Below are 57,671 nucleotides of genomic sequence, written 5' to 3'. Positions count from 1 at the left end.
AACTCAGCGCTGTGAGTGAAGCAGCGCTGAGAGTGTTTCCTCATCTGTCCAAAAGAGGATGGATGAATTCAGTTTACGGATTTACGCGTAGAAACCGGTGGCATAACCGATGAAGGTCAGGACACACGCCAGAACAAGGATCAGCCCCATCAATTTCAACGGCGACCATTTCTTCTTCGCATACAAACCATAGACGCCTAATGTCAGGCCCAGCGGCAGGATCTGCGGGAAGATGGAGTTCAGTACGGAATCGGCGTTGAACAGCACCTGGCTTTCCAGGATCGTGTTGGTCGTGGCGTCATAAACGTCTTTGACGATCTGAATCGGCAGCGTGCAGGAAACGAAGGAAGCGGTCAGGGCGCCGACGACGATCAGGCCCAGCACGGTCATCGTGTCCGTCAGTAAATTCAGCCGGCCTGTCGCCATAAACGTCTGCATCCCTTCCAGTCCGGACTTATAGCCCAGCTTGAACAGAAACCAGCTCAGCGCGCAGGTGCCGATCGGATAGACAAGCATGTAGATGACCGGTCCCAGCCAAAGCATATTGGCGGAAGCCTGAGAGATCGACAGGCAGATTGTCAGCAGGATCGGGATGATCGTCGCAACCCACAGCGAATCGCCGATGGCGGATGTCGGGCCGATCAAGGCAACTTTGACGCTGCTGATGAGTTCCGGAGTACACTGACCATTGGCATTGGCCTCTTCCAGACCGCAGACGATGCCGTTGCAGATGGAACCGACCTGTGCTTCAGTATTGAACAATGTGATATGACGCTGCAGCGCAGCTGCCCGTTCTTCTTTCGTGTCGTATAATTCTTCAATGACCGGGGCCATCGCCTGACCGAACGCCATGCCCAGCATTGATTCTGCCTGCTGGGAACAGCCGTTCCAGAAAAACCACGTCCGGAAGGATTTCTTTAATGTTTTTTCACTGATTTTCTTAGCCATGATTAAGCTCCTTTCCGATCAGCCAACGAGGAGGCTGCGACATAGTAGAGAACCGCGGTGATGATCGCGACAACCGCGACCGCCATCGTGCTTAAACCGAAATAAGTGACGAGAATGAATCCGGCTAAGAAGATGACGATGTGATATTTCTTCTTTAATAAGAACGATAAGATGATGCCCATTCCCAACGAAGCCATCATGCCGCCGAAAATGCTCAGTGCGGTGGTGACCCAGCCCGGAATCAGCGTTGCGAAATCAGCCTGGCCGGAAGCTGCGGTCATCGACGTCAGAACGAGCACCGCCGGAACAAAACGGCATAAGAAACCGATTGCCTGACCCATGAAGACGTTTGGAACGATCATTTTGCGGGTATCCCCGGCTTCCGCATATTTTGCGGCAACCCGGTTCAGCGGCAGGTTTAGGGCATACGACAAATTCCACATGACCTGGCCGACCAGTCCGCCGATCCCGGCGAAGACCACAGCCAGACCGATCGTTCCGGTCGCGTCCATCCCCTGACCGAAGACGATCGCCGCAGCGACGCCGATGTAGGTGGCATACGATAAGTCCCAGGCAACCGCGCCGCCCGGCGTGACGTTGCCCATATACATGATCTGTAACGGAATTCCGACGACCATGGCGGTCTGAATATCCCCTAAAATGACGCCGACGACCAGCGCCGCGACTAACGGACGGCCTAAAGTGTACCAGCCGATAGTGTTGCCGACGATAGAACCGATGGATCCCAGATACACAAAGATTGCGATCAGGATGATTTGAATGATTGACATAATTACCCCTCTGACTTTCTATTCAATCGTTTTGCGGAAAGCGTCCCAGCTTGTCCGGGTAGTGTTCGGCAGCTGTTGGAAGCAGACGTCTGCGCCTTTGGCGCTCAAGGCGTCGATCACTTCCACGTCCTGCTGGCTGAGATAGAAGATGCCGGTTGCGCCGGAAACCTTATGCACGGAATCCGGACGTTTGGCAATGTTGCCCAGCATCACGAAGTCAGCTTTCAGCACGGTGTCTTCCAGTTCTTCCAGCTGCTTTGGGAAGCGCACGATGACCAGCCGGTTGGTGCCGCTGTCCTGGCTTAACAGGCTGCGGGCTTCCTCCGTGGTGACAATGTGCGTTTTATAAAGCGGCGGCACGCTCATCGTCATGATCGATTTCAGCATTGGATTTTTGGCGCTTTCATCGTCGATCGCAATGATTTCCTGGATCGCCAAGGTCGGACACCAGGCGACGATGGTCTGGCCGTGAATCAGCCGGTCATCGACGCGGACTACAATTTTACCCATGGTTATTTCTCCTCTCTTTTTACCACAGCTGCGGTTCGATCAGACTGGCGTACATATACGCGACGGTATAGCCGCTGTTGTTGGATTCGATCTGGCGGACTTTGCCGATCGTCGGATAATACTGCTGGTAAGGAAAGTCGTTGACCTCGCCGCGGAAGACGGCGTATTCCTTCATTGCGTCGTACCATTGGGTCACTTCCTCTGGATTCAGCGTGAAGTAGGCCTGCGGAAGGAAGCCGACGAGATCCTCAAACGTTTCGCCGTAGACCAGGCGGATCGGATTGCCTTTTTCACGCAGCCGCTTGACGGCGGTGACGACGGCGTCGTGAGTGTTGATGTGCCGCGGATGCATTGAACCGCGCCAGTGCGTAATGACCAGATCGACTTTCTCATCGACGAAATACTGTTCCATCCGCTGAGCGAAGTCCTCCAGCGAAGGCATATTGCTGGAAACGTAGCCAAGCCAGATCGTGTCGGCGCCCAGCTTTTCCGCAGCTTTCTGATTCATGGTCAAGAGATCTTTGAGATACTGCTGCTTCGCTTCCTTCGTCGCGGCCGGATCTTCCAGCCGTCCCTGAGTGACGTGGATCAGCGTGCAGTGCGCGCCTTGCCGGGCATATTTGAGGATCAGCGGTCCGCCCATCAGCTCGGCGTCCAGCGAATGTGCGCCGATGCTGACGACGCGTTGGATTGATGTCATAATGTGTTCTTCCTTTCTTTAATAGAGCATGCTTTTCGTGCGGATTTCGGTTAATCCAAATTCTTGCGGTAATCGGTGAAGGTGCGGAAAACGGTGATTCCATGACGCTGGTAGAAACGGCGTCCCGGTGCGTCGGTGGAGACGAAATACATGTGATAGATACCGCGCTTCTCCATTTCCAGCTGCATCAGATCGAGCAGGATGCTGCCTAAGCCCCAGTTGCGCTGACTGGCCATAACACCGATCGGACCGAACCGCATCGGATTGCCGTCGATCTGACGCATGCAGAAGCCGGCGAGCTGATCGTTTTGATCCACGCACAGCAGCACGTTGTCTTCCGCCAGATTGTTCTGCATACTGATCAGCAGGTTGCGCTTCCAGCCGCCGCCGAATTCCACCTTGGCAAATTCAAGCAGGTCGACGCAATATTTCCAGCTGAACGGAATGAACCGGAAACCAGCGGCTTCGGCTTTCGCCTTGCGGGCCAGCGCCGCTTCATCGAGCTGGTAACCATGCAGATCCTTGCACATCGAGTAACTTTCCTCGCCGCTTTGATAGCCCATTGCATCAAAGAAGGCGGCCGATTCCGGATAGTTCTGCTTGTCGATGCCTGGGAAGAAATAATTCGGGCTGTACGCGGCGACCGTGACGTTTTTAGCGCCGCGCGCCTTCATGTCGGCTTCGGCTCTTTCGACTAAAGCCCGGCCGATTCCCTGACGGCGATGTCCGGCTTCGACGAATAAGACGTTGATCCAGCCCCGGTCCGGCTCCGTTCCCCGTTCCAGATAAGGAAACTTGCGGCGGGTGGCCAACAGGAAGCCGACGACTTTCTCATCCGCCATCGCCACATAGCACAGCGATGGATCGAAGTTGTCGTCCAGCAGCGCCTGCTTGCGGAATTTCTGTAAGGTCAGCGGATCGCAGGGCAGACAGGCGTTCCACAGATCAACAACCGCCTGTTCATAGCACTGGTTATAATTCTGAATTTCCATAGATCTTCATTCCTCCTCAGTCAGTATATTAACGAACAATCTCAATTATCTTATAATATTGATATGTTAACATATTAACTGATTTCATTATACGGTGCAGCCTCGCAATATGCAAGCCCTTTCAGTCAAAAAAAGAACATTCTGTCGAAGAATGTCCTCTACATTTTGATATTGACGGTGACGGAATACCAATCTTTGTTGAAATACGTTTCCGCATATTCGATGATTTCATCGCGCTGATCAAAGGTCAGCCGCTTAACGAAGAACGTCGCGGCATTCTTGCGGATGTTCATGAGCCGGGCGATCTCGGTGTTGCCGATCTCGCGCACTGAGTAATTTTCATTTACCCAGACCGGCGTGACATTGACCTGAGCCAGCGTTTTATAGAAGGATCTGGTTTCGTAGACAGTCTGTGCCTGTTCCAGCGAAAGCAGACGGCTGTCGACAAACGAACTTTGATAGGCGATCGGCTCGTCGTTAGCCAGGCGGATTCGCCGGACGCAGACGATCGGCTGATCGGGATCAATCGTTAGTTTCTCAGCAATCTGAGCGTTGGTGATCAGTTCGATTTTATCCACATGCATGTCAATCTGGTATCCCTGCTGAAGCAGTTCGTCGCTGAAACTGAGCGAAGTCAGTCCGCGGATCATCTGCTTCTTGGCGACAAAGGTGCCCAACCCTTGAATACCGGTGAGATAACCCTCGTTGATCAAATCGGTAAATGCCTTGCGGACCGTGATCGTCGAGACATTATATTTTTTTTTCAGCACGGATTCACTGTCGACCTTATCGCCCGGTTTCAGCTGGCCGGATTTGATGGCAGCGATGATATCCTGTTCGATTTGGAAATACTTGGCGACCTTGTATTCCATTTCTCTTCACTCCTTAACTTAATATGTTAACTTATCTGGATTATAGCAGATTCCGATTTTAAAAGATAGAGTCATTCCCCGGAAAACAGGATTTCGACCAATCCCCAGCCGCTAAGGACCATCGAGGCGTCACTGATCAGGAACAGGTGGAAGGCGATAAACCGCGGGCCTGTTAATGAAATCAGGAAAGTCAGGATCAGCCCGGCGATCAGGGCGGCGATCAGAGAAGCCCCGGAAATATTGCGGAAATCTTTGCGGTGAAAAACAAGCCCGCAAAGCAATCCAAAACAGAAATAGGCCCCGATCACGGCCTTTGGATTAAACAGAAGCAAAGCTTTGCGGTGTTGATTGAGCGCCAACATCAGCGCAGACAGCCCTGCGGCGGCAAGCAGGGTAAAAGCTGAATTCTTGATCTTCATCTTAATCCTTCCTTTCTTTGTATTGGATGAAAGGGATCTCGTCTTTGCCTGTTAAACTGAGGCATCCGAAAACTTGGAAACAGGAGTTACTGGAAGAATCTGATGATTAAGGCTGGTCAGTTTCTCCATGAGGATTTTATGGAGAGAAACAGAAGCAACAATTTTAAAATTAAGGTGGAATAGTTTTATTCTGACACGCTGCACGTTTGAACGAACGTAAAGATTAAACGAAAACAAATCATTTTATAGCCTTATTATACCATTTCCAGAGGGGATGGGAAGCAAAGGAAACGCAGAGATTTTGAAACAGGAGAAATCCGGCGTTTTATTTATGACCGCTGCGATTTTATGGGGGAAAACGGAATTTTTACCGGTATAAGAAGTTTGCTTTTCCTGCCCGTTAGGACTATGATAAGGGGTATTGAAAAGCGGATGCAGGGCGAAAGGGGCGGTAAGGATGACGGCGATTTTATTTCCGGAAGCGATGTGTTTGGTGGATCCTGCCAGCGGTCAGGTGAGTTGGGGCGCGAATCAGGAATGGTATGGTGATTTGTGGCAGCGCAAAGCAGGCTGCGGACCAACGGCTGCGGCTTCGCTCCTCTTTTATCAAAAACAGAAACAGCGGTTGATGCACAGGCAGCCGCTGTTATCCAGCCGGCAGAATTTACTGGATCAGATGAATGAGCTGTGGAATTATATCACGCCCGGTCATGGCGGGGTAAACCGGGTCTCGATGTTTACCGAAGGATTGGAGAAGTACCGTGCTGAAGTCAAAGAAAACTTTAAAGTTCAGGCGCTGGAGGTCGCGGAGGATCCGGCCCAAAGACCGCAGTGGACGACGGTCAGCCAGTTTCTGGAGGAAGCCCTGAAGCGGGATGAACCGGCGGCGTTCCTCAACCTGTGCGCGGGGGAGGAAAAGCGGATCGACGACTGGCACTGGGTGATGATCAGTGCACTGGACCCGCAAACCGGCGTGGTCACCTTTTTTGACGAAAGTCAGATCAAGGAAGCGGATCTTTCGCTGTGGTTAAGAACAACGACGAAACGGGGCGGATTCGTGACGTTGCGCTGGCCTGCGCCGGGAATGGAAATGGCCGGGAAGGATTAACAATTTTCACAAAGTGGATTATAATTACTCTTAATAAATAGAAAAGCAAACAAGGGGGAAAGGCATGGCATCGAAACAACGTGGACTCATGACTTCCGGCGTGATCTGGAAAGAACTTTTATTATTCTCAATTCCGTTATTGCTGGGAAATTTATTCCAGCTGCTCTACAACACGGTCGACTCGATTGTCGTCGGCAACTTTGTCGGGCATCAGGCGCTGGCTGCCGTCGGTGCGAGCACGCCGCTGATCAACATGTTGATCGGATTTTTTATGGGCGTCGCCGCCGGCGCGGGTGTTCTGGTTTCGCGGTTCTTCGGCGCGCGGAAGCTGGAAGAGCTGCATATTGCGGTGCATACGTTTGTGGCGTTTACATTTTTGTTCGGCGTGCTGATGATGGTGGCCGGGATTACGCTGACGCCGCTGTTTCTGCAATGGATGGGGACGCCGGCGGATATCATGGAGATGGCGGTGCTGTATCTGCGGATTTATTTTCTGGGGATCATCCCGACGATGTTGTATAACTCCGGGGCCGGCATCCTGCAGGCTGTCGGCGATTCGCGCCGGCCGCTGTGCTTTCTGACGATTGCCAGCGTGCTGAATATCATTCTGGACCTGGTGTTTGTCATCCAGCTGAACATGGGCGTGGCCGGGGTGGCCTGGGCGACGCTGATCGCGCAGACGGTGTCCTGCATTCTGGTGGCGGTCACGCTGCTGCGGTCAAAGGAAAGCTACCAGATCATCCCGAAGAAAATCCGGATTGACAAGCCGATGCTGATGCAAATTGTGCGGCTGGGAATTCCCAGCGGTCTGCAGCAGATGATCGTTTCCTTCTCCAACGTGCTCGTTATGTCATATGTCAACCGGTTTGGCTCGGCAGCGATCGCCGGTTTCAGCTCGGCGAACAAGTTTGATAATTTCCTCGGTCTGCCGGTCAACAGCTTCATGCTGGCAATCACGACGTTTGTCGGACAGAACATGGGTGCGAATCAGATTGAACGGGTTAAAAAGGGCATTACCACCTGTATCTTTATGGGAATCGGCATTGTCATCGCGATTGGAATTCCGGCCTATCTGTTCTCGGATCTGTGCATTCGGATGTTCTCACAGGAAGCGGACGTGATTTATTATGGATCGTGGATGATGCGCACACTGGTGCCGTTCTATTCGATTCTCAATGTGGCGCAGGTGCTGACCGGCGCGGTGCGCGGAACGGGCAATACGACTGTGCCGATGCTGGTCAACGTCTTCTATTACTGCATCATCCGGCAGATATTCCTGGCGGTGGCGATGATGTTTGTCAATTCGATCGTCGTCGTGTTCTGGAGCTATCCGCTGACCTGGACATTGTCTGCCGTGACGTTGTTTCTTTATTATCAGCGGGGAACCTGGCTGAAACACAGCGGAGTCCGCGGCTGATGCTGGATCGTTCACAGCTTCGAATTCAGGATCTTCATTCCCATCGGGCGCTTTTCATTTCGGATATCCATGGTGAAAAAGACTTGCTGGAAGCTTTGTTGAAAAAGGCTGACTATGTTCCGGGGAAAGATTTCCTGTTTCTGTTGGGGGATCTGATTGAGAAAGGCAGCGCCAGTCTGGAAACGCTGCGGCTGGTGATGACACTGGCCCGCAACGAACGGGTTATCGTGTTAAAGGGAAATAATGATGAAGCGGAACAACTGCTGGAAGATAAAATACCGCTGCCGATGAAGTTGAGTTATCTGCGGACGCGGCGGTCGCTGATCAGCGAGATGGCTCGAAAACAGGGCATGACAATGGATGAAAAGACCGATTTTCAGGCTCTGCGTCAGCGCTTGACGGGCGCGTATGCCGCGGAATTTGCGTTTTTGCAAGAGTTGCCGCTGATCGCTGCGGGTCCGGGTTATGCTGCGGTGCATTCCAGTATTCAGGACCTTCAGCATTTGTTAAATAACGATCCGCGCCTGATTTTAAAAGATAATGATTTTTTGTTGAAGTCTGCCGTGGGATTTCCGTTCCCGGTGATCGTGGGCCACATGCCGACAGTGGCGCTGAGTGACAGACAGGGAAATTGCGGCGTGCATTTTCTGAAAGATCGGAATATCCTGGCGATCGACGGCGGATGCGGAATGCATGCGCATGGTCAGCTGAATGCCCTGATCGTTCACAACGGCGACTTTCAGCAGTTTCAGACGGTCAGCGTGGATCGTTTGCCGCGGCGGCGGGTTGTTGCCGATCAAGCGGGCACGCCGAAGGATCAGCAGGTATTCGTGCGGTATTTTGAAAGTGAAATCGAAGTGCTGAAGGAAGCTGGCGAATTTCTGCGCGTGCGGCATCAACGAACTCACCGGCTGTTGGAAATCCCCCGAAGTGCGCTGCGGATGATCGACGGCAAGCCGCATTGTTTTAACAGCACAAGCTGTTGGCTCTCTTTGCGTCAAGGGCAGGAAGTGGCGGTTATTCAAACCTTTGCCGATCGGTCGTTCTGCAAAAGAAACGGTCAGCTGGGCTGGGTCGCAAATGCCGTGCTGGACATCCGGTAAAACAGGAATAATGCGGGCAGACGGCGGAGAAAACCGTCTGTTTTTTGGAGGTCAATTAAAAAGTCAGCTGGAGAGCTGACTCAAAATTTATTTCATTCCCATTATTCGATGCTTTTTTGTTTTGTTTCTTTAAACGATGATCGTTTTATGTTTACGCTTGTCTGCGCAGGATCATCGCCAGCTGTGTCAGAATCGCTTCATGTTTCTGAATGAACGCCTGATAACCACAGAATTCCTCGTCGAAGTAACAAATATTCAGGCGCTTGCACTGACCGTGGCAGATTTGTGCATAGCGGCAGGTTTCGCAAAGCTTTGTTGATCGACGCGGCCCCTGCAGGAAGCCGGACAGGATCTTTGATTTCGATAAATCCGCCAGGCTGCAATCCCGCAGATTGCCCAGTTTGTATTCGTCCAGCACATAGAAATCGCATGGATAGACGCTGCCGTCGCTCTCTACGACAAACTGCATGCTGCAGAAGCCCAGAAAACCGCATTGCTGCGGCGGGACACCGTCGAACAGCGGAATCAGATTATCAAACAAGGTCACGCTGATGTAGTGATCTTGTTTTAATTCTTCCAGCCACAGCTGGAAAAATTCATCATAAAACCGGAAGAAGGTCTGCGGCGTCAGGGAATAAGGATCGTTCTGATCCTCCAGCGGCGGCAGACAGGGAATGAGCTGGATATAATCGAGATGCTGTTTCAGATAGAAATCAAATAATTCTTTCGGATGCTCCGCCAGCTGACGGGTTAATACCGTCAGAATGTTGAAATCAATCTTTGCCTGACGCAGTTTTTCAATGTTTTCCAGAATGCGGGCAAACGTTCCCTGACCTTTGGCATCCGGGCGCATCGCATCGTGATGCGCGGCGTAGCCGTCCAGCGATACCCCGACTAAAAAACGATTCTGTTTCAAAAAGCGGACCCATTCGTCATCGAGCAGTGTCGCGTTGGTTTGCAGCGCGTATTGGATTTGGTGGTAGCTCTTCTTCTTCAGGTTGACCCGGCGGATAAACCGGCGGAAATAGTCCAGCCCCGCCACAGTGGGTTCCCCACCCTGAAAGGCGAAGGTGATCGTCGCTTCTTCACGGAAGAAGCCCAGCGTCTTGTCGATCAGAATATTCATCGTTTCTTCGCTCATCACGCCGTAGGAAGGAATCTTTCGGTTTTCCGCGACGTCGCAGTAAAAACAATAACGGCAGCGCAGGTTGCATAAGCTGGACGCCGGTTTGATTAACATCGAAAAGTATTTCATAGAGTGACCTCATTTCTACTTGCTTTTTCTTTTAGAGTGATCAATATTCCGCTTAGTTTTCTTCCCGGCGCTGAGCCAGATACAGTCCCCAATCTTTTAATTGCTCAGGGATGGAATAGATGTCCTTCCCCTCAACCGTGACGGTTTTACTGACGCCGGGATGCTGCGGATCAAAGAGATCCCAGGCCGTAAGCAGATTTGGATTTTCGCGCATTTGATGCGCTGCGAAGAACTCGGCGTAACTTTGAAGATTCTGGCTGAAGATCGTTACTATGTTATATTTGCTGAACAAAATTTCATCGCCGCTCTGCAAACCGCCAAAGCCAAAGGCCGAGAGTCCGTCTTCAAACAAAAGCGGCCCCGTTTGCTTTAAAAGGGCGAGCGCCGCAGCTTGCGAACAGCCGTCGAGATAATACACATCGACATGCAGCTTTTCCACGACGCCCGGCCGGATTTCCTGTTCATTTCTGGCCTGAGTGGGCAGCTCCAGGATAAAGAAAAGGGGTTCTTCGTGGACCGCGATGAAATGCTGCATTACGGATTCGATCTTATCGGTTCCGACGTTGGCTGTAATTTGATCGCCATTGATTTTATATTCTTCCTGCAAACGTTCGGCAAAGGGAACATGGCAGCCCGCTTTCAGCTTCATTTCAGAGCCTCCTGCCGGACTTCTTCCGCGCGGAACTGGATCATCTTGATCAGTAAATCTTCAGGAAGCGGCTGATCCCAGCTCAGCTGCAACGTGTTTTTTTCGTTGGTTTTATAGGCGGTTAAATCAGTCCGAAACTGTCTGATCGTTGTTGGACTCGTATAGAAACCCAGGTGCTTTTGATTCCCGGCAAATTGTAGGCAATAACGGCCTTCCAGCATATATGTCGGTGCACCCCAGGACAACTTTTCCTCACACTGAGGTATCGTTTTTTTGATCAGTGCCCGCAGCTGATTTAACAGATTTCGCTGTTTATCCGGGAATGAACTGAGGTAATCTTCAACGGATTTCCGTTTTTCTGTTTTCATATTTATGTCGTCCCTTTCATTTGCGATTCCCTGTCCGCACTGCTGTTTCCCGGTCATCAAAGGAAGCTCAGCCGTTGCGGTCTTCAATTAGCTAAGAGAATCAGGCTGTATAGCCTGCGGTGGTTTCTTAATCATTATAGCATGTTTTCACCCAATTCCCGAGGAAGGCGAAATATCGCAAAAGGAAAAATTGGACTGAAGTGAAAAGGGCTGAAAGTGCCGAGGCATAGAGAAAATTGGAAGGCAGCTGCTAATCAGATCACATCGCCGCAGCCTTTCGTTTATAAAATCCGCTAAAAGATAAAGAACGAGACTGATAACAAGAAAAGCTTGAGCTAGGGGAAATTCAGAAGATGCTGTTTTTCTAAAGCCGCTGATTCGGAAATATAAAAACCCCCGGTTGAGAAATGCGGGAGTTTCGTCGTTTCAACAAGAAAGAGATCTGAAATCAGAAAGAACTGGAATGTTCCTGGCTTTTTATCGTTGATATGCCAATCCTGAAGCTTTATTGAAACAGTAAATTACATTGTAAAGCTGAAGATGACATTGGTAAATTCCTCAAAGGTCTTGCATTGGCGCAGGACCTCAAGAATGGACGGATCGGAGAAAAGCAGGATTAACGCTTCGTAGAGTTCCTTAAACAAGTGCGAGTCTTTCTCATTGATCGCGATCAATAAAACGATATGCACGCGCTGTGCTCCCCATTGGATGCCGCCGGGAGAAATGGCGATGGCCAGTCCGGTTTTTTCACAGTCCATTTTCATCGAATGGGGAATTGCGATCTGTCCGAAAGCAGTGGAGGCTGCCTGCTCCCGCTTCAGCACTTCATCCAGAAAGTGAGAGGAAACAAAGTGTTCATTATGCAGCTTCCGGCATAAGATTTTCAGGATGTCATCGCGCCGGCTGTCCGCTTGTTTATCCAGATAAAATAAGGCAGGTGAGAAAAACTGCGGATAATATTCCGTCAGGATCTGCATTTTTTTGCGGTCCAGAACAGTCTGAATTTGACTGTAAATCTCTTTGAGATTCATCGCGCTGATCATCGGCGGAAGCAGGATCGTAAAGCCCCGGTTCGCGTGGACCGGCACGGTGGTAAACAGAAGCTCGTAGCTTTTATCCTTCAGATCCTCCTCAAACGAAACAACCGTCGGAATGATGATATCTGAATCAAAATGGATTAACAAACAGTTGTAAATCTGTTGCTGATTCTGCTGATAATCCGGGCAGAGCAGCGCGCATTTCAACTTTTTGATGTCCTTCTGCTGCCGTTCCAGATCCGCGCCGATGTGCATTGCCAGATAGGCCGTTTCATCGGGACTGATCTGAATGTTGAAATGTTCGTCGAGATAATCCGTAATGCAGATCGCGCAGTCGTAAAGCAGCGGACAGGAGGATTGAATCGTTTCCAATAATGGATTTTTCAGGCTGGTCTGCTGCTGAGAACGGTAGAACAGATTCTTGAAATGCAGAGATAATGGCACTAACAGAGTTTCTTTGTTCAGCTGCAGGTGATAACGGCGGTTGATTTCGTCGATAATCTCATGCGTCAGCGTGAAAATCTGCGGTCCGACGATTGTTTTCAGTGTTTCATCATCTTTGCGCTGCATAAAATTGATGTTTGCGGTGATCAGCTCGTTCATATTCTGCCGCTCCAGCGGATTAAATTGTACGCTGAAGTGGGTGGAAAAAGTAGCGATCAATTCCTCACAGATCGGATGGACTGTTTCCTGCCGGCCGTCGGCTTCGCTGAAGGCATTGCCGTTGAGGATCCGGTCAAGAATAACCGTGATATGTAAAAGCAGGTTGGTATACCCGAAGTCGTTGATATAACAATTATATTTCATGAAGATATCGTGCATCGTCGTCTGCAGATACGCGATATCAATTTCCGGGAAATGCGTTTTCAGCATCGCGGCGTCGACAAAGTGTCCAGCGGCCTCCTTATATAAGGTCTGCGTCAGAAAGCGGCGTTTGTTGCGCTCAGTGCCGATGAGAAAAATCGCATCGTTCTTGCATTTTAAAGACAAATCGTAAGCAGCATATTGTTGATTGACTTTGGAAATCAGCTGTTTCATCGAAGAATAGCTCAAATACAGCTCATCGCACAAATCGTAAAGATTCAGCGAGGACGCATGATCGACAAAAAACAGATGCGTGATGTAGGAAAACCGCTCCTCATAGGACTGCGCCGGTGTTTCTTCCGGAACCGGCAGCGGCATTTGTTTATTTAAGATGTACCCTTTCGCTGTCGCCTGGATTAAATTGGGCTGTTCCTGATTGATCCCCTTGATGTGATTCTTGATCGTCCGGCTGCTGACATGAAGCTGCTCCGCCAGACTGGTCGAGCTTATCGGCTCCGGCTGCTTCTGCAGCTGCTGGATGATTTTCTCTTTGATTGGATCCATTCGGTTTCCCTCCTTCCGATTGGATAAAATGAGAATTACGGTATTTTTGGATGGCTGTCGTGTATCGGTTTGCTTGCCCGGCAGGACCTGAATACCGGAGCTTTTATCCGGCAGCCGCCTGTTTTGAGAACAAATCTAAGTTGAACACGGACGCTTTGTTGATTTTATTATACGCATGAGTTCCCGCCGGGTTCAATCAATGAAATTCACCGCAGGCATGAAATTGTTGGAGTTTTCACACCAGCGGTGAAAAAAGCGAGTGGAAAGGAATCCCTTTATCGACAATAATGAGAGCGTAAGAACCGGTTCTCATACGAAAAGGAAGGGAAAATCAAGATGGATAAAATCAGAATTCTGCTGTGCTGCGGCGCGGGCATGTCGAGCGGATTCCTCGCTCAGCAAATGCGGATCGCCGCTAAGAAAATGAATGTCGTCGCCAAGATCGAAGCTAAAAATAAGAACAGCGTTCAGGATGATGTGAACGCGATCGACCTGCTTCTGTTAGGTCCGCATCTGGAATATGTGAAAGCGGAGATGACGCAGCTGTGCGAGCCGTATCATGTGCCGGTGATCGTCATTCCCAAAGAAATGTACGCCGGACTGGATGGCAAAGGGTTGATGGAATTAAGCATGGAAGCAATTAAGAAGAATAAGGGAGAATTCAATCATGGATAAGTTGATTCAATGGCTGGGCAGCGATTTTGCCCCGAAAGTCGCCAAGTTTATGGACAAAAAAATCATCAAGGCACTCTCCAGCGCACTGATGGCGAACGTTCCGATCCTGTTGCTGGGATCGTTAGTTTCCATTTACAATCTAATCGCCGGTTATCTGCCGTTCTTACCGGATTTATCGCCGGTATACACGTTCAGCTTCGGCATTATGTCGCTGACGCTGGTCTTCTTAGTCGGCTATCACGGCGCAAAGGAATATGGCTTCGGCGAATATGGCGTTTCAACAGGCTTGATCTCGTTGATGATGTTCATGATGATCATCCGTCCGTCAATCGAAAATTTCCAGTTCCAGGTGGCTTTCGGCCGCTTTGGCGGGACCGGTATGATTCCGGCGTTCTTCGCGGGGATCGTTACGATTGTGATCAGTAATCTTTACTTCAAGCTGCATTGGTTTGAGGATTCGGAAGCGATTCCTGATTTCTTAGTCCGCTGGCTGAACCAGGTCATCCCGGGCATTGTCGTACTCGTGCTGACCACGACCTTGATCTATGGCCTGAATCTGGATTTGTTCGCGCTGATCACGCAGCTGTTCAGTCCGCTGATTGCGATTGGACAGACGTTCCCGGGCTTCTTGTTATGCATCTTCATTCCGGCGTTCTTCTATTCCTTCGGCGTCAACAGCTGGTTTATGAATCCGATCACGACACCGATCGCGCTGGCCGGCATCACCGCCAATGCGGAAGCCTTTGCCAACGGGCTGGCGCCGGCCAATATCTATACTTCCAATATCACCTTCAGCGTTATCTTTATCGGCGGCATGGGTGTGAAGCTGGCGCTGAACGTCATGATGTGCCGTTCCAAAAGCAAGCGCCTGAAGCGCTTCGGCCAGGTAGCGCTGGTCCCATCACTGTTCAATATCAATGAGCCGCTGGTCTACGGTGCGCCAATCGCGCTGAATCCGATTCTGATGCTGCCGATGTGGATCAACTCGCTGGTTATCCCGACAATCGTCTGGTTCGTCTTAAAGGCCGGGCTGGTCACCATCCCGCACGCCGTCATGAATGTCAATCAGCTGCCGATGCCGATCTGTTCCTTCTTGGCGACACATGGGGATTTCCGGGTCATATTGCTGGAAGTCGTCCTGTTTGCGGTATCCTGGGTTATTTGGTATCCTTTCTTTAAAGCCCACGAAATGAAAGTGTTGAAGGAAGAGGAAGAAGCATGAACGAACAAAACACACAACCAGCCCTGGTCAGCGCCGCGATGGAAATCATCCTGCACGCCGGCGACGCCCGCAACGATGCCAAGCAGGCCCGCGAAGCAATGCGGGAAATGAATTTCACTGAAGCACACGTGCTGTTGGAAATGGCGAAAAAGGAAATTGCGGAAGCGCATCGGGCACAGACGGAAATCATCCAGAATGAAGCCCGCGGCATCCGCTATGAATACAGCATGTTATTTAATCACGCTCAGGATACGCTGATGACGATCAACAGCGAGATCGAGCTGACTGCCGATTTGATTCTGACTTTTGAAGTCGTCATGCGCAAGCTGACGGAAAAGGAGGGTTAACGATGGCGAAGTTTCCGGAAACCTTTCTGTGGGGCGGCGCCAGCGCGGCAGTCCAGATGGAGGGCGGCTGGCAGGAAGGCGGCAAAGGCGTTAATGTCGCTGATATCCAGATCTGCCGGGTGCACGACGCGCATGGCGGCAACGTCAATTATACACGGCAATCCTTGACGGAACGGGTGGCGGATGTTTTCTCCGATCACCCTGTTCATCATTATCCCAAGCATGAGGCGGTTGATTTCTATCATCGCTATCCGGAATACATTGAGCTGATGAAGCAGGCGGGTTTTAAGGCCTTCCGCATGAGCATCAGCTGGGCGCGCATTTTCCCTAATGGCGATGATGCACAGCCTAACGTGGCAGGCCTTGCCTTTTATCGTCAGGTTTTTGAAGCCTTGCATGAGGCCGGGATCACGCCGATTGTCACGCTGTCGCACTACGATATGCCGCTGGCGATCGTCCAGCATCATCAGGGCTGGTATGGCCGTGAGACGATCGAAATGTATGTGAATTATGCCCGGGCCTGTTTTGAACAGTTCCACGATTTAGTTCCGTACTGGATCGCTGTCAACCAGATCAACCTGATCTTCGGCGAATCATTCAGCTCGTTAGGCATGATCATGGACGAATACGAGGATTTCACGGCGGCGAAGTACCAGGCGGTTCATCACGAATTTGTGGCGAATGCGCTGTTAGTCCGGGCAGCGAAGGCGATTGATCCGCAGATCCAGATCGGCGTCATGCTTGCCGATCAGATGACTTATCCGCTCAACAGCGATCCGAAAGCTTGCGAGCAGGCGTTAGAGGCGAACCGGATGAAGGATTATTTCTATTCCGACGTGCAGCTGCGCGGGGAATATCCGGGATATGCCAAACGTTATTTTAAGGAACATCACATTACAATTCGGATGGAGCCGGGTGATGCGGAGCTGATCAAGGAAAACACGATGGATTTCCTGGCGGTGGCATATTATTATTCACACTGCGTCGATGCTTCCGGCAAGAAGGTGGCCAATCCGTTTACGAAAGCAACGCAATGGGGGTGGACGATTGATCCGACTGGACTGTATATCGCGATGAGCTCCTATTGGGATCGTTATCATGTACCGATGATGATCGCGGAAAACGGCATCGGCGTGGAAGAAACGCTGGACAGCGAAGGTCAGATTCATGACGATTACCGCATTGCCTATCATCGCGAGCATATCGCGCAGATGCGGAAACTGATAGAAGATGAAGTGGAATTGTTTGCTTATACGCTGTGGTCGCCGTTCGATATCGTCAGCGGCAACAGCTGCGAGATGGAAAAACGCTACGGCCTGATTTATGTCGATGTGGACAATAATGGTCAGGGTACGCGCAAGCTGGTGAAAAAAGACAGCTATGCCTGGTTTCAGCATGTCATCGAAACGGACGGTGCAGAGTTATGAAGTCCTGGAGCTATGGCTTATTAGCGGCAAGTCTGTGCCTGAGCTTAGCCGGCTGCGCTTCTTCGCCCGCGCAGGACTCAACTCCAACGTCCGATCCGGAGAAGCTCCCGGAAACAGTGAAAATGCCGACCAGCGAGAAGGTTGAGATCGATTCCGCCCGCGGCATCAAAATTCAGGCTGTTCTGGATTTGCCGGCGGACATGCCGGAAGCGGGTTATCCGTTAGTTGTTTTCGCTCATGGATTTCAGGGCAGCAAGGAAGAAAGCGGAGCGTTTACCGATGTCGCAAAAGGACTGGCTGAACAAGGTATCGCCAGTCTCCGGCTGGATTTCCCAGGCTGCGGTGAAAGTCAGGAAGACTTTATGGCCTACACGCTGGAAAATATGCACGACGACGTCGCCAGCGTTTTCGCGTATGCCCGTGCGAATTACAAGATTGACGAAGACCGCCTCGGGATGCTGGGGTACAGTATGGGCGGCCGCGTGACTTCGCTGTATTTAAGCGAGGAAAAGGTCGGAACGACCGTCTTATGGGCGCCGGCGGCGGCCGACGGGCTGAAGTCGCTGACAAGCATGGGGAATGAGGAAACGATTAGAAAACTGATCGAAGAATCCGCGGACAGCGGCGTTGCTACTATCCGGATCTGGAATCAGGAGGTTCCGGTCGCGCACGACTTCTTAGAACAGTCCGCGCAAGCCAAACCGATGGGCAATCTCAGCGCCTATACCGGCAGTTTGATGGTGGTCACCGGCGGGCAGGATAACACCGTAACCAAGACGATCACGGATCCGATCTTTGAAGCGGCGGTCAATACTAAAATCACAACCCATCTGGATGTGCCGCGCGGCACGCACTCGCTTGGGGCCGGGGAATTCGGCAACGATTCGGACGTCCAGAATGCCGTTGTTGAGGCAACTGTCCACTTCTTTGCGGATCAGATGAAATAATGGAGGATTCCTGCGAAAAATTGGAGCATCGCATCCAAGGATTAAAGCGAGAAATTCAGCTCTTTCATAAATCTCCCCGAATAAAAAGGCATGATCGTATGCCTTTTTGTTTACGCCAGGCGCAAACAAAACTGAAAACTGTTGAATCTGGCGAAGGGTTTCCATCAGCCGCGGACTTTTTGCAACAACGTTAATTGTGGAGTGAAAGCAAGACCAGCGAAAAGACAGAACATCATTTTCCCTTAAAGAAGGAAGGCGGCGGAGGAAAGAAATGAAGAAGCAGGAAAAAAACTCCCGAAACGAGTGATGCCCAAGAGAAAGCTTTGAAAATAAGAGGATTAAAGTTAGATGAAAAAGGAATTAAGAAATGAGAAAGAAGGATCCCAGCGTTCGATCTGTTCGTACAACCAGTCACTTTCCGGACTTGCTTTTTGCCGATAAGCGTCAGTGAATGAATGCAGGAAACGGAAAAAAATCTGAGTGTAGTGAACTGGCGCTTGTGAATCTGTGCGATGGCGCAGAATTTGTAAGAGAATGCCGCCGAACAGGATATCAGCTGCAGCGATCAGGTTTTCCACATCGGCCGACAGGAAATAACCTTCCTCTACACAGGGAAGCAGGATATTCTGATTCTTTCGTGCAAAGTCCGTTTCTCCAGTCTGTGCCAACAGTGGGGCGCTGAGCTGTTCGCGAATCTCTGGAAAGACCGCAAAATAGTCTGGAATTCGCTGGTAAATCAGCGCTTTTTCTTCCAGTTGGAAAAAATATAGAAACAGCTGGGGATGCTGGAAAGATTCACGGCATTGGGCGAGCCATTGGCCCAGGTAGTGATTGAGCGAGCCGTTCAGCTGTTCCTGTAACTTCGAAGCGTCGATCCAGATCAGGCTCATTCGGTCGATCAGCGTGAAGGCGATCAGCTGGTTCATATTTTGAAAATAGTTGTAAAGCGTCGCGCTGTTGTAGCCGGCGGCGGCAGCGACCTGGCGCAGCGTGATCGCATCGACCGGCATGTCATCCGACAGTGAGACGACCGCGTCGATAAAGTAGCGGGTCATCCGGGATTTCTTTAATAGAGCGTTATGTTCATTCATAGACATGTCCTCTTTGCCTGTCATTATAGCATAATTCTCAAAGATCAAAATAAAATAACTCATTGATTGTAAAAATAATCGTTTGATTGTTGAAAAATGAACAAACCCTGATACAATGGAAGAGACGAGGAGGAAATAGAAATGAAGAAGGAAATATCACGTCGAAATTTTATTAAAGGAACCGCTGCGTTGACGGCTGGGGCTGCGCTGATGGGACTGGCCGGCTGCGCTGAGGAAAACACGCCGGCACCGCAGGAAGCGCCGAAATCCAAACATGTAAAGGTTGCGGTTTTTTCGCCGACAGAAGGAACAAAGAATGCCGCGGCGATGTTAGCGGCGAAGTTCTCTGATGATGTAGAGTTTGCGGATTTGACCAACGCGGCATCCCGGACAGAAGAAGTGACGTTTGCGGCTGAGGATCTGGCGATCGTCGCTGCGCCGTCGTATGGCGGACAGATTCCGATGATCGAAGGTTTGTTTACAAACTTAAAGGGCGATAACACCCCGTGCGTCGTCGTCTGCGCCTTTGGAAACCGCGCAGCGGAGAACGTCTATGCCAACATTGCGAGTATTGTTTCCAAGCAGGGTTTTGTCGTCGTTGGCGCAATCGGTTTGGTAACGCCGCATGTCTTTGCCAGCGTTGCCAAAGCGGGACACAGCCGTCCAAATGTTGAAGACAATCAGATCATGGCTGAATTCGCGGGCAAGGTTATGGATAAACTGAACAGCGGAACTGTTGAAGCGATCACGATTGAAGGAACGCCGGAAGTTGATTTCGCGAAGGAAATCTCAGCAGCACCGAAAGAATTCAAAGCGGAAAATTGTATCCAGTGCGGAGCCTGCGCGGCGAATTGTTCGACCGGAGCCATTGATCCGCAGACATTGGAAATTGATGAGACCAAGTGTATCAACTGCATGCGCTGTTCGTTTGTCTGCGAGTATAACGCGCGCTCGTATGATACCGCAGTAAAACGTGACTTTATCGAAGGCAAGCTGTCGACGAAGAAGCCTGTTGAATATTTCATCTAAGTTACGGGTCTTTGGTTATCCCAAATCATCAATCAGGAAAGAAGGCAACCGCAGCGAAATCCGCTGCGGTTTTTCAATGGCCGCAATGAAAGAACTTGATGGAGAGGCAGGCTTCCACAGCGGCAACAGGAAGAATTTTGCGATACTGAAATTTTGCTTATAAGATATGGAGTTAACGATTCGGTGTTGGTAGGCCGCGGCACAGATGAGGACTTGTTTTTTTGGATAATAAGGGAAAAAGATTTTCACCTCTTTTGTTTTGCGAGCGACAACTCAGCGAAAATAAATAAAAAGTTCTTGAAATAACTCAGGAATGGAATATACTATAAGCGTAGGGACGCTTGAGAAAGCGATACCCGTCAGACACTATCTCTTATTTGAGAAGTGGTGGACAGATAAGTGCCGGTTATCTTTGTGGGATGCGGCACTTTTTCTTCTGAGTTCTATAATTTTTAAGATGCAGTCCAAGCTGGTTGTCAAAAGCTGGGCAACCGCCAGAATGTCCCTTATCGTTAAAGAAGACAAAAGTTCCATGAAAAAATTCATAGAAAGCCCCTCCTTTCCAGAGCTGCAAAAAACAAGCTCGAAAAACAAATGAATCAAAAGAAAGATCCATCCAGGACGGGCAGCCGCTTTATCAAAGACCCTACATCTTTAATATTGCGTAAAATTCAAAAAAGCCTTCTGAGAAAATGGGAAAAGTAAAATTACTTTTGAGGTTTAGTAAAACTCTAAAGGGCGGATCTTTATTTAAAAGTGTCTGAAAGTTTTTTATCATAGCGGGGGGATGATCTGGAAAATGATACGAAATAAGCTTGGTAATTCCGAATTTCTCCTTTTGCAAAGGAAATTTTTTTATTTTCGGGCAGTCAATATCTGAATACTTTTTTATGTCCAATGTTTCTTTACTATTCTTGACAGAAAGCAGTTATAATGAAATCAGAATCCACGACCTGTCAATCTGCGTCTGGTTTGCCTATTCTAATGTGGACGCCAGTTTTGTGAAATCAAAGAACGTTGATAAGAGGAATGAATATGAAAGGTAAGACAGTTTTGTTAATCATTTTAATTTCTGTTATTGCGCTGATGACTGCGTCTGGTTTGGTCATGGCTTTTTACATTTCTGAACGTGAATTTCAAGGCGAGAAAATCTTGTCTGTCGTTCGTTTTACCAGCGCCGATGAAAAGACAGAGGCGGCAGGTGACCTAAAACTGGTGAGCACTCCTGATTTTATCCTGATCGAGTTCGACGGTCAGGCCTGCCAGATTAAAAAAACGGAAGGTCTGGTGAGCGCCTTGGAAGGCGGACCTTATTTATGCGAGAATGAAACTCCATGGGAAATTTATTTTGGAAAGCACTACGATGCGATTGGAATAAATAAGATTGCAAATTTGACAAGGATAGAAGATTGGCGAAGTTATCAACACACTGACGTCTTTTTCCTAGCCTTTTCCGGGAAGGCAGAAACTGCCGCAAGGATGAAAAAACAGGATTGCGTTCGGCAGTTTAAAAAGCTGACGCCGGTATTCGATATGCAGCTGGATTGACCCTGAAAATGGATTGCGAAAAGGGGAGAAAATCATGGGAAAAAGAATCATTCTGTTTTGTGCGAGCTTGTTTTGGCTCTGTTCCTGTGCGCCGTCGACGGCCAATGTGCCGCCAGAGGAAACTGCCGCATCAGAAGAAGCAAGATACATCGTGGAACTCATTGGCGGCCGGGAAGAATTTTATACCCAGGGGAAAATTGCGGTTATTCTTGATCCGCAAGTTCGCTATCCAAAGTATGAAATCATCGAAAATTACGTTGAAATCAAACAGGGGAATCAATGGAAGCGATGGAAAGAACCGCTGTTTCCGACAGATGGGTCGTCAATTCCCGAGGAAGAAATTCAAACGGTAAGCGTGCTGATCTACGCTTTGGATTCGCTCCATTTTGATCAGGATCAAGTCTTCCGTATTGCTCTTACGCTACGGGATAAGGAGGGGGATGTGACGGTGACAACCGTGCCGGCGACGGTGATTGCGGGTTCGCCGACTCAGGAAGAATTAGATCGGACAGAGTATTTAACGCTTTATCCGTATTCAGAATACGCAGACGGAAATATTTTTACGCAAAGCCGTGCGGTAGATCCCGACAGTGCGCCGGTTCTTGTCGATATTGAAGCCTGTAAGGTAATCAGTCGTTTTTCAGGGATGTTAATAAGGAAAGTAGCCTGCGAAGTGGTTGACCGCAGCGCCTGTCCAGTTGCAGATTACCATGATTTTCTGCCGCAAACGGATCAACCGCTGATCGCCAAAAAGACCGTCGGCGGTTATCTTGACGGTCCTTTATATGAAACGGAAATGGTCAGCGGCGAAGTTCTGCGCGATCTGATCGAGGAATTGCTGGTCAATGCCAATTCGGAAGTGATCCCGATTCCAATATGTTTCAACTCAGGTCAGGGATTTGCCGAGGACTTGGACAGCGAGTCTTACGGTTATGTTTTCATTACGGAAGATTGGCAGCGAAGCTACTTTTTTTCACAGTCTGTCCAGAATTCAGGCATTGATTTCGAGATCATCGAGAATGGAAAAGCTTTGGCGCATGTCTTTATTCCGACTTCGTTCCGCCTGAATCCATAAACAAAAGAATCCGGCGAACCGAAGTTTACCGGATTTAAAATCTGAATTAGAGTTCCGCCAGTTCGCGGCCTAACAGATAGGACAGCGTGCAGCAGACGGCGCCCAGGTTCTGTCCCGGCATGACGAAGTTGTAGGAGTTGGCATAGAAATCGCCTACCATGATGCCGGTGTTATACAAACCTTCAATCGGCTGATCGTCGGCGTCGCAGACCTGCAGATGATCGTTAGTGCGCAGACCGCCGCAGACTGTTAAGAAGGTTGCACCTGTCACCTTGGAGCCGTAGAACGGAGCCGTTTCGATCGGATAGAGCACTTCCGGGTTCACATGGAATTCGTCATCCTTGCCCGCTTTGACAAATTCATTGTAGCGCTTAATGCTGGCAAGCGCATTCGCTTTCACTTCATCGCTGTAACCTTCGTACATCTTATCGACCAGTTCTTCCAGGGTATCGGCTTTGAAATAATTGGAGTTGCTGTTCCACATTTCAATATATTCTTCCGGGGAATAAGCTTTGATGCCGTTTTCCTCGTCGACGCAATGGCCGAACGGTTCCCACTGATCCTGGGTATAGGCATAATTGACATCCCAGACGCCGAAAGCGGTGCGCTGCGGCAGCTGGAGTACCGACATCGCGCCGTAAGCGAAGTTGGTGACTTCGTTCTGGAATCGCTGACCGCGGATATCCAGATTCAAGCCCCAGAAATTCGAGATAACCGCATGGGAAGGACCCGGCACGCCGCCGTTGATCATCGGAGCACAAGGGTAGGTTTTCTGCCAGGCAGCGCCGACCCACAGCCCCATTTTCTGACCATCGCCCGGCATTAATCCGTTATAGACCAGACCGGCGTCATAGTCGATCTCATCCGATAAAGTATCTTTAAAGATTTCGTAAGCCCATGGCGAATACTTGGCCATCATATCTTTGTTTCGGGAGAAGTCGCCGGTAGCCAGCACGATCGCCTTGCGGCCGACATATTTAACATAGCTTCCGTCTTCCTTCTGCGCGACGACGGCGGAAACGCGTCCGGTGTTGTTATTTTCCCGGATCAGATATTTTGCGACGGTCTTATAATGAATTTCTCCACCCATGTCCGCAATGTGGCTGGCATAGGCCTGAGCCTGCAGCGGCGCGCCGAACAGAGCGCCGAACGGCTGTTCCTCATTCCAGAAATTGTGCGAAGCGCTGGGTACGGTCAAGACTCCATCCGGATCATAATAGCCGGGTTCCAGGCAGACGTGCAATCCCTTCGCTTCCATTTTGTCGATCATCCAGTCGACGGATTCCGCGCTGTTGTTGATCCACCGTTCCCATTTCTTTTTATCCATGAAATAAGTGCCGGAGGTTTGTTCCGTTTTTACGATTTCCCGGGCAATTTCCGGCGAATAATCAATACCTTTGGCCTTCTGATACTTGGAACCCACCGCATGATTGGAACCACCGCGGGAATACGGCTGGGAGCCGGCGGAGAACATCAGGACATCGGCGCCCTGTTCCATTGCCGAGCACATCGTGCATAAGCCAGCCATACCGGAACCGATGACGATGATGTCATGCTCGATCGTTTCTTTGATTTCAGAATCCGGGATTGGATCCGGCGCAATTTCAAACGACCATTTTTTCTGCGCCATCGTATCGGCAGTTAAGACGTCGTTGTTGGCCGGCGCTGATGAAGCCTCCGGGGTTTTCGCATCGTTGTCTGAAGCACAGCCGCCCAGCATACCGGCAGCCGCCAAGCCGACAGCCCCCGCTGCCGCACCTTTGATGAAGTCCCGCCGGGAGATTCCCTGCGCGAGTTTGTCAGTGTTTTTCATTTCCTTCCTCCTTGAGTTTTCGAGCCGAACTGTGCTTTTATAAGATTGACAAGAAATGCACAATGCTCTTTAATTGATATTGTAGGCGGTTTCGGATTAGGAAAAAAGCATTCTTTTTTTGCGGCTGCGCAAGGGAAACTTGCTTTGTGCAAAAAAAGTCAAATCAATTATAAGGAGAAGACAGGGGGAATTCAGATGGATATTCAGCATCTGCGTTATTTTCTGACCGTCAGCCGGACCTTGAATTATACCAAGGCGGCAGAGGAATTATATATCAGCCGGCAGGCGGTTGCGCAGGCGGTGCGGCAGTTGGAAACGGAGCTGCAGTCGTCGCTTCTGATCAATCGGAAGAATACGCTGGCCTTGACGCCGTTAGGACAGGTTTTTCAGAAGGAGGCGGCGAAAATTGTCCGTTCGTTTAGTCAGTTTGAAGCAGCGATGATGAAGCAAGCTGAAGATAAGAAAAACGAACTCAAAATCGTCATGGGCGCCGGCATTGTTCTGAATTTATCAGCTGAGATTTTCGCCCGTTTTTCCACCGCTCATTCTTCCATTTTATTATCGACGAAGGAAGAAGATAATGAAGCGATACTGCATCATGTGACGGAAGGCGAAGCGGATCTGGGCTTGATCGGAACCACGCCGGCCTACATTCAGGGGTTCCGTTACTGTCTGATCAAAAAGAGTGATCTGCATGTGTGCATGCACGTCGATCATCCGCTGGCGAAAAAAACATCGCTGACATTTCAGGATTTAAAGGATGTGCCGATGGTCGGCTTTGGAGAGAAGTATGACCTGCATCGCTATTATGTGCAGAAGTGTCACGAAAATGGTTTTTTACCAACCTTTTCTATTATCACTGCGGATGTGAATATCTCACGCAACCTCGTGCTGGAGAACCGGTCGGTCAGCTTTGCGTTTCCAGACTACCGCAAAGACACACACCCTTCCCCATCCAAGGTCAAGGTGCTGCCGCTGAATCTTGGCGAAACGGATGATTGGGGAATTTACGCTATCACGCGGAAGACCCAGGAAATCACGCTGGCCCAGCAGCTATTTATGGAATTCATGCAAAGTCAGGCACAGACTGACAATTCGGCCATCGCGGCCTGAGTTCGCTGACAATTTCACGCTGTCTCGTTTTTATTGAAACATCGGTCAGTTGGCAATGGAAGAAGCGGGAATCCTGCGTTAATCGAGGGAAGGGAAACGATAAAATTGAAAAATCATGAAATATGAAATCGCTATTGACAATCTGCAATCGCTTTCATTATAATACAGTCAGGAACAAAAATAGAAATCGGACTTGTTACTTGATCTTAAGATTAAGGCAAATTCCAATGGGCTGTTGAGAGGACAACCCAATTTGGAGTTTGCCTTTTTTTGTTCTTCTCTGGGAAGGAGGCAAGAGGAAAAGATGACGCAGGACAGGACTCGTTTGGACTTATGCTGAAAGACACACTGCGGGTCAAACGAATCATAAACAACAACATTGTCATCGCCGAGGACTTCAAAGGCCACGAAGTCGTCGCGATTGGCAAAGGGCTGGGATTCCGCAAACAAAAGTATGACGGTATTAACAGCCGCGAAGTAATGAAGACGTATGTGCTGGTTGATGGATCTGCCCGTCCGCAGCTGCTTTCTTTGTTTGAACAGGTACCCTTTGAGATCATCGAGCTGACGCAGAGAATTATTGACATCGCGCAGGAAGATCTCAAAATGACGTTTAATGTGAATCTGGTCGTAGCCTTGGCGGACCATATTCAATTCAGCGTCAATCAGTACAAAGCCGGCTTTGATATGCCGGCGCTGGTCAACGAGGAAGTGAAGCGGTTTTATAAAGATGAATATGAGGTGGGTAAAAAAGCGGTTCGCCTGATCAACGAAACGCTGCATATCCAGCTGAAACGGGAAGAATCCACGTCGATTGCCTTCCATCTAATTACCGCCGCGGAAAAAAGACCGAACCATGATGCGCTGCGGATTATGCAGGGTGTCAGCGAAATCATCAAGCTTGTGGAGCAAACATTGGATCTGACACTGGATGAAGATTCCATGGCGGTTTCCCGCTTCATTATCCATCTGAAATTCTTTATGCGAAGCATCCTTTTTGAACAAGTCCGGCGCAGCGAAGGATCGCTGGGATCCATGTTATCCCAGTTTTCTACCGGCTATGAGCAGGCTAGCCGCTGTGTCGATCTGATTTCCAACTATGTTCTGGAACACTATGATTACTCGCTAACCGATGAAGACCGGTTATATCTGATGATTCATGTCGTCCGGCTGTGGGATCAGCCGGGCGGAAGTCATAAAGCGTAATAGCGAAGGGAGAAACTTATGGCTAAAATTGATTATTCTGCATTAGCCGCGGCGATTATGGAAAACGTCGGCGGTTCCGGCAACGTTCATACAGTATCACATTGCGTTACACGGCTGCGGTTTGTACTCAAGGACCGCTCAATGGCGAAGGATGCTGAAATCAAACAGCTGACCGGCGTCTTGGGCGTGGTTTATGGCTCGGGTCAGTATCAGGTAATTCTGGGGGAAAATCTGTTTCCGGTGTTTGACGAAATCGTTAAGAATTACGAAGTCGAAACCGGCGATGTCGTAGCGGAAAACCATACGGAAGATCTGGCGCTGAATGGAAAAAAGAAAACAATAAAAGATTATTTCATGAAGGCGATTCAGTTCATGTCCGCGTCCTTGACACCGTTTATTACCGTCTTATTCGGAGCGGGCATGCTGCGGGTCATTCTGTCATTGGCTTCCTATTTTTATCCGGCAATAACGTCCAGCACAACGTATATGTTGTTTAACTTCATGTCGCAGGCGCCATTCTATTTCATGCCGATTCTGGTTGCTTACGGCGCCTCCCGCGTCCTGAAATCCAATCCGGCGTTTGCGATCACCGTGGCGGCCGCATTGCTTTATCCTGATTTTGCGGTGATGGTCGCAGCGGGGGATCCGGTCACGATGCTGGGTCTGCCGGTGAAGCTGGTCAGCTATTCCAGTTCGCTGCTGCCGGCGATTTTCTCAGCGATTCTGTTAGCGTATCTGGAGAAATTCTTCTATCGTGTGATTCCCGGGATGCTGCGGTCCGTCTTTGCCCCGCTGTGCGTATTCCTGGTCGGCTATCCGGTGACGATTTTAATTCTGGGACCGGCCGGCGTTGTCGTGGGCACCTGGATTGTGACCGGCATTGTCTGGCTGCAGGCCCATGTCGGAGGCTTTGCGCCGGGCATCATTGCGGCGATTCATCCATTCTTAGTCATGATGGGCGTCAACATGCTGATGGTCGCGCCGATGACCGAATTATTCACGTCGGTCGGCTACGATAATGTTTTCCGTCCAGGCTGGATTCTGCACAACATCGCAGAAGGCGGTTCCTGTCTGGCAGTCATGCTGAAAACGAAAGATAAAGATTTGAAATCCAGCGCGCTGTCCGCGGCGATCGGCGCGATTATTTCCGGAGTTTCCGAGCCTGCGCTCTATGGCATCAATCTGCGTTTAAGAACACCGATCTTCGGCGTCGTGGCCGGCGGTCTGGTCGGCGGGGCAGTTGCCGGATTTATGGGGGCGAAAGCTTTTTCCATGGGGTATTCCAGTATTCTGGGCGTTGTCATTTTCGAGAATACGATCACGGCGATTGTAGCGGGTGTGATCGCGGCGTTCTTCGTTTCTTTCCTGGCCACCTTTGTGCTGTATAACGGGAAAACGGTGAACGACTGACGCCGATGCTGAATCTTTTCAAAAGACAAGCTTCAAGCTGTCCGCAAACCGAGATCACCGCGGTCATCAGCGGCCGCTTACTCCCGCTGAGCGAGGTTCGGGATGAAGTGTTTGCGCAGAAAATGCTGGGCGATGGAGCGGCGGTCCAGCCGGAAGGTGAAATTGTCGCTGCCCCCTGTGACGGGAAAATCACGATGCTGTATCCGACCCTGCATGCGTTCGGCTTAGTTAATCCTGATGGGTTGGAAATTCTCGTGCACATCGGAATTGATACGGTGAGCTTACAGGGAAAGGGCTTTAAAGCTTATGTTCAGGAAGGGGATTCAGTAAAGCGCGGCGATAAAATGATCCGCTTCGATTCCTATCTCATGAATCAGAAAGGCATGGACATGACAACGATGACGTTGTTTCCCAACGCCGATGCTTTTCAGCTCGATATACAGCGCAGCGGTTTTGTCAAAAAAGGGCAAAGTCGGATTGCGACCTATCAAATAAAGGAAGGAAAGGACAAATAAGATGAAAAATACAAAAGAGATTCAAGCGCCAAAGGGTTTCCCCAAGGGATTCCTGTGGGGCGGAGCCACGGCGGCCAATCAATATGAGGGAGCTTATTTGGCGGATGGCAAACTGCCTTCCGTCGCAGACGTCCAGCCGCACGGCATCTTCGGCGGACCACAGGAGGATCAGCCATTCTACCCCACGCATGAGGCCATTGATTTCTACCATCATTATAAAGAGGATATCGCGCTGTTTGCGGAAATGGGCTGGAACGTCTACCGCACTTCGATTGCCTGGACGCGGATTTATCCAACCGGCGAGGAAGAAACGCCCAATGAAGCCGGCCTGCAATTTTATGACGCGATGTTTGATGAGCTGATCGCCAAGGGCATGAAGATCATGATCACGATTTCCCATTATGAAATGCCGCTGGCGCTGGTGAAAAAATATGGCGGATGGGATAACCGGAAGTGGATCGGATTCTATATGAAATTCGTCAGGACAATCGTCGATCGCTACCGCGGCAAGGTCAGCTACTGGCTGACGTTCAATGAGATCGGGAATAATGTCAATTATCCGATGATGTGGATGACCGCCGGTATCCGCGCCGACAGTGAAAATCTCGAGCAGAAATGTTTCCAGGCTTCCCATCATCAGTTTGTCGCGTCATCGCTGGCGACAAAATATATTCATGAAACCGACCCGGCCGCTCAAGTTGGCTCTGTCATCGAATATAAGACGATGTATCCGATCACCTGTGATCCGAAGGATTCCGTCGTGGTTTCCAAATGCAAGCAGAAATCGTATTTCTATCCTGATGTGCAGGTGCGTGGGGAATATCCATCCTATATCTGGCAGTATTTAGAAGAACATCACATCGAGATCGAATATGAAGAAGATGATATGCGGATCATTAAAGAAAATCCTGTCGATTTCTTATCGTTTACCTATTACCGGTCCCGGATCGCGGGTAAGGATTATATTGAATCCGTGCAGAAGGACACTAATAAATCGGACGCGCTCGTCGAAGGGGATCAGCAGCAGATCGGCCGTCAGGATATTGTTTCGACCGGGCAGACCAATCCATATCTGAAGCTGACGCCTTCCGGCTGGTCGATTGATCCGGATGGTTTATACCTGGCGTTAACCGATTTGTATGACCGGTATCAGGTTCCGATTTTCATCGCAGAGAATGGCCTGGGGCTGAAGGAAGAACTGGTTGAGGGAACGGTTGAGGATGATTACCGGATTGAGTTTTTAACCGATCACTTCAATGCGATGAAAGAAGCGATCCGCAACGGCGTTGAATTGTTCGGTTATACTTATTGGGGACCGATTGATCTGGTTTCCAACGGTACAGGCCAGATGTCCAAGCGTTATGGATTTATCTATGTTGACCGCAACGACGCCGGTCAGGGCACCAACCGGCGGTATAAGAAAAAGAGCTTTGACTGGTATAAAAAAGTGATCGCAAGCAACGGTGAAGATTTAAGCAATGATTAAATGCATCATCACTGATATTGATCAAACGTTAACTGACGCCGAAATGAAGCTGACGTCGCGGACCCTGGAAGTGGCAGGCAAAGCAAGGGCGCAGGGAATTCAAATTGTACTTTGTTCCGGCCGGCCATTTCCGGGGATGCGGGATTATCTTGAAGCTTTGGGATTGAACCAAAGAGCGTACTGCAGCGTTGGTTTCAACGGCGGCGTACTGTATGAAAATGGTACGGGCACGGTATTGCGGGCAGCCTTTTTTGAGCCGGAAACACTGCGGGAAATTGTTGCCGAGCTGCGCAGGGTGAACGTGAATTTTCACCTGGAATCTCCGTCTTCGATTGTGACGGGATTGAATCCGGTGAAACATTACACGGTGCGGGACAGCTTTATTACGAATATGCCGCTGGAAGTCGCGAAGTTTGAAGCTTTGTTGAAACGGTCAGATATCTGCAAAATCATGATCGCTGACAAGCCGGAAACGTTGGATTCGCTTGTTCTTCCTGAAAGATTGAAAACAAAGGCGAAGTTTGTCCGGAGCCGGCCGTATTATCTGGAAGTTGTCCCGCTGAATGTGCATAAAGGTCTGGGCGTTGAAGCCGTGGCTGCGCGATACCAGCTGAAGAAAGCAGAAATTCTGGGGGTCGGCGACGGCCTGAATGATCTGGAATTGCTGGAAGCCAGCGGAATGAAAGTGGCTATGGAAAACGGTGCGGATGCGTTGAAGCAGATTGCCGATGTCATCGCGCCTCCGCATGATCAGGACGGCTTTGCACGATTGTTGGAAGCGCTGCTGCGGGGTGATGATTGGATTCTAAGTAAATTAAATAATTAAGATTGTGTTTAAACGGAAGAATTTGGATTTACATCGAATTTCTTCCTTTAGAGGACTATCTTTGTGCAGTGAAACGCGCTTTCTTGCTATAATAGATTCAGAAGAACAGATTTCATGGAGAGTTATGTTTGTAAATGCAACATTTTATGATGAAAATTTTACAATCAAAAAGAAAATGTTTGTCATTGCCTTCGTTTTGCGGTATAACTACATTATGAAATCTGAGGGAGGGGCGAATTTATGGCAAAAGGATTAGTCGTTATTTTGAGCGGTGTCAGCAGTATCGGCAAAGATCAGGTGCGTCAGAAGCTGCTGGATGATCCGGAATTGGGCTTGATGGATATCATTTCTCTGACCACACGGCCAAAGAAGGAAACGGAGAAAGATGGCTGGGATTATTACTTTGTTAATCATAAGGACTTTGCGAATGCCGTGCGGGATCATAGGATGCTGGAATATACTGAATTCAACGGATATTACTATGGAACTCCGGCGGAGCACGTAGAGTTTTTGACGGCGATGGGGAAGAATGTTCTGATTTCCATTGAGGCGCAGGGCGTAGGCCAGATCCGCATTAAACATCCGGACAACAAAGCTTTTTTCCTGGTTCCGCCAAGTCTGGACGAATTGGAGAAGCAGATCCGTCAGCGGTATCATGCGGACGAATCGGGCATCAATCTGCGAATGAATAAAGCGAAGACCGAACTGGAACTGGCGAATATCTTCGGCATCTGCGTGCCGCTGACTTCTGATGAGGAAGCCTTCAACGTCATCAAGACGGAACTGCTGGAAGAATTGAAAAATCGCGAATAGGAGAAGGAAAGCCGGCGTATCGCCGGTTTTTTGTTGGGAAAAAGAGGAACAGAATTCGATTTGTTCTATAACCTTATCCGGGGTTTCTTTTGTTGATAAAAAGCTGCTTTTCTGACAAAGCGGAAAAATAAAGTAAAAAATTGAAGTAAGATCCATACGAATTGATAACGAAACATCGCGGACTCTTACGGTGAACTTAAGGTTTTCTGACATTCCGGATATTCATCATAAAATATGTTATTCTAACGTCAGAAAGGCAGGCGGCGATGATGAAAAGAAAAACAGTTATGGTGATTTCAGGATTGATTTGTTTCATCTATGCCTGTCTGACAATGGTTACGGTTTCCCTGCAATTCGGCAACGCCTTTTTTCTGACGTTAGCAGTGGTGCTGATCGGCGAGGGCTTAATCCATGAAAAGCTGGGGAAACAGGGAAAGCGATGGATGAACGGTATCTGGATGATCAGCGGCATACTGGCTTTGATTTTGATCGGCTTAATGGTAAATGCGGCCAACATGCATGTCGCTGCTCTTAAAGATCAGGGGTCCACAGTGATCGTGTTGGGGGCGAAGATCAATGGGGATCAGCCGAGCTTAATTCTGAAACGGCGGCTTCAGGCTGCGCTGGATTATGCCAATGAAAATCCGGATTGCATGATCATTGTGACCGGAGGTCAGGGCAAGGGGGAGGATTATGCGGAAAGCACAGTGATGAAGAACTGGCTTGTGGAAAACGGGCTGGAGATGAATCGAATTTTGGAAGAAAACCAAGCCCGCAACACGGGTGAAAATCTGAAATATTCTTTAAAGCTGCTGCGTCAAAACAACCTGAGCGAAAATGTTGTGATCGTCACGGACAGTTTCCATCAGCTGCGTGCTTCGATTCTGGCAAAACAGTTGGGAATCGAACAAATCAGCGCTGTAAATTCGCAAACTCCGGTATCGTTGATTCCGATGTATACCGTGCGGGAATGGTTTGGATTAGTGAAAGCACTGGCGCTGCAGAAATAAAATAAACAGGATTTCTTAGTCGAAACTGAGAAATCTTTTTTATCTATTAGGAAAGTGCACGTAAAGGAGTAAGGAAAATAAAAACTCTTCAAAGTTATGTTGCGCTAAAGAATTTTAAAGTGATGGGATTCATTTTTAAGGTACACACTGAAAAGAAAGAGAAGTAGGAATACTCTGTTTTAGAAACTTTCTTTAGGACATCCCCAGGAAGCATCAGAGAATCACAACGGATACAATAAGCAGAAAAACATAGAATACCGTTTACGGTAACCAAGTCGCAAACTTCTTCCGCGATGTCGATTTCCATCGGATCAAAGAAGTCGCACTGAGTACACTTGAAGGGGATCAATTCCGTTGTGCCAGTCAACAAATTTCCACGTTTCATTGATTTTCATCTCCAATCCAGACGGGCAGAGGAATTCTACAAATTCCATAACATGACTGCAGGGACAGAGTAAAGAATCAATATCCCGGTGGACTCTTTACGGAATTCATGATAGGAGGTTAGTTTCTTGTGAATCTGCTTCCGAGGTTTACTTTACATCTTTCGAATACAGGCGCTGAGTTTTTTCTTTCGTGAAGTATAAGCGCCTAAATAGCGAACCATTTTGAAGTTCTCATCGGGAATATGGATCATCAATTTCTTCATGAAATCTACGATGGAGTCAAAGATATCGACCTGTTCTTTCGTTTGATGATCAATATAATGCCATCAAACGAAATTAAGATCATAATCATAGTTTTCAATCCGACTTTGAGCAATGACAGGTCGGCCTACATAATGGATAATGTAGTCAACCCCCTCTTGATTGGTTTTTCAGAGTGTTCGTAGAACACTTTTTCTCAATGATTTAATGACTTTCTGATTGAGCGATTAACCGATATAAGGTGTTGAATATTTTATGTCCGGCAGGTTTGGGATTTCATGCAAGATATGATAAAAATACCTAAATTCATTTTACGATCAACCTAAACAAGCTATGAATCCTTCTTGTCTTCGACAAAAAGGATGTAAAGTATTTCCGCTTTGAGCGGAATCTGGGAATGATTTTTTTGACAACTCGGATGCTAGAATAGGCGCAGAAAGGAGAATTTCAATGAATATTCTGAACTGCCGTGTTGACGACCGCTTAGTGCATGGCTGCGTCGCGACAATGTGGGTCCCGAAACTCCATGTGGAGCGCGTTCTGTGCATTGACGACGAAAGCGCAAACAATCCGATGCTGAAAAATGCGTTGCGCATGGCCACACCCAATGGCGTATTCCTGTCCGTATTAACTCACGAAAAAGCCGTTGAAAATCTCAAAGCTGACCGCTATCAAAATCAAGCCGTCATGATCGTCGCCAAAAGTCCCAAAACCTTCTTAACCCTGGTGGAAAACGGGATACCCGTTCCATCGCTGACGCTGGGAAATCTCGGCAACATCGACAAGACCGCAGATTCGGTCGTGATCAGCCGCTACATCACCGTGAATGATGAGGAAGCCGCCGCCCTGGAACAGCTGCATGAAAAAGGGGTCAGGCTGGAAGCCAAGCTGCAGCCGGCGGACGACGCGATTGCTGATTTCTATCAGGTGATGAAAGATAAACGTAAATCATGAGGAGAGGAGAGAGAAAGAATGTTTAATCCGATACAGATCATACTGCTGATTCTTGCCTGCCATATCATCGGAACGCTGGGGCAGAATGTCCAGTTAGTCGCAAAATTCGGCGGCCAGCAGGTATTCCGCGGCCTGATCGCCGGCTTCATTATGGGAGATGTCAAAACCGGGCTGCTGATCGGCGGTACCTTCCAGCTGATGTCCATGGGCTTGGCGGCCTATGGCGGCGCGTCGATTCCTAATTTCAACATTGCCCTGTGGATCTCTGTTCCCTTTGCGATCGCTTCCGGCACCGATGCTCCGCTGGAGCTGGCGATGGCGGTCGGCGTTCCGGTCGCCACGCTGGGCATTCAGCTGGACGTCATTGCCAAAACAGTTAATTCCTATTGGTATCACCGTGCTGAAAAACATGTCGAGAAACGCGAATACAAGAAATTATACCGCGATATTCTCATTGGCGAATACGGCTTCGGCCGCGCCGCTTTAGGCCAGACGCTGCCGGTCATCATCTTCTTACTGTTCGGTGAGCCGATTGTTCAGCTGATTATCAATTATATGCCGGTCTGGCTGACCAGCGCATTGGGCACGGTTTCCGGCGTACTTCCGGCGCTGGGCATGGCCTTACTGATGCTGTACATGCCGGTGAAGGAAAACTTCCATTATCTGCTTCTCGGCTTTGTGCTGTATGTCTTTTTCGGCCAGTCGATCCTGGCGATTACTCTGGTCGGCGCGGTCATTGCAATCGTCCTGTTTAAACGCATGGAAAAAGAGTCCAAAGCGGCAGCCAACGCTTATCTGAACGTGGATGCAGGAGGTATCGGAGATGAGTGAAAAGAATGAAAAGCTGACTAAAAAAGAACTGCGGAAATTCTCGCTGCGCTATGCCATTACTGCCCAGGCCAGTCAGAGCTACGAAGCGATGCAGGGAATTGCCTGCGTCTATTCGATGGGGCCATTCTTTGAAAAATGGTTCGCTGACGATCCGGAGCTGATGCAGAAAAAGTTCCAGAACAACTTGAAATTCTTCAACTGCCAAACCTATTTCGGAGCGGCGATCACCGCAGCGGCGCTGGCGATCGAGCAGGACCGCGATCCCTCGTCCCTGCAGCTGGCGGCTTCGTTAAAGACGTCGCTGATGGGTCCGTTCTCCGGCATCGGCGACGCGCTGTTCAACACGATACCGAAGGTCGTCATGGGGGCGATGACTGCCTATGCAGCGATTGAGGGCAACTGGATTACCAGCATCATCATGATCGCGATCTTTACACCGCTGATTACCTGGGTTCGTCAGAAGATGATCGAAGTCGGCTATTACGGCGGCGCGGAATTGATTACCTCGCGCAAGGATCAGCTCAACAACATCCGCGACGCGGTTTCTGTGCTGGGCGTCATCGTCATCGGCGCTCTGATTCCTTCGCTGGTCAAGGTCACGACACCGCTGGCGATCACTGTCGGCGATGCGACGCAGACGATTCAGTCGATTCTGGACGGCATTCTGCCGGCGCTGCTGCCGTGTTTGGTCACTGCGATGACCTATTTCGGCTTAACAAAAATCAAGGGCATGAATACGGTTAAGATGGTCTGGATTCTGATCGTCGTGACGATTCTGCTTTCCTACTTTGGCATCATTGCCTAAGCCGGATTCCCGGCGGATCGGCGAAACTGGCGGTCTGTCCGGGATTCGTCTGGCAGCGCTGGATTTTGACGGCACGCTGGTTCCCAAGGATGTGCCGAATGTAGATTTAAACGATCAGACCGCGGCTTTGCTGGAACAGCTGCGCTGCCGGGGCCTGCGGCTGATCGTTGCGACTGGGCGGCATCCGTCCTTTATTCAAAAACGAATCCGGAAATTTCAATTCGACGCAGTCATCGGCTATTCCGGTAATGTCAGCCACGGCCGCCAGAAAGAAGCCGCGGCGTTCAGCTTGGACATGATCCAAGCGGTCTACGTCTTTGCGCAGAACAACCCCGGTCTGGAAATGACGCTGTACTCGGATCATGGCATAGCCTGCGGAAGCAGCTCGGAAAGCCGGGAGGCGCTGCTGAAAAAATGGCGGCGCACCGATCGGATCTGTGATTTGAATGGGGTTGCCGATTTCCTGATCAGTGACATTCGAAAAGCAACAACGATGCAGATCAGCCGGATCTGCCTGCACCTGGACCGCTGGGAGCTGTATCCTGGAATCAAGTCAGAATTCCAAATTCATTTCCCCGGCTATCGTTTGGTCAAAACCGGAGACAAACAGGCGGAGGTTCTGGCTCAGGGACGCTCTAAGGCATCTGAAATTCTCAGGCTGGCGCACAGTCTTGGCATCAGTGCGGATCAGATTGCCTGCGCCGGGGATGATGAAAATGATATCGAGATGCTGCAGCTGTTTGATCACAGCTATTATATCGGCAGAAATGACGATCCGCTGCGCTCAGCCGCGGCTTACTGCGCGGGTCATGTTGATACCGTATTGGAACAACTGTTAATCAAAGGAGAAAGCCATGTTTAAAATAGCGTTGGCCAGTCATGGCAGTTTATGCCGGGGCATGCGGGAAACCGCAAAGCTGTTTGCCCAGGACGTCAGCTTCATTCAGATCTTTCCCTTTTATGAGGAAAACCCCGAATCGGATGTGGAAGTGCAGCTGGATGCCTGGATTCAGGATATTCATGAGGATGATGTCGTCGTGATGCTCACGGACATTTTATGGGGAAGCGTCAACCAGAAGATCATGCTGAAGCTGCAGAACCGAACGAACGTGCATATTGTCACGGGACTGAACCTGCCCTTGCTTCTGGAGATGATCACGATGGAGCCTCAGTCGGTCACCCCGGAACTCATATCCGAAAAAGTAAAAAGCTGCCGCGATTCGATCGCATTCATGCGGGAAGTGACCGTCGAATTTCAGGACGGCGACGAATAGGAGGATTTTATGGTAAAAGTTACGACTACGACAAGCGTGAACATCACGCCCGATCATCCGACATACATTGCCGGACACGCCATGCGGACGGAGAAGTTCAAGGGCGTTCATGATGAAATCGAAGCGATTATGCTGGGACTGCAGATCGACGGGAAGCCGTTTTTATGGATCGAGGCGGATATTTCTAATTTTGACTGTGATTTTGTCCATTTGTTCAAGTATCACATCGTCGAAACTTTGCACATTCCCTACGATCACATCATCCTCAGCGCGGACCACAGTCATTCCGCTCCGCTGCTGCTGACGCGCAATCCGGAAATGCCGCATGACGACGGATGGCGCAAGGAGGTTCTAAAGAAGCTGATTGACGGTGCGCAGGAAACGATGAATAAGGAATTTCACGAAGCGGCGCGCGTGCAGTGCACGAAGGGCGAATCGCAGGGATATTACGGCAACCGCAACGCGAAGGACAAATACGGCGATACCTCGATCGTTGTGATCGAATTTAAGGATGAGTCCGATGCCACCATCTCGGCCTTGGTGAACATGTCCTGTCATTCCACCGTGCTTTCTCCGGAAGAATACCAAATTTCAGGCGATCTGCTGGCTGCCGTCCGGCGCGAGCTGATTCCATATCTGAACGTCACGCCGCTTGTCTGCAACGGCAACGCCGGCGATATGTCCAACCGGCTGTACCGCCAGAACAATGACTTCAATGAACTGAAGCGTGTCAGCTCAGGAATCGCCCGGCAGATTTCCCAGTTTGATACAAAGCTGGACCTGACCCTTGCCCATCCGCAGTCAAAAACGTTTGTCTTTCCAATCGAATACGACCCGGACATCGACGTCCTGAAAGCCCGCCTGGCCGATTCCCAGGCTAAGCTGGAACAGGCGGTCGCTTACGATGAGCGGAAGTGGCTGATCTCGGAAATCAATGGTTTCCAGCGGAAAATCAAAGCGGGTCATGTTAAAATGGATTTGGAAGCGACGATTCTGCGGATGCAGGACTTAGAAATTGTCGTGCTGCCGTGCGAGCTGGTTTCCGCCTTCGGCCGTCAGATCAAAAAGAGCTCCCAGGCTAAGGTGTGCTTTGTCTGGGGCTATGCGAACGGCCAGAACGGCTATGTCGTCGAAGCCAGCGAATTCGGCGGCGGTCATGACGGAATCTCAACGCAGCTGCCGAAAGGCAAGGCGGAAGAATTTGTCGCCCTGATCATCCAGCATTTATTTAATAATTAAGTCATTGAAAGAATCCTCGTTGAAAGCATTTTGCCTTTGATGAGGATTCTTTGCAGAACAGGAGGAAATCCATGGTCTATCATTTTACTTCCCGCGAAAAGAATATCCTGCATTATCTGTCCATCAGCGATACCTATATTTTAGGCAAGCAGCTGGCGGCTGTCACCGGAGTGAGCGAGCGGACGATCCGCGATGATATCAAACGGATCAATCAGGTTCTGTTTTCCGAGGAACTGGATGATTTTTTTGAACTGGTCAGCACGCATACGAAGGGCTACAAGGTGTGGGTCAAGGATGCCTGCCAGTTCAGGCAGTTTATGAAGGATCTGGATTATGACGTCAACACGATGGAGCGGGAGCTGATCCATTTCCGCGAGCGCGAAATCCGTCTTCTGGCAATGCTGATGAAGGATGTCACGCTTTATAAGCTGTCGCAGATGCTGTATTTCAGTGAATCAACAATCCGCTCGCTGATCAAAAAATCCAACGGCACCTCGCTCAAAAGTCACTACACGATGAACTTCGCCAACGGGAAATTAAAGGTCAACGGCAATGAGATCGCAATCCGCATCGCGGCTTTAAAAACAATCTATGTCAATCCGGAATACAAGGGAATCCCGGACAACATCCGCGGCCAGATCACCAATCCTGAATTTGAGGAAAACGTGTATGAAGCGCTGGAAAGTTTTTTCAAACAGAGCGAAACGCTGAGCGTCCCGTCGCTGCTGTTTCAATACATGTCAAAGTCGCTCTGGATTTCCTACCGGCGCAATCAGTTTAACAAATGCGTGTCGTTTACAGAGGAAGAAAAGCGGATGCTGGAGAGCTACGACGTGGAATTCAGCGCGGCGGAGGCGATCGTTGCCCTGCTGGACCGCCGGTATCATTACGAATTTCTGCGCGACGACAGTTATTTCCTGGCGATGATCTTAATTTCCTTCGGCAGCCGCAGAAACCTGATGATTCAGGAAATGGACAATGAAGCCTATGCGCTCTGCAAGCTGGCGGCCAACGTCATTTTAGAAGATTTTTATGACGGCGGCCGGCTTGAGGACGCAGATGCTCTGATGGAAAATCTGTCGTTGTTTTTCTGGGGTTTTCAGGTCCGCAGTCATTTTGACATCAGCCGGCAGTATATGGGCGTAACCCGCGTGAAGCGCAAGCTGATCACCGCCGCTGAATACAGCCGCAAGCTTTCCCGGCTGCTGGAAGATAAGCTTCATACGAGAATTGCGGATAAGGAAATGGTCTTTCTGACCGTCTGCATCGCGGAAGGGCTGGACCGCGGCCGGCTGAGGAAGAAGCAGCGGGTCTTGGTCACAAGTAAATACGGCCTCTGCGAAGCCCGGCGTTATGCCGAACAGCTTCAAAAACGATATCAGGATTCCCTGGCACAAATTGCTTCCTGCGAGTTATATGAGATTGAAAAAATCTACGATCAGTTTGACGTCATCCTGATCAATGACCGCAAGCTGGCGGCTCGGGACGAAAAACTGGTTTACTATCAGTCGTACAGTACAGTTAATACGATGAAGCCGCAAACGGAATACCGGATTACCCAGATCTGCGGCACTTATTGGTTTTATCATCAGCTCAGTCCTGAATGCTTCATAACGAATCTGGATCTAAAATCGAAGCATGAAGTTTTCCGCTACATCGCCAAGCGGTTTTTGGCGCCGATGCCGGAATTCAGGCATCCGGTCAGTTTACTGACGGATCAGGATAAGCGGCTGACCTGTGAATGCGGCTACCGGGTGGCGCTGGTCGCTGTGATCGAAGCGTCGGCAGTGAATCAAATTCATTTCCTGATTCTGAAAAATGCGATTTCCTGGAACCAGCGGTTTGTGCAGAATATCATCTTTATTCAGGCCGCTGCTTATCCGGATCTGCAGAACTATGAAATGGGTCTGCAGGCGATGCTGATCGACCCGGATAAATGCAGCCTGCTGATCGGCGAGCCCAATTTGAATACGCTGCGGAAAATATTAAATGTAGAGGAATAAAGCATGAAGGGTAGGCGATTGGCTTACTTTCAGACATGAATGATGGCCGTGCAGAACACGGGAATGGAGGAAAAAATGAAAGAATTAACTGCGAATGAGACAGCCGGTATCCGGATCAAAACGAAGCCAAGAACCTCGACAGGACTGTGTGCTTTCTTTGCCTTCGTGATGATCCTTTCCGGGAATGCCGCGCTCATGATTCCCGGTCTGATCTTTGCCCTTACGGCGCTGATCGTCGTCTTCGGCATTCAGGATGAAACCTGCGCCCGAATCGAAGCCGGAGAAATCGTTCTGCTTCCGGAAAAAACACAGGCTGTGACGGCTATTCCGTTCTGCGAGGTGGCGGAGTGGAATACCCGGGATGGAATCCGAATCCGGACTCTGAACGGAGAAACTTATTTTATTGAAACCCGGGACACAATGAAAGCGCATAGAGCGCTGTGCAGGCGCATGCCGGAATTGGAAACGTCTGCAATCCGTCAGCGGCAGCTGCGGGAGCGGAAATCGAAGAAGCCTCGCCGGGCGTCTCAGTAAAATAGAGTACTGTCAAAACGGAGTGAAAGAAAATTGAAGAGTAATGACTGGGCGTAGAATTTATGATAACCAAAAAAGGTTGAATCTACAAGCTGAAGGACAAGAACAGAAATAATAGGCTTTGTTTAGTAAAATCTCTTTCAAAAACTACAAAAAATAATATAATTGTAGCGAAAGGGGAACTGTATGAAAAAAACATCTAATTCTGAGAACTTAATTCTTCAATTATTTTGGAACAACAAATATCAAATCGCTTGTCATGAGATTTATAAAAGAGTGCGTGAAGCGTATCCCAACCACTGGAAAGATAGTTCAGTCGCTGTTTTTCTAATGAGAATGGAAGAAAAAGAGCTAATCAGGAAAGCAGAAATTGATGGAACAAAGTATTGGGTTTCCATCACCCAAGGTCAGTATTCTAAAAATTTACTCAATTCACTCTTAATGAAAAGTGAAAATAAGACCTTTGATGAAATTCTTCTCGGTTTTATCGAAGATCCGGAGAAACACCAGGCGGCTCTTGATGAAATTGATGCAGTTATAAGAAAATATGAAGCGATGGAACAAGCTGATTTTTCTGCTTAAAATGCTTTAAGAAGCATGAAGCTCTTTTCTGGATTTAAGCTTAGTCGTTTAGAAAATGTTGAATCAGCGCAGAATTGATAGAAAAGCAGGCAGGCATTGCCAAACTTTTTGGGATCGCTTAAAATAGAATAAACAAAAAGGAGGACAGCTCATGAATCAAATCAATGGGTTGCTGATGAGCGGAGATCTGCCGGTCGCTCTCATCGAGAAGAATCAGCTTAAAATACTCCGCAGCGATTGCCTTCCTTATTATTTCCGCAGAAACGGCGATCTATTGACATGGATCCAAAGTCGGGCGATTGACGGGGATCGCGTACATTCCCGTCTTCTTAAAAAAGCGCTTCAGCTGCAGAGGAAGGATGAGTTATCCACAACCATGGCAGTTAGAGCTGCGTGTATTACAGATAACTATTGGATCAAATTAGACACCGACACCTTGACGTATGAGGATATCCGCTTTAAAACCGATACCTATTCCGATCTTGCCTTAGCGGGAGATTTGGAGGTGTTTTCCCAAAGATTAGATCCGCGATCCTCGCACACTCCGGAGTTGACCAATATCGGCAGCTTTGAAAAAGGCTGGAAGCTTGTTGACGGAGTCTGGTGGTTAAGCAAGCAAGGCAGTCCTGAACAACTTTTCAGCGAATTCTTCTGTGCTCAGCTCGGACGCTTTTTAGGCATGGACATGGCGGTCTACCGATTAAAAGAAGACTATATCATGTCGGAGGATTTTACGAAACAGGAAATGAATTTTGAACCAGCGGCCGCGCTGATTGGTGATCAAACGGAAGATTACACATTGAATTATCAAACGCTGAAGAATCTGAATCCAGATTGCGGCAGGCAATATTTAGATCTTTTGTATCTGGACGCAATCGTTAGAAATCCCGATCGCCATGAGATGAATTACGGTATTTTACGATCCCGGACGACCGGTAAGGTTCTGGGAATGGCGCCGAACTTTGATAATAATCTTTCTTTAATCGCGATGGGATACCCCAGAAATTTAGATCGATCCCAGGATCGGCTGATCGACGCCTTCAGAGAATTTCTTATCCAAAATCAGATTGAGTACAACCCGCCGCAATTTACGGAATCGGTCTTACGGGACATCATGGAGTCCATCCCTATTTCCGTGAACGCCTCTGAAATCATAACGTTCCTGATGAACGGACAAGCGGCGTTCGTTCAAGCCTGTGGGAATAAGTACTGAGTGCAAAGCGGATCCAGGCGGTTCTGTTCTTTGATTTGGACGGAACACGTTCAAGCTTATGGAAGTTATTGATAATTCTCTTTCAATTCTGGATGTTGAAAAGCGGACTGCCCTGGGGTACCCTTTGTACGGTCTGCTTTTCTATTTGAAAACGGCTGTGGTATAATCAACTTAAGGAGCAAGTCAATCTATGAATTCCAAGGCCCTGGAGTGTTCAAAATCGATACAGAGCGGAAAATGGCTGCAGATCGAGTATGACAACACGAGCGATCAGAAGCGGACATTTTTTTGGATTGCGATCGAAGACATCGAAGTCCCGAGCCGAAAAATGAAAGTGAAAATGTTCAACCCGGAGAAGTCAATGGACGTTCTGGACGGAACGGTCTATTTTGATAAAATTCTGTCGGCGCGGGTCATCGAAAGTACAATCTTTCCGCTGCAGGAAGCCCTGATGGATAAAATCCGCACGCATTACAATGACTTTGACTTTCTGGAATATACCGGCATCAATGAGCGGGTGCTCGGCTATTACCGGCAATGCTACCTGCTGGATCAGGACACCTCCGTTCACAGCTATACGCTGGTCGATGGTCTGGATCCTGATATTTTAAAGAAGAACGCGATGCCGCTGGGGCTGGAACAATTTGATCAGATGGTGCGCCGGCTGCAGAACGAGCTGCGCCTGCAGCGGCGAAAACAAGCTCCGGCCTGGCTGAAGCTGGCGATCAACGTACTGGCCCTGCAGCGGCGGGATGGGATGATTCCAATCGTTTACCGCGATCTTTTGCTCGATCTGGTTCACCGCCGGCTGATCGTCTCGCCGGATCTTGGCTTCAACATCAAAGTCAGCGACGACCAGGAGCAGCCGCGGTTTTTACTGCAGCGCTATCTCGACTGCTCAGCCGGGGAATTCATCGACCGCTATCCGACTCAGGCTGCGATGATGAGCGAACAGATTGCGGTGAACTGCGGACGAGGCGAAACTGTGGATGAACGGCCGTATTTGTTTGAACTCAAGCGCCGGATGAACATTAACATTGAAACAGAATACAATGAAATTCAGAACCAGATGCAGAATCAGACGCTCTGTGCTCCGCTGAAAGCCTTCTTTGGCATGCCGGAAAAAGTCCGCCGGCGGAAGACGCCGATTCTGACGCTGGGGTCGCAGGTCAACATCAATCAGTTCCGGGCGATTTATAACGCCATGAATCAAAACGTTGTGTATGTCCAGGGACCGCCGGGGACCGGGAAAAGCGCGACGATCGTCAACGTGCTGCTTTCCTGCTTTCTCAATAACCAGACCGCCCTGGTCGTTTCCAATAACAACGAAGCGATCGACAATCTGGACCGCAAGCTGAACTCCCTGCAAAGCGGAGACCGGCGAATACGCTTTCCAATCCTGCGCTTGGGCTCCAATCAGCGGATTGAGGAGGCGCTGGTGCAGATCAAGCTGTTTTTAGATCAAGCTCAGGCCTGTCCGCCGACGCGGGAAGAACGGGAAGAACTGAAGGTATTGACGAAGAAACTGGGCGGCAGCCGCAAGCAGATGAATCAGCTGCTGGATCAGATTGAAACCCGGCTGGAGCTGGATGAACAGATCGAATCGCTGGAAGGGGTATTAAACCAGCTGCGGTTTAGCAGCCGGCAGGAACCAAGCGCCCAGATGACTGCGATGGCGATTGAAAGCCAGCTTGCCGGACTGCGCCGTCAGCGCCAGTCACTGGAAGGCGTAAGTGAAGATGAAATCCAGGCAGTTCAGGATCCCCGCGAGGTTCTGCGGTATCTTGATCTGAAATCGCGGGCTGTGCTGCAGCGCCTGTTGAACAAACGCAATGAATCATTGCGATCCATCGTCCGGATTGACAACCCGGAAGACCGTTTTCTTGAGTTCCGGGCGCTGATTCAGAGGCGTGAAGGGTTGGAACAGGTGCTGGATTGTTTTCCATTTCTGATTTCCACCAATGTGTCCTGCAGCAAGCTGGCCACCGCGGAACCCATTTTTGATCTCATGATCATGGATGAAGCCGGGCAGTGCAGCAATCCGCTTTCCTTATTGCCGATGGCCCGGTGCCGCCGGGCACTGTTTGTCGGCGATCCGAGCCAGCTGCAGCCGGTCATCACGCTGCCCGCTTCCCGCAATACCCGGCTGGTCTGGGATTACGATATTCCCCAGGCTTATGATTATAAGATGAACTCGATTCTCAGCACGATGCTGAAAATCGACACGATCTCAAAATTTATTCTGTTAAAACATCATTACCGCTGCGCAGATCCGATCATCGCCTTCTCCAATCAGAAATATTACGGTGGGGAGCTGGTGCTGTGCGGCCCGCCAGCTTCACCGGATGCGCTGACGCTGATCGACGTGCATTCCTCGGCGCAGAAGCAGAAAAACGTGGCGATGGAAGAAGTCGCGGAGATCGTCCGCCAGATTCGCGATCATCCCCAGAAGAATGTCGCGGTGATCACGCCGTTTCGCCGTCAGGCACAGATGATCCGGCGGGTTCTGTCTGAACAGGACCTCGATTTCGTTAAGGTTGGAACAATCCACACCTTCCAGGGCGACGAGAAGGACACGGTGATTCTCAGCTGCGCGATGACAGAATCGACGACGCAGGGCACGTTTGACTGGGTGAAAAACAATCAGGAGCTGATCAACGTCGGCGTCACCCGCGCTCAGCAGCATTTCACGATGATCGCCGACCGGGCCCAGATCGCCCGCCTCTCCCAGGGGAAAACCAACGATCTGCTGGAACTGATGCAATATGTCGGAAAGCAGGGGCAAACTCAAATCAGCGCCCGGGAAAGTCAGCTGTTTCAGTCGAAGGTCAAAAACTTTAAGTATTTCAACACCGCCGCGGAAGATGAGTTTTTGAAAACACTGCTGCACATCAAATCGGTATTCGGCCAGATTTTAGTCGAACAGAAGGTGAAGATCACTGACGTTCTGGAATTGGATCCCGGAGATCGCAAGTTGTTTATGTATGGAAATCAGGCTCATTTTGATTTTGTGATCTACGACTTGAGCCACCGGCCGTTATTGGCGGTGGAGGTCGGCGGCACGGAGCATTTCAACGATGCCAAGGTCCGCAGCCGGGATCAGAAAAAGCGCCAGATCTGCGAGGCGCATCAACTCCGGCTGATCACGATCCGCAACGACTATGTGCGCCGCTATTCGTTTATCAAGGAATCCATTCTGGAAGCTTTGGGTGAGTAGCATGAACGAAGTGGCTGGTCAGAGCCTTAAGAAGCCGACAGAGGAGGGCTGTGTATGCAGGAAGAAACAAAACGCGTAGCCGGGGTGTTGATCGGCATTCACCGCCGTCAGCGCTTAATGGAAGATCCGGCCGGCGGCTGGACGCAGGATCAATTTATCCTCGATGAGACGGGAGAAGCGATTTGTTCGCGGATGACGTTATATAAATTGGAACAGGGCCAGGGAATTCAGGATGAAGAACGGCTGGAGCTGCTGCTTCGAAAACTGGGCGAAACGCCGTTAAAACAACCCGAACAGGTTGATTTGCGTAAAGAACGAATCCAGCGGCTGAAGCAGGCTTACGAACAGTTCGATCAGAAAGCGCTCGGTGAGCTGCTTACGGATATCGAAGCCTTGCCGCTGACAACGCAGGTGATCACGATGGAGCTGCAGCTATGCCTGTCCTTGATCATCGAACATCTTGCCTTTCCGGATACGCAGCCGCACAAACCGTTGTATATCCGCTACCGTGAATTTGATGCGAAGCTGAAAAATCAGATTTCCATGTACCTTGATCTGGCTCAAGTGCTGGATGAGGATTTATATGTCATGATGATCGTCTTATTCTGGCAGATCAACATCAATCAATGGACGGATCGGAAACTGTCCGAAACCTTACTGGAACGGCTGGAGCAGTGTGAGCCGCACGACGGGATCTGGCTGCACCGCAAGGGCACCTTCCTATCCGCGCTGAACCGCAAGGCGGAAGCCCTGGATTGCTTCAATCAGGTGTTAAGCGGCTTGTATCCATTATCGGATTCCGTGCGTACCCTCACAGAGGTTATGCGTTTTCGGATCTGGAAGCAATTTGATCAGGACGACGCATTCCGCAGGAGCGGATCATTCGAACAAACGCTGGCAGCGCTGCCCAAGGAGCTGACAAGTCAGGGCTGGATGGAGCTGGGGCTGTGCCTGTGCGAAGGCGGCGCAAAGAGGGGGACGGAGCGGATCGACCGGGCGTTAGCCCAGGCGCCATATCTGGCGTTGTACTATCTGCCGCATTTATTTCGCTGTCCTCTGGATCCGGCGCGGATTTTGAAACTGGCGCAGGTCTATCTTGACCGCTGGACGACGCCCGGAACCCTGGCCGTTTACCGGTATTATGAAGCGAAGCAGACTGGGGAAGCGCCGGGCTTGCTGCAGCAGCGAATATTGAAAGAGATTCTGCCGGAGATTGAAGACACGGTCTACCGTCCGCAGGAGTTGATTCCGCTGCTCCATGACGAACTGCTGACGCTGGTGCAGCAGAGCGGCAGCTACAAAGGACTGGCAAATTTTGAGCGGATTACAAAACGGCGGAAACCGGCGCTGATCCGCGAAATTTGGATCAATGGATAAAGGCAGGACTTGCGGGTCCTGTTTTTGTTATAGTAAATCCGGGTGATCAAGATGAGAAAGAAAGAAATGAAAGCAGAAATGCCGCAGGCATTGACGGATGAAGCCGCAAAGAAAGTGGAAGAAGGACAGGGGGAGGAACCAAGGCAGGAGAACGAAAAGCCGCTGCTGCGCAACCGCAGCTATCTGCTTTTGCTTCAGGGCAACCTGTTTTCCGGCTTTGGCGATGTGCTGTTCAGCATAGCGGCCGGGATCTGGGTTTACAAACAGACGGGATCGACGATGATGATGAGCGTTATGAGTTCCATCAGCATGGCGGTTTCGGTGCTGATCACGCCGTTTTTGGGACCGATCGTCGACCGGCGAAGCAAGAAAAGGATGATGGTGCTGATGGACTTTATCCGTGGAGTGACGCTGGTGCTGGCCGGACTTTGGTTTTGGGGACGAGCGTTGTCAGTGCCGGTGCTGATTTTGTGCGCGGCGGCGATGGCGCTGTGCAACGCGCTGTTTAATCCAGCCGCAACGGCCGCGTTTACGCTTGTCGTTTCACGCAGCCAGTTCATGAAGGCACAGTCGTGGAACACAGGATTGTTCATGGTTATCAACCTGACTGGCAAGGGAATATGCAGCCTGTTGGCGCTGATGTGTGGGCCGGCAACTTTGTTGATCGTCAACGGCGTGCTGTATTGGGCTTCGTCGTTGTCGGAATGCTTCATCACGCTGCGGCCGACCGAAGTCCCGGTCTCAGCGTCAAGTTCCTTTTTCAACGATTTTAAAGAGGGCTTACAGATCACGTTTGGCAATCCGTCCCTGCGCGATCTGCTGCTTCTGCTTTTAGCCTGGAACGTACTGGTATCGGGCTTATCCTCGGTGACGCTGCCGTTTTTGCAGCAGAAGGGACTGGCCGATGAATTTTACAGTTTATATCTGACCTTCGGCAGCGTCGGCGCGGTAGCCGGAACGTTTATTCCCGGAATGCTGCCCAAACCGCTGCGCGATAAGCTGTGCAGCTTACTGCCGATGATCATCGGCACAATCGCCTCGTTCATCACCGCCTTGAGCCGCAATCCGGCGTTAGTATGCGTTTCGTATCTGATTGCCAATCTGTTCAATTCGATTGGCAACATCATCGTTTCCTCGGCGATGATTCTGGGCTGCGAGGAACAGATGCGCGGCCGGTTAGTCGCGCTGGAAACGTCGATCATGACGGCAGGCCGGCTGATCTCGACGCTGGCATTCGGTTTCTTTGGCGAAAGCCTGGCTCTGGGCCTGCTTTCAGCGATCGGTCAGGGAATTTGTCTGATCCTCTACCTGCCGTTTGTCAGAAACCGCCGTCTGAATCGTTTCCTGAAGGAAGGCGTCAGCGCGGAATCCGAGGCGAGTTGAGTAAAAAAGTCCGCAGCGTTCGCGGACAGGGTATAATAGAAGAATAAAAATAAAGGAGTCAAGCATGGAAAAAAATCCCCCTCTATCAAAAATTTATGAAGCGCTGAGCGCGGTGGCGGATCAGCGGATTGACATGCGGGCCGACCGCGCTTATGTTCTCTCCTCGGATCAGGCCAAACGGTACACGGTCAAGTTTTTGGAAAACGGCTATTCCAGCAACGACAACGCGACACTGTGGCAGCACTATCCAGGATATCCCATTCTGGCCGTGATGATGATGCAAGGTCAGCTGAAGATTCATGAAGAACGTTTGTCCTGGTTTCGGGCAGTGAACTGGAAACAGCTGAACACAAAGTATAAAAATCAATATGACAAAGCGATCGCGGAATTTCTTGAACCGTTTTCGGAAGCGATCCGCAGTCAGATTGAGGATGAAGTGGAATGCGTGTTTCATCAGCTGGAATCCATGGAACTGACGATCAAAGGCAACCGCGAGCCGAGGAACCCGCAGTAAACGCCTACCTTTCTTATCAACAAAATTACTCAGATACGATTTGCCAAATCATACTTGACTAAATTTATCATTTACTTTATAGTGAATTAAAAGGATAAGGAGGAGAACCGGATGTTTATTGGCAGAACTCGTGAACTCGCTGCTTTAGATCGGCTTTATCAATCGGATCGTTTTGAATTTGCCGTGATTTACGGCCGCCGCCGGGTAGGCAAAACGACGTTGATCAATCAGTTTATCAACGATAAAAAAGCCATTTATTTTATGGGTGTGGAAAGCAATGCTAAACAGAATTTAGAGAATTTCAGCCGCAGTATTTTGGAAATGGAAACAGGGTTCAAGGCTGAGACGACGTTTCTTTCCTTTCAGGCAGCTTTAGAAATGGTCTTTCAACTTGCCGAACATCAGCGGTTGGTTTTGGTCATTGATGAATACCCGTATGTAGCCCGAGCTTCTGCCAGCTTAGCTTCCACGCTCCAGCTTCTGATCGATCAATATAAAGAAACGTCTAAACTTATGCTTATCTTGTGCGGATCCTCGATGTCTTATATGGAAGATCATGTTTTGGCATACAAGGCTCCGCTTTATGGCCGGAGAACAGCTCAAATGAAGATCCTGCCGTTTGATTTTGAAGAAGTCTGCCGCTGTTTCCCCGGCTACTCTGCTGAAGAACAAGCGCTTGTTTACGGAGCGGTGGGCGGGACGCCTCAGTATCTGCTTCAGATTGACGATCGGCTCAGCGTCGCTGAAAATATTAAGAATACATTCTTAGATCCGACGTCCGCCTTATTTGAGGAGCCGGAAAATCTTCTGAAACAAGAAGTTCGTGAACCTGCCCTTTACAATGCGATCATTTCAGCAATCGCTAACGGGGCTTCCCGTTTGTCGGAGATTTCTTCAAAGGTTGGCGAAAATACGAATGTCTGTGCCGCCTATCTGAAGAATCTGTTAGGATTGGGATGGGTTCAAAAGGAAATACCGTATGGTGATCAGGCTTCCCGAAAGGCCGTCTATGTGATCAGCGACAATCTTTTCCGGTTCTGGTACCGGTTTGTTCCACAGAACAGCTCAATTATTTCCCGCGGAGCGAAAGAACTGGCTTTTAAGCGGATCGAGCCCTATTTATCAGAATACATGGGAAATGTTTTTGAACAGATCTGTATGCAATATCTTTGGAAATTGCTTCTGGCAGGCAGATCACCTGTGTTTTTTTCAGAGCTGGGTCGTTGGTGGGGAACGGATCCCCGCGAAAAAAAACAGACGGAAATTGACATTATGGGCGTTCAGGATAAAACGACGGCCTTGTTCGGTGAATGCAAATGGACGAATGAAAAGGTCGATCAAGGCGTGTTAAAAACATTAGTCAGCCGCAGCCAGCTGTTTTCTTACACAGAAGTTCACTTATTTTTATTTGCGAAGACCGGTTTTACGCAAGGCTGCCGCGAGATGGCGGAAACGCTGGACCATGTCAGTTTGATTTCGTTCACTGAAATGATGGAATTGTTTCGCGAACCTCAAGTGTGAAAAAGAAACGATGAAGAGTGCCGTCTTTTGTCAGCGTGAATTTTCTGGTTTCAATTTCTTTTGGCAGAAGCTCACGGTGACACAGAGTAAAGGACTGGAAAATCTTTGAATCACTCAGGGCAGCGATGTTGATCAACAATCGTGATTGGATCTGTCTTTGAAGCCGTCCCTGCGGGGCGGCTTCCGGCGCTTAAGTTTGGACTGGCGGCTGGTTGACAAGAAACGCCGGTTTCTTCGAGGCGTGACCGATCAGCGTCACAGAGCGGCGCACAGCTGGGCTAAGGCCTGATCCAGCGCCTGATAAAACAGCCCAAGATGGCGGCCGTCGACTAAGGCATGATGGCATAACACGGATACTGGCAGAACCAGCCGGTTATCCCGCGTTGAGAACTTGCCCCAGGTGATCCGGGGATTGCTGTCAGCGGGGATCGGCACCGGCTGAATCAATGCGGAATATGAAATCCAGGGCAGCGTGGAAATGTAGAAAAAATCCAGCGTGTCTTCCTCGTTTTCCGCAATCGATCCGCCTTGCTTTGCCGCCTCCTGCATCTTTTGCGCATAAGGCAAAAAGTCGGGGAAAGGCAGCGAATAATCCAGCGTGCAGTAACAATATGTCCCATCTTCCAGCGCGACGGTATGAGAAGTCCGGCAGCGATCAAACTGAATGATTTGCCCCTTGAGAATCCGCTGGCGGAATTCCGGAACGGCATTTGCGGCCTGGGCGGCGCAATAACAGAAGGAAAGGAAGAACGGCAGGCGCTGTTCTTTTATTTTGGCGTGGAACTTTGTGATATCGACGTCAGCGGTCACGCCGACATAGGGATAAGCCAACTGACTGAAGTATTCAAAATGGCTCTTTCGCTTGTAGGTCTCCAGATCTAAAATTTGATAATTCATGATTTTCTCCTTTGCGCTGACGCAGTTTGAAATGAAAGCGGGCATGAATTGAAAAGCCGTAAACGCAGATTCCAACCCTTACGGATTCTAATCCACAATTTACGGCTGTGAGTCGAAACGCTCAACCTGATTATGCGCTGCTATAACTTGTTTTCATTATAGAACAGACCTGGTTGATTCTCAAGATAAAGAAGCAGGTTCAAGAGGAAAGAAAGCGGAGAAACTGTCTTTCCACTTCTTCTCAAGGCCGGCGTCTTTCGCTTTCACAAAGCAAAACCGCTATTGGAAAACCGCGTTTTTTAAGCGAAGGAACCCCGCGTGGATCCCTGAGAGCAGAATGAAGATCTCCAACCGCCCTAAAAGCATTCCCGCCATTTCCACGATCAAGGCCAAAGCAGGCGTCGCCGGTCCGGTGATGCCGATTGACAACCCGACAGTCCCCAATGCGGAAGAAAAATCGAACATCGCTTCGATCAACGAACAATTCGCCGTCAGCATCAACAAGAACGTTCCAATCAGATAAATCAGAAAATAACAGAAAACAAAATTTGCGGTATCTGCTAACAACTTTTGATCAATGGCTACCCGTCCCTGCGGCCGCTTAAAAAACATACAGGAAACGGCGCCCGCCGGCGCGTTTCTGCGGCGCAAACTTTCACCCAGCCCCCGCAGCATCAGATAGACCCGCGTCAGTTTCAGACCCCCGGCCGTCGAACCAATTCCGCCGCCGATCAACATCATGACGATCAGTACGAACACCGCGGCCTGCGGCCACTGCGTATAACCGACTGTGGAAAAACCGGAAGTTGACAACGCGGAAACCACCTCGAAGAAAGCGATCCGGAAACTGCCGGGCAGATCGGCGTAAGCCGCAAAGAACAACACCAGCGCCGTCAGAGGAATTGCCATCGCCAGCACCAGTCCCATAAACCGGACTTCGCTGACGGCCATAAACTTACGCGCCTGTCTGCGCACCAGCAGCAACAACGCCGCAAAGTTCGTCGTTCCGATCACCATCAGTACGATCGTGATGAATTCGATCAGCGGACTTTGATAGTAGCCGATGCTTTCCACGCGGGTGGAGAATCCGCCGGTGGATAAGGCGCACATCGCATGGATCAGACTGTCGAAGAAATTCATGCCCGCCAGGACATAGGCCGCGACGCCCAGCGCCAGGAAGGTTGTGTACATCAACACGATCAAACGCACTGTCCGGCCCAGATTCGGGGTGAGCTGATCGGAATGTCCCTCAGCCTGAAACAGGTTCATGCTTTGTTTATTCTGGATGAACAACGTCATCACCATGACGAAGCCCAGACCGCCGCAATATTGCATAAAGCCCCGGTGAAACAGAAATATCGGTGAAACCTGCGTCACATCCAGCACGGATAAACCGGTCGTCGTCCAGCCGCTGACCGATTCGAACAAGCTTTGAATCCAGTTTAACCGGCCGGCTAAAACAAAGGGCAGCGCCCCGATGAAAATTCCGTACAGCCAGGCGAACAAGACGAAGAATCCCCCTTTTTGAATCAGCTGCGGACGTGGTTCCTCCTGATCCTGCACCGCCCCTTTCCAACAGCTGAACAACCCCGCCAAAAGCGAAATTCCAGCCGGCAGCGCGAAGGCTTCCAGTTCTTTGGGCAGGGTTGGATAAAAACAGGCCGTCACCATCGGTACGGCGCAAAGCAAGCCGCACAACATCATAAATTTGCCGATAATGCCGCCATGCCGCAGCCGGCTCCATCCTGAATTTTTCATTTGCCCTGCAGCACCCTGACGGAGGCGGCTTCCTGTTTGGCGGCGGCGATCAGAATCAGGACGTCCTGCGCTAATAGCTTCGTATCTCCATGCGGAACCAGCGGCTGATCCTGACGCAGAATCGTCGCGATGATGACGTCGCGGCTGAGCTGAATTTCGCTGAGCGTCTTCCCGATAACGGGAGAGGTAGCCGGCAGCCGCAGTTCGGAAATCCGCAGCTCGCCATCCCCCAGGGGAAGCAGGGTTGTAAATTCATCGAGAAAGGTCTGCTGCTCCACAATGCTGGTAATGGCAGACAACGCACAGACGACAGAATCGATCCCCATCCGGTAGAAAAATTTGATTTTTTCCGGATTGGCCACCAGTGAAACTGTCTTGCGGACGTGGAATTGTTTCTTGCAAAGCTGACAGATCACGAGATTGTCGTCATCCCGCGGCGTCAGCGCAATCGCGATATCTGCATTTTCCGCCTGAGCGTCTTCGAGCACGAAGGGCTTGGAGCCATCGCCGGTCAATACCGTCAAATCGCTCATCTGCGCCAGAACCCGGCAATGCAGGGGATTTTTATTGATCGCCGTGACGTCGTAGCCTTTTTCCAGAAACGACCGCGCCAACGTCTGCGCTTTATGAAAACCGCCGACAATCAGAATTCGTTTCTTCATGTTCAATTTCCTCCTTCCTGACCTGTCTGATTCAGACTGGCCGGATTGTTTAACAGCCGTTCGATCGCCAGAGACGACAGCGCGGTCGGACAGATCGTCTGGATCCCGAATTCCCGGTAAACACATTCCCGCTGCGGATCATACAGCCGGCAGATCACATGCGGCGTCTGGAAGCATTCCCGGGCCAGCTGCGCGATCATGATGTTGGTATTGTCGTTGTTGGTGACGATGACCAGATGATCCGCCCGTTCAATTTCAGCCTGCTTCAAAGTGGCGGCGTCCGTCGCGTCGCCGACTAACGTCAGTCCGGCGTAGGCCGGCGATAATTTGCGGAACGCCGCTTCGTTCTGATCGATCAGAATTACGTTTTTGCCCTCGTCCGATAATTGGTCGGCCAGCGTGGAACCCAGCCGCCCGCAGCCGACGATCACCGTCAATTTGGATTTGCCAAGCCAGTTGACATGAATACTTAACATGAATGTTTCCTCCTTACTACATGACCGATCCCTTTTTCGTCATAGACGATCTTCCATGGATTCCAGGCTGGAACGCTCTGACAGTCGCCTGGGGAATAAGCGAAATTCCCCTGATCGGTAAACGAGGCGCACAGCTCCAGATTGCAGCGGGCCGGGATATAAGTGGGATCGAGGGCCGCGGCTGCCCGGAAATGTTTCATGGCGGCAAACAGCTCATGATGGCTGGCCAGCAGGATGCCCATCAGGTTGTGCGGGACCGGCGAATGAGGATGCATGCGCATCGCTTCGGCGATTTCGTGTTCTCCGCCGGCGTAATTCTGCAGCCGGACGGCAGTCCGGATACTTTCCGTTAAGGCTTCCAACGTCATGGGATTTGCGATTTCATTCATCATGAACACCTCCGCTTCATCTTGACGGGAATAGAATACCGTGAAAGCTGTGAGTTTTGTGTGAGAAAGAACCGGCGGCGTGTGAGAATGGCGTGAGGATGAGATCCGGTTCAAGGATAAAAAAGCTGGCGGACAAAAGAAAAAGACAACATCTGCCGGGGGTTCCCATCGGATAAAACGCGCGTCTTTCTTTAAGCCAGAGCGGGAAGGTGAGGAAAAAGAACGTTGACAAATAAGAAAATCAGGAAATCGGCGGAGGCGGCGGTTGACGGAGAGCACGTTTTTTTTTATGATGAAAGCGAACAGGCAAAGCGAAAGGATGAGTCAGGATGGCGGAAAAGGAAATGATGAAGTACCGGCTGGCCGAGGCGATCAAGACATTGATGGAAACGGAACCTCTGGATAAAATCACCGTGCGGGATATTGTGGAGTCAGCCCATACGACCCGGCAGTCGTTCTACCGGCATTTTCAGGACAAATACGATCTGGTTAACTGGTATTTTGAACGGCTGGCTCAGAAGTCGTTTAAGCTGATGGGCGTCCAGTACACGCTGCGGGAAGGCTTGTTAAAAAAATTCGAATTTATCCGGCAGGAAAAAACATTTTTTTCTCAGGCTTTTCGTTCGCAGGACTACAATTCGCTGATGCACTATGATTATCAATGCATTCTTGATTTCTATACAAAATGGATCGAACAGAAGACGCAGCAGCCGCTGACGCCCCAGATTCAGTTTCTGCTTGAGATGTATTGCCGGGGTTCGATGCAGATGACGGTGAAATGGGTGATTCAGGGGGCAAAGGAAAGCCCGGAAACGATCGTGGATTTGTTGATCGACGCTCAGCCGGAAAAGCTGCGGGCAATGCTGCGGGATACAGAACTGGAATAAATCCGATTGTACCATTTTTGTCAAAGTGTCACTTGAATCCTTTGTTAATTTATTTACAATTAAAGTAAAGAAAGCGAAGGAGGAAATCAAATATGGCAAATCGCTTTATGTTAAATGAAACAAGCTACCATGGCTACGGCGCAGTCAACGAAATCGTAAACGAGGTGAAAAGCCGCGGCTTCCGCAAGGCGCTGATCGTCACCGATGCGGATCTGGTCCGGTTTAACGTCGTCAAAAAGGTCACTGATCTGCTGGATGCGGCAGGGCTGCCGTATGCGATCTATGATAAGGTCAAAGCCAATCCGACTGTCGATATGGTCAAGGAAGGGGTCGCGGCTTTCAAGGAAGCCGGCGCGGATTATCTGATCGCCATCGGCGGGGGTTCGCCGCAGGATACCGGCAAGGGGATCGGCATCATCATCAACAATCCGGAATTCGCCGATGTGGTCTCCCTGGAAGGCACGGCCGCTACGAAAAATAAAGCAGTGCCGATGATCGCGGTGGCGACGACTGCCGGTACGGCCGCGGAAACGACGATCAACTACGTCATTACCGACGAAGCCAGGCGCCGGAAGTTCGTCTGCGTGGATCCGCATGATCTGCCGGCTGTGGCGATCGTCGATCCGGAGATGATGTCAAGCATGCCAAAGGGATTGACGGCTTCCACCGGTATGGATGCGCTGACGCACGCGATTGAAGGGTATACGACGCTGGCTGCCTGGGAGCTGGCGGATACGCTGAACCTGAAGGCGATCGAGCTGATCGGCCGTTCGCTGCGCGCTGCGGTCAACAATGATCCGAAGGGCCGCGAAGACATGGCGCTGGGTCAGTATATGACCGGCATGGCGTTCTCCAACGTCGGTCTGGGCGTCGTGCATGGCATGGCGCATCCATTAAGCGCCTTCTACGGCATTCCGCACGGCGTTGCCAACGCGGTGCTGCTGCCGTATGTCATGGAGTTCAACAAGGATTACACCGGCGAGAAATTCCGTGAAATTGCCCGTGTCCTGGGCGTTAAGGGAGTCGACGCGATGAGGGAAGACGAATACCGTCAGGCGGCAATCGACGCGGTGCGTCAGTTGTCTCTGGATGTCAACATCCCGCAGACCCTGAAAGAAATCGGTGTTCAGGAAGAAGATTTGCCAGCGCTGGCAGAAGCGGCGATGGCGGACGTCTGCACCGGCGGCAATCCGCGCCCATGCACCTTTGAGCTGGTGCTGGAGGTCTATAAGAAAGCGTTCTGAGAGGCCGGCTGAATTTCCTGCGCTTTTAGAAATGGCCTGTATCGTTTGAAGCGAGCGTCAGGGATCAATGAAGAATTGATTGAAAAACACCGGGATTGTCAAACCCCGGTGTTTTTTTCATACGAAGTGGATACCACGTGCTATGCGCGTGGTGCCAGAGCTTAAAGTGTTAAA

55 protein-coding genes are annotated in these 57,671 nt (G+C 50.0%); 36 read left to right on the top strand and 19 right to left on the bottom strand.

Features of this window, described 5'->3' with window-relative positions:
- Positions 1–81: 81 nt before the first annotated feature.
- The 7 genes from I2G61_RS09975 to I2G61_RS09945 all read right to left on the bottom strand — a co-directional run bounded on the left by I2G61_RS09975 (position 82) and on the right by I2G61_RS09945 (position 5,232).
- Positions 82–948, bottom strand: coding sequence for a PTS system mannose/fructose/sorbose family transporter subunit IID (locus I2G61_RS09975; protein WP_072683044.1), 867 nt, complete (start codon positions 946–948; stop codon positions 82–84).
- Positions 949–950: 2 nt separating this feature from the next.
- Positions 951–1,739, bottom strand: a complete 789-nt coding sequence (locus I2G61_RS09970; RefSeq protein WP_072683045.1) for a PTS sugar transporter subunit IIC — start codon at positions 1,737–1,739, stop codon at positions 951–953.
- Positions 1,740–1,757: 18 nt separating this feature from the next.
- Entirely contained in the window at positions 1,758–2,249 is a 492-nt protein-coding gene (locus I2G61_RS09965; RefSeq protein ID WP_072683046.1) for a PTS sugar transporter subunit IIB, read from the bottom strand.
- A gap of 19 nt (positions 2,250–2,268) precedes the next feature.
- Positions 2,269–2,949 (bottom strand): PIG-L deacetylase family protein, encoded by a 681-nt coding sequence (locus tag I2G61_RS09960; protein ID WP_195395781.1) that lies wholly within the window; start codon positions 2,947–2,949, stop codon positions 2,269–2,271.
- 50 nt (positions 2,950–2,999) lie between these two features.
- Positions 3,000–3,941, bottom strand: a complete 942-nt coding sequence (locus I2G61_RS09955) for a GNAT family N-acetyltransferase (RefSeq protein ID WP_195395780.1) — start codon at positions 3,939–3,941, stop codon at positions 3,000–3,002.
- Between the two features lie 158 nt (positions 3,942–4,099).
- On the bottom strand, positions 4,100–4,813 hold the full coding sequence (locus tag I2G61_RS09950) for a GntR family transcriptional regulator (RefSeq protein ID WP_072683049.1): 714 nt from the start codon (positions 4,811–4,813) through the stop codon (positions 4,100–4,102).
- A gap of 71 nt (positions 4,814–4,884) precedes the next feature.
- Positions 4,885–5,232 (bottom strand): hypothetical protein, encoded by a 348-nt coding sequence (locus I2G61_RS09945; RefSeq protein WP_195395779.1) that lies wholly within the window; start codon positions 5,230–5,232, stop codon positions 4,885–4,887.
- A 457-nt stretch (positions 5,233–5,689) separates the two neighbouring features.
- On the opposite strand from I2G61_RS09945, the gene I2G61_RS09940 reads away from it, so the two are divergent.
- The 3 genes from I2G61_RS09940 to I2G61_RS09930 all read left to right on the top strand — a co-directional run bounded on the left by I2G61_RS09940 (position 5,690) and on the right by I2G61_RS09930 (position 8,860).
- The gene (locus tag I2G61_RS09940; protein ID WP_195395778.1) at positions 5,690–6,340 is read left to right on the top strand and encodes a hypothetical protein; all 651 of its coding nucleotides are present in this window, start codon (positions 5,690–5,692) and stop codon (positions 6,338–6,340) included.
- A 64-nt stretch (positions 6,341–6,404) separates the two neighbouring features.
- Entirely contained in the window at positions 6,405–7,757 is a 1,353-nt protein-coding gene (locus I2G61_RS09935) for an MATE family efflux transporter (RefSeq protein ID WP_195548232.1), read from the top strand.
- Positions 7,757–8,860 (top strand): metallophosphoesterase, encoded by a 1,104-nt coding sequence (locus tag I2G61_RS09930; RefSeq protein ID WP_195548231.1) that lies wholly within the window; start codon positions 7,757–7,759, stop codon positions 8,858–8,860. Before I2G61_RS09935 ends, I2G61_RS09930 begins: the two co-directional genes overlap by 1 nt.
- A gap of 151 nt (positions 8,861–9,011) precedes the next feature.
- Here the strand turns inward: I2G61_RS09930 and I2G61_RS09925 are convergent, their stop codons facing one another.
- From I2G61_RS09925 to I2G61_RS09910, 4 genes are all read right to left on the bottom strand, one after another.
- Positions 9,012–10,115, bottom strand: coding sequence for a radical SAM/SPASM domain-containing protein (locus I2G61_RS09925; RefSeq protein ID WP_195395777.1), 1,104 nt, complete (start codon positions 10,113–10,115; stop codon positions 9,012–9,014).
- Positions 10,116–10,167: 52 nt separating this feature from the next.
- Positions 10,168–10,764, bottom strand: a complete 597-nt coding sequence (locus I2G61_RS09920) for a hypothetical protein (RefSeq protein ID WP_195395776.1) — start codon at positions 10,762–10,764, stop codon at positions 10,168–10,170.
- Positions 10,761–11,132 (bottom strand): iron chaperone, encoded by a 372-nt coding sequence (locus I2G61_RS09915; RefSeq protein WP_229056756.1) that lies wholly within the window; start codon positions 11,130–11,132, stop codon positions 10,761–10,763. The genes I2G61_RS09920 and I2G61_RS09915 overlap by 4 nt, the downstream gene beginning before the upstream one ends.
- 521 nt (positions 11,133–11,653) lie before the next feature.
- Positions 11,654–13,537 carry a BglG family transcription antiterminator gene (locus I2G61_RS09910; RefSeq protein WP_195395775.1) on the bottom strand — a complete coding sequence of 628 codons (1,884 nt, stop codon included), beginning with the start codon at positions 13,535–13,537 and terminating at the stop codon, positions 11,654–11,656.
- A gap of 336 nt (positions 13,538–13,873) precedes the next feature.
- On the opposite strand from I2G61_RS09910, the gene I2G61_RS09905 reads away from it, so the two are divergent.
- Genes I2G61_RS09905 through I2G61_RS09885 form a run of 5 tightly spaced genes read left to right on the top strand, consistent with a single transcriptional unit; the run spans position 13,874 to position 18,155 of the window.
- Positions 13,874–14,212 carry a PTS sugar transporter subunit IIB gene (locus I2G61_RS09905; RefSeq protein ID WP_006057274.1) on the top strand — a complete coding sequence of 113 codons (339 nt, stop codon included), beginning with the start codon at positions 13,874–13,876 and terminating at the stop codon, positions 14,210–14,212.
- The gene (locus I2G61_RS09900; RefSeq protein ID WP_195548230.1) at positions 14,205–15,434 is read left to right on the top strand and encodes a PTS sugar transporter subunit IIC; all 1,230 of its coding nucleotides are present in this window, start codon (positions 14,205–14,207) and stop codon (positions 15,432–15,434) included. The genes I2G61_RS09905 and I2G61_RS09900 overlap by 8 nt, the downstream gene beginning before the upstream one ends.
- Complete coding sequence (locus tag I2G61_RS09895; protein WP_195395774.1) at positions 15,431–15,781, top strand: PTS lactose/cellobiose transporter subunit IIA; 351 nt, start codon at positions 15,431–15,433, stop codon at positions 15,779–15,781. The genes I2G61_RS09900 and I2G61_RS09895 overlap by 4 nt, the downstream gene beginning before the upstream one ends.
- A gap of 2 nt (positions 15,782–15,783) precedes the next feature.
- Positions 15,784–17,208, top strand: coding sequence for a glycoside hydrolase family 1 protein (locus I2G61_RS09890; RefSeq protein ID WP_195395773.1), 1,425 nt, complete (start codon positions 15,784–15,786; stop codon positions 17,206–17,208).
- Complete coding sequence (locus tag I2G61_RS09885) at positions 17,205–18,155, top strand: S9 family peptidase (protein ID WP_195395772.1); 951 nt, start codon at positions 17,205–17,207, stop codon at positions 18,153–18,155. The genes I2G61_RS09890 and I2G61_RS09885 overlap by 4 nt, the downstream gene beginning before the upstream one ends.
- Positions 18,156–18,499: 344 nt before the next feature.
- On the opposite strand, the gene I2G61_RS09880 is transcribed toward I2G61_RS09885, so the two are convergent.
- The gene (locus I2G61_RS09880) at positions 18,500–19,246 is read right to left on the bottom strand and encodes a TetR/AcrR family transcriptional regulator (RefSeq protein ID WP_195548229.1); all 747 of its coding nucleotides are present in this window, start codon (positions 19,244–19,246) and stop codon (positions 18,500–18,502) included.
- A gap of 141 nt (positions 19,247–19,387) precedes the next feature.
- On the opposite strand from I2G61_RS09880, the gene I2G61_RS09875 reads away from it, so the two are divergent.
- The 3 genes from I2G61_RS09875 to I2G61_RS09865 all read left to right on the top strand — a co-directional run bounded on the left by I2G61_RS09875 (position 19,388) and on the right by I2G61_RS09865 (position 22,898).
- Positions 19,388–20,275, top strand: a complete 888-nt coding sequence (locus tag I2G61_RS09875) for a 4Fe-4S binding protein (RefSeq protein WP_195395770.1) — start codon at positions 19,388–19,390, stop codon at positions 20,273–20,275.
- Positions 20,276–21,310: 1,035 nt separating this feature from the next.
- Positions 21,311–21,823 carry a hypothetical protein gene (locus tag I2G61_RS09870; RefSeq protein WP_195395769.1) on the top strand — a complete coding sequence of 171 codons (513 nt, stop codon included), beginning with the start codon at positions 21,311–21,313 and terminating at the stop codon, positions 21,821–21,823.
- A 34-nt stretch (positions 21,824–21,857) separates the two neighbouring features.
- Positions 21,858–22,898, top strand: a complete 1,041-nt coding sequence (locus I2G61_RS09865; RefSeq protein ID WP_195395768.1) for a hypothetical protein — start codon at positions 21,858–21,860, stop codon at positions 22,896–22,898.
- Positions 22,899–22,944: 46 nt separating this feature from the next.
- Here the strand turns inward: I2G61_RS09865 and I2G61_RS09860 are convergent, their stop codons facing one another.
- Positions 22,945–24,711 carry an FAD-dependent oxidoreductase gene (locus tag I2G61_RS09860; protein ID WP_195395767.1) on the bottom strand — a complete coding sequence of 589 codons (1,767 nt, stop codon included), beginning with the start codon at positions 24,709–24,711 and terminating at the stop codon, positions 22,945–22,947.
- 195 nt (positions 24,712–24,906) lie between these two features.
- Here I2G61_RS09860 and I2G61_RS09855 point away from each other — a divergent pair, with 195 nt between their 5' ends.
- From I2G61_RS09855 to I2G61_RS09820, 8 genes are all read left to right on the top strand, one after another.
- Positions 24,907–25,824 (top strand): LysR family transcriptional regulator, encoded by a 918-nt coding sequence (locus I2G61_RS09855; RefSeq protein WP_195395766.1) that lies wholly within the window; start codon positions 24,907–24,909, stop codon positions 25,822–25,824.
- Between the two features lie 333 nt (positions 25,825–26,157).
- Positions 26,158–27,030: a PRD domain-containing protein gene (locus I2G61_RS09850; RefSeq protein WP_229100736.1), complete on the top strand. Its 873-nt coding sequence runs from the start codon at positions 26,158–26,160 to the stop codon at positions 27,028–27,030.
- An 18-nt stretch (positions 27,031–27,048) separates the two neighbouring features.
- Positions 27,049–28,440 (top strand): PTS transporter subunit EIIC, encoded by a 1,392-nt coding sequence (locus tag I2G61_RS09845; RefSeq protein WP_195548227.1) that lies wholly within the window; start codon positions 27,049–27,051, stop codon positions 28,438–28,440.
- 5 nt (positions 28,441–28,445) lie between these two features.
- A complete protein-coding gene (locus I2G61_RS09840; RefSeq protein ID WP_195548226.1) occupies positions 28,446–28,955 on the top strand; it encodes a PTS glucose transporter subunit IIA in 510 nt (169 codons plus the stop codon).
- Between the two features lies 1 nt (position 28,956).
- Positions 28,957–30,441 carry a glycoside hydrolase family 1 protein gene (locus tag I2G61_RS09835; RefSeq protein WP_195548225.1) on the top strand — a complete coding sequence of 495 codons (1,485 nt, stop codon included), beginning with the start codon at positions 28,957–28,959 and terminating at the stop codon, positions 30,439–30,441.
- Positions 30,434–31,267, top strand: coding sequence for a Cof-type HAD-IIB family hydrolase (locus I2G61_RS09830; RefSeq protein WP_195548224.1), 834 nt, complete (start codon positions 30,434–30,436; stop codon positions 31,265–31,267). Before I2G61_RS09835 ends, I2G61_RS09830 begins: the two co-directional genes overlap by 8 nt.
- A gap of 240 nt (positions 31,268–31,507) precedes the next feature.
- A complete protein-coding gene (locus tag I2G61_RS09825) occupies positions 31,508–32,080 on the top strand; it encodes a guanylate kinase (protein WP_195395761.1) in 573 nt (190 codons plus the stop codon).
- Between the two features lie 269 nt (positions 32,081–32,349).
- The gene (locus tag I2G61_RS09820; RefSeq protein WP_195548223.1) at positions 32,350–33,090 is read left to right on the top strand and encodes a YdcF family protein; all 741 of its coding nucleotides are present in this window, start codon (positions 32,350–32,352) and stop codon (positions 33,088–33,090) included.
- 538 nt (positions 33,091–33,628) lie between these two features.
- On the opposite strand, the gene I2G61_RS16495 is transcribed toward I2G61_RS09820, so the two are convergent.
- A complete protein-coding gene (locus tag I2G61_RS16495) occupies positions 33,629–33,739 on the bottom strand; it encodes a transposase (RefSeq protein ID WP_234973134.1) in 111 nt (36 codons plus the stop codon).
- Positions 33,740–34,187: 448 nt separating this feature from the next.
- Here I2G61_RS16495 and I2G61_RS09810 point away from each other — a divergent pair, with 448 nt between their 5' ends.
- From I2G61_RS09810 to I2G61_RS09740, 15 genes are all read left to right on the top strand, one after another.
- Positions 34,188–34,691: a PTS sugar transporter subunit IIB gene (locus I2G61_RS09810; protein ID WP_195395759.1), complete on the top strand. Its 504-nt coding sequence runs from the start codon at positions 34,188–34,190 to the stop codon at positions 34,689–34,691.
- Positions 34,692–34,709: 18 nt separating this feature from the next.
- Positions 34,710–35,522: a PTS sugar transporter subunit IIC gene (locus tag I2G61_RS09805; RefSeq protein ID WP_195548222.1), complete on the top strand. Its 813-nt coding sequence runs from the start codon at positions 34,710–34,712 to the stop codon at positions 35,520–35,522.
- Entirely contained in the window at positions 35,515–36,327 is an 813-nt protein-coding gene (locus I2G61_RS09800) for a PTS system mannose/fructose/sorbose family transporter subunit IID (protein ID WP_195395757.1), read from the top strand. The genes I2G61_RS09805 and I2G61_RS09800 overlap by 8 nt, the downstream gene beginning before the upstream one ends.
- Entirely contained in the window at positions 36,311–37,189 is an 879-nt protein-coding gene (locus tag I2G61_RS09795; RefSeq protein ID WP_195395756.1) for an HAD family hydrolase, read from the top strand. The genes I2G61_RS09800 and I2G61_RS09795 overlap by 17 nt, the downstream gene beginning before the upstream one ends.
- Complete coding sequence (locus I2G61_RS09790) at positions 37,182–37,601, top strand: PTS sugar transporter subunit IIA (RefSeq protein ID WP_072683078.1); 420 nt, start codon at positions 37,182–37,184, stop codon at positions 37,599–37,601. Before I2G61_RS09795 ends, I2G61_RS09790 begins: the two co-directional genes overlap by 8 nt.
- 9 nt (positions 37,602–37,610) lie before the next feature.
- Positions 37,611–38,840, top strand: coding sequence for a hypothetical protein (locus tag I2G61_RS09785; RefSeq protein ID WP_006057241.1), 1,230 nt, complete (start codon positions 37,611–37,613; stop codon positions 38,838–38,840).
- 71 nt (positions 38,841–38,911) lie between these two features.
- Positions 38,912–40,843, top strand: a complete 1,932-nt coding sequence (locus I2G61_RS09780; RefSeq protein WP_195548221.1) for an HTH domain-containing protein — start codon at positions 38,912–38,914, stop codon at positions 40,841–40,843.
- 75 nt (positions 40,844–40,918) lie between these two features.
- Positions 40,919–41,377, top strand: a complete 459-nt coding sequence (locus tag I2G61_RS09775) for a hypothetical protein (RefSeq protein ID WP_195395752.1) — start codon at positions 40,919–40,921, stop codon at positions 41,375–41,377.
- A gap of 186 nt (positions 41,378–41,563) precedes the next feature.
- On the top strand, positions 41,564–41,959 hold the full coding sequence (locus I2G61_RS09770) for a BlaI/MecI/CopY family transcriptional regulator (RefSeq protein ID WP_072683081.1): 396 nt from the start codon (positions 41,564–41,566) through the stop codon (positions 41,957–41,959).
- 151 nt (positions 41,960–42,110) lie between these two features.
- On the top strand, positions 42,111–43,172 hold the full coding sequence (locus I2G61_RS09765; RefSeq protein ID WP_072683082.1) for a hypothetical protein: 1,062 nt from the start codon (positions 42,111–42,113) through the stop codon (positions 43,170–43,172).
- 190 nt (positions 43,173–43,362) lie between these two features.
- Positions 43,363–46,389, top strand: coding sequence for an AAA domain-containing protein (locus tag I2G61_RS09760; protein ID WP_072683083.1), 3,027 nt, complete (start codon positions 43,363–43,365; stop codon positions 46,387–46,389).
- A 54-nt stretch (positions 46,390–46,443) separates the two neighbouring features.
- Positions 46,444–47,766, top strand: coding sequence for a hypothetical protein (locus I2G61_RS09755; protein ID WP_072683084.1), 1,323 nt, complete (start codon positions 46,444–46,446; stop codon positions 47,764–47,766).
- 51 nt (positions 47,767–47,817) lie between these two features.
- Positions 47,818–49,149, top strand: a complete 1,332-nt coding sequence (locus tag I2G61_RS09750) for an MFS transporter (RefSeq protein ID WP_083538356.1) — start codon at positions 47,818–47,820, stop codon at positions 49,147–49,149.
- A gap of 64 nt (positions 49,150–49,213) precedes the next feature.
- On the top strand, positions 49,214–49,663 hold the full coding sequence (locus tag I2G61_RS09745; RefSeq protein ID WP_072683086.1) for a hypothetical protein: 450 nt from the start codon (positions 49,214–49,216) through the stop codon (positions 49,661–49,663).
- A 111-nt stretch (positions 49,664–49,774) separates the two neighbouring features.
- A complete protein-coding gene (locus tag I2G61_RS09740; RefSeq protein WP_072683087.1) occupies positions 49,775–51,184 on the top strand; it encodes an ATP-binding protein in 1,410 nt (469 codons plus the stop codon).
- Positions 51,185–51,439: 255 nt separating this feature from the next.
- On the opposite strand, the gene I2G61_RS09735 is transcribed toward I2G61_RS09740, so the two are convergent.
- The 5 genes from I2G61_RS09735 to I2G61_RS09715 all read right to left on the bottom strand — a co-directional run bounded on the left by I2G61_RS09735 (position 51,440) and on the right by I2G61_RS09715 (position 55,366).
- Positions 51,440–52,081: a CatA-like O-acetyltransferase gene (locus I2G61_RS09735; protein WP_072683088.1), complete on the bottom strand. Its 642-nt coding sequence runs from the start codon at positions 52,079–52,081 to the stop codon at positions 51,440–51,442.
- Positions 52,082–52,360: 279 nt separating this feature from the next.
- Positions 52,361–53,839 carry a TrkH family potassium uptake protein gene (locus tag I2G61_RS09730; protein ID WP_072683089.1) on the bottom strand — a complete coding sequence of 493 codons (1,479 nt, stop codon included), beginning with the start codon at positions 53,837–53,839 and terminating at the stop codon, positions 52,361–52,363.
- The gene (locus I2G61_RS09725; RefSeq protein WP_072683090.1) at positions 53,836–54,501 is read right to left on the bottom strand and encodes a TrkA family potassium uptake protein; all 666 of its coding nucleotides are present in this window, start codon (positions 54,499–54,501) and stop codon (positions 53,836–53,838) included. Before I2G61_RS09725 ends, I2G61_RS09730 begins: the two co-directional genes overlap by 4 nt.
- A gap of 2 nt (positions 54,502–54,503) precedes the next feature.
- Positions 54,504–54,977: a TrkA family potassium uptake protein gene (locus tag I2G61_RS09720; RefSeq protein WP_072683091.1), complete on the bottom strand. Its 474-nt coding sequence runs from the start codon at positions 54,975–54,977 to the stop codon at positions 54,504–54,506.
- Positions 54,971–55,366 carry a hypothetical protein gene (locus I2G61_RS09715; RefSeq protein ID WP_072683092.1) on the bottom strand — a complete coding sequence of 132 codons (396 nt, stop codon included), beginning with the start codon at positions 55,364–55,366 and terminating at the stop codon, positions 54,971–54,973. The genes I2G61_RS09720 and I2G61_RS09715 overlap by 7 nt, the downstream gene beginning before the upstream one ends.
- A 329-nt stretch (positions 55,367–55,695) precedes the next feature.
- On the opposite strand from I2G61_RS09715, the gene I2G61_RS09710 reads away from it, so the two are divergent.
- On the top strand, positions 55,696–56,253 hold the full coding sequence (locus I2G61_RS09710) for a TetR/AcrR family transcriptional regulator C-terminal domain-containing protein (RefSeq protein ID WP_072683093.1): 558 nt from the start codon (positions 55,696–55,698) through the stop codon (positions 56,251–56,253).
- A gap of 92 nt (positions 56,254–56,345) precedes the next feature.
- Positions 56,346–57,497: a lactaldehyde reductase gene (gene fucO, locus I2G61_RS09705; RefSeq protein ID WP_072683094.1), complete on the top strand. Its 1,152-nt coding sequence runs from the start codon at positions 56,346–56,348 to the stop codon at positions 57,495–57,497.
- The last annotated feature ends 174 nt before the right edge of the window (positions 57,498–57,671 follow it).

The sequence above is a fragment of the Holdemania sp. 1001095H_141210_F2 genome (assembly GCF_015558105.1).
Lineage (GTDB): Bacteria > Bacillota_I > Bacilli_A > Erysipelotrichales > Erysipelotrichaceae > Holdemania.
The sequence above is the reverse complement of the archived record's forward strand: the minus strand, read 5'-3'. Positions and strand labels throughout refer to the sequence as shown.

Coding starts and splice junctions, on each gene's coding strand:
- I2G61_RS09940 (WP_195395778.1), top strand. CDS start 5,690: ATGACGGCGATTTTATTTCCGGAAGCGATGTGTTTGGTGGATCCTGCC.
- I2G61_RS09800 (WP_195395757.1), top strand. CDS start 35,515: ATGAGTGAAAAGAATGAAAAGCTGACTAAAAAAGAACTGCGGAAATTC.
- I2G61_RS09950 (WP_072683049.1), bottom strand. CDS start 4,813: ATGGAATACAAGGTCGCCAAGTATTTCCAAATCGAACAGGATATCATC.
- I2G61_RS09860 (WP_195395767.1), bottom strand. CDS start 24,711: ATGAAAAACACTGACAAACTCGCGCAGGGAATCTCCCGGCGGGACTTC.
- I2G61_RS09830 (WP_195548224.1), top strand. CDS start 30,434: ATGATTAAATGCATCATCACTGATATTGATCAAACGTTAACTGACGCC.
- I2G61_RS09935 (WP_195548232.1), top strand. CDS start 6,405: ATGGCATCGAAACAACGTGGACTCATGACTTCCGGCGTGATCTGGAAA.
- I2G61_RS16495 (WP_234973134.1), bottom strand. CDS start 33,739: ATGAAGAAATTGATGATCCATATTCCCGATGAGAACTTCAAAATGGTT.
- I2G61_RS09910 (WP_195395775.1), bottom strand. CDS start 13,537: ATGGATCCAATCAAAGAGAAAATCATCCAGCAGCTGCAGAAGCAGCCG.
- I2G61_RS09785 (WP_006057241.1), top strand. CDS start 37,611: ATGGTAAAAGTTACGACTACGACAAGCGTGAACATCACGCCCGATCAT.
- I2G61_RS09825 (WP_195395761.1), top strand. CDS start 31,508: ATGGCAAAAGGATTAGTCGTTATTTTGAGCGGTGTCAGCAGTATCGGC.
- I2G61_RS09760 (WP_072683083.1), top strand. CDS start 43,363: ATGAATTCCAAGGCCCTGGAGTGTTCAAAATCGATACAGAGCGGAAAA.
- I2G61_RS09720 (WP_072683091.1), bottom strand. CDS start 54,977: ATGTTAAGTATTCATGTCAACTGGCTTGGCAAATCCAAATTGACGGTG.
- I2G61_RS09850 (WP_229100736.1), top strand. CDS start 26,158: ATGCTGAAAGACACACTGCGGGTCAAACGAATCATAAACAACAACATT.
- I2G61_RS09730 (WP_072683089.1), bottom strand. CDS start 53,839: ATGAAAAATTCAGGATGGAGCCGGCTGCGGCATGGCGGCATTATCGGC.
- I2G61_RS09870 (WP_195395769.1), top strand. CDS start 21,311: ATGAAAGGTAAGACAGTTTTGTTAATCATTTTAATTTCTGTTATTGCG.
- I2G61_RS09775 (WP_195395752.1), top strand. CDS start 40,919: ATGAAAGAATTAACTGCGAATGAGACAGCCGGTATCCGGATCAAAACG.
- I2G61_RS09840 (WP_195548226.1), top strand. CDS start 28,446: ATGCTGAATCTTTTCAAAAGACAAGCTTCAAGCTGTCCGCAAACCGAG.
- I2G61_RS09920 (WP_195395776.1), bottom strand. CDS start 10,764: ATGAAGCTGAAAGCGGGCTGCCATGTTCCCTTTGCCGAACGTTTGCAG.
- I2G61_RS09770 (WP_072683081.1), top strand. CDS start 41,564: ATGAAAAAAACATCTAATTCTGAGAACTTAATTCTTCAATTATTTTGG.
- fucO (WP_072683094.1), top strand. CDS start 56,346: ATGGCAAATCGCTTTATGTTAAATGAAACAAGCTACCATGGCTACGGC.
- I2G61_RS09755 (WP_072683084.1), top strand. CDS start 46,444: ATGCAGGAAGAAACAAAACGCGTAGCCGGGGTGTTGATCGGCATTCAC.
- I2G61_RS09735 (WP_072683088.1), bottom strand. CDS start 52,081: ATGAATTATCAAATTTTAGATCTGGAGACCTACAAGCGAAAGAGCCAT.
- I2G61_RS09885 (WP_195395772.1), top strand. CDS start 17,205: ATGAAGTCCTGGAGCTATGGCTTATTAGCGGCAAGTCTGTGCCTGAGC.
- I2G61_RS09915 (WP_229056756.1), bottom strand. CDS start 11,132: ATGAAAACAGAAAAACGGAAATCCGTTGAAGATTACCTCAGTTCATTC.
- I2G61_RS09900 (WP_195548230.1), top strand. CDS start 14,205: ATGGATAAGTTGATTCAATGGCTGGGCAGCGATTTTGCCCCGAAAGTC.
- I2G61_RS09945 (WP_195395779.1), bottom strand. CDS start 5,232: ATGAAGATCAAGAATTCAGCTTTTACCCTGCTTGCCGCCGCAGGGCTG.
- I2G61_RS09960 (WP_195395781.1), bottom strand. CDS start 2,949: ATGACATCAATCCAACGCGTCGTCAGCATCGGCGCACATTCGCTGGAC.
- I2G61_RS09930 (WP_195548231.1), top strand. CDS start 7,757: ATGCTGGATCGTTCACAGCTTCGAATTCAGGATCTTCATTCCCATCGG.
- I2G61_RS09865 (WP_195395768.1), top strand. CDS start 21,858: ATGGGAAAAAGAATCATTCTGTTTTGTGCGAGCTTGTTTTGGCTCTGT.
- I2G61_RS09835 (WP_195548225.1), top strand. CDS start 28,957: ATGAAAAATACAAAAGAGATTCAAGCGCCAAAGGGTTTCCCCAAGGGA.
- I2G61_RS09975 (WP_072683044.1), bottom strand. CDS start 948: ATGGCTAAGAAAATCAGTGAAAAAACATTAAAGAAATCCTTCCGGACG.
- I2G61_RS09890 (WP_195395773.1), top strand. CDS start 15,784: ATGGCGAAGTTTCCGGAAACCTTTCTGTGGGGCGGCGCCAGCGCGGCA.
- I2G61_RS09820 (WP_195548223.1), top strand. CDS start 32,350: ATGAAAAGAAAAACAGTTATGGTGATTTCAGGATTGATTTGTTTCATC.
- I2G61_RS09740 (WP_072683087.1), top strand. CDS start 49,775: ATGTTTATTGGCAGAACTCGTGAACTCGCTGCTTTAGATCGGCTTTAT.
- I2G61_RS09765 (WP_072683082.1), top strand. CDS start 42,111: ATGAATCAAATCAATGGGTTGCTGATGAGCGGAGATCTGCCGGTCGCT.
- I2G61_RS09905 (WP_006057274.1), top strand. CDS start 13,874: ATGGATAAAATCAGAATTCTGCTGTGCTGCGGCGCGGGCATGTCGAGC.
- I2G61_RS09855 (WP_195395766.1), top strand. CDS start 24,907: ATGGATATTCAGCATCTGCGTTATTTTCTGACCGTCAGCCGGACCTTG.
- I2G61_RS09895 (WP_195395774.1), top strand. CDS start 15,431: ATGAACGAACAAAACACACAACCAGCCCTGGTCAGCGCCGCGATGGAA.
- I2G61_RS09880 (WP_195548229.1), bottom strand. CDS start 19,246: ATGAATGAACATAACGCTCTATTAAAGAAATCCCGGATGACCCGCTAC.
- I2G61_RS09715 (WP_072683092.1), bottom strand. CDS start 55,366: ATGAATGAAATCGCAAATCCCATGACGTTGGAAGCCTTAACGGAAAGT.
- I2G61_RS09925 (WP_195395777.1), bottom strand. CDS start 10,115: ATGAAATACTTTTCGATGTTAATCAAACCGGCGTCCAGCTTATGCAAC.
- I2G61_RS09790 (WP_072683078.1), top strand. CDS start 37,182: ATGTTTAAAATAGCGTTGGCCAGTCATGGCAGTTTATGCCGGGGCATG.
- I2G61_RS09710 (WP_072683093.1), top strand. CDS start 55,696: ATGGCGGAAAAGGAAATGATGAAGTACCGGCTGGCCGAGGCGATCAAG.
- I2G61_RS09970 (WP_072683045.1), bottom strand. CDS start 1,739: ATGTCAATCATTCAAATCATCCTGATCGCAATCTTTGTGTATCTGGGA.
- I2G61_RS09750 (WP_083538356.1), top strand. CDS start 47,818: ATGAGAAAGAAAGAAATGAAAGCAGAAATGCCGCAGGCATTGACGGAT.
- I2G61_RS09965 (WP_072683046.1), bottom strand. CDS start 2,249: ATGGGTAAAATTGTAGTCCGCGTCGATGACCGGCTGATTCACGGCCAG.
- I2G61_RS09845 (WP_195548227.1), top strand. CDS start 27,049: ATGGCTAAAATTGATTATTCTGCATTAGCCGCGGCGATTATGGAAAAC.
- I2G61_RS09810 (WP_195395759.1), top strand. CDS start 34,188: ATGAATATTCTGAACTGCCGTGTTGACGACCGCTTAGTGCATGGCTGC.
- I2G61_RS09780 (WP_195548221.1), top strand. CDS start 38,912: ATGGTCTATCATTTTACTTCCCGCGAAAAGAATATCCTGCATTATCTG.
- I2G61_RS09745 (WP_072683086.1), top strand. CDS start 49,214: ATGGAAAAAAATCCCCCTCTATCAAAAATTTATGAAGCGCTGAGCGCG.
- I2G61_RS09805 (WP_195548222.1), top strand. CDS start 34,710: ATGTTTAATCCGATACAGATCATACTGCTGATTCTTGCCTGCCATATC.
- I2G61_RS09955 (WP_195395780.1), bottom strand. CDS start 3,941: ATGGAAATTCAGAATTATAACCAGTGCTATGAACAGGCGGTTGTTGAT.
- I2G61_RS09875 (WP_195395770.1), top strand. CDS start 19,388: ATGAAGAAGGAAATATCACGTCGAAATTTTATTAAAGGAACCGCTGCG.
- I2G61_RS09725 (WP_072683090.1), bottom strand. CDS start 54,501: ATGAAGAAACGAATTCTGATTGTCGGCGGTTTTCATAAAGCGCAGACG.